The sequence below is a fragment of the Allobosea sp. NPDC055332 genome (assembly GCF_053645455.1).
The window spans coordinates 877971-933299 of the sequence record NZ_JBSHMO010000002.1; the positions used below are offsets into that span (position 1 = coordinate 877971).

A 55329-nucleotide genomic window follows, 5' to 3' on the forward strand; every position below is an offset into this window, starting at 1 on the left:
CGCGAAATCTGCGGCGCGATCAGCGCATTGGACAGCGCGAAGGTCGCGGCGACGCCACCGGCAAGCCAATACTGGCCGCGCGCCTGGGAGAGCATGGTGACGATGCCGATCGTCAGCATCGAGAATGGCATGCGGGCGAGGAAGCCGGCGGCCGAAAAGCCGATCGAGCCGGGAGCCCGGAAAATCTCGCGATAAGGGTTAGGCATGGACGTCTCCGTCACATCGGGGCGCAATTTGGAAGCGCAATTGACATACGTTGCGTATGTGACATGACTAGTTACATACGAAGCGTATGTCAATTCACATACGCTTCGTATGCGAAAGGAACATGGACGATGCGCAAACCGCGCAGCCAGATGATCGCCGAGACGCGGACCAAGCTGATCGCCGCGGCGCGCGCCGCCTTCGGCACGGTCGGCTATGCGCAGACCTCGATGGATGATCTCACCGCCTCAGCCGGGCTGACGCGCGGGGCGCTCTACCATCATTTCGGCGACAAGAAGGGCCTGCTGATTGCGGTGATCGCTGAGATCGACGGCGAGATGAACGCACATATGCGGGCAGTCACCGCGAAGGCGTCCGACCCCTGGATCGGCTTTCGCGATGAGTGCACCGCCTATATCGAGCTGGCACTCGATCCGGAGATCCAACGCATCATGCTGCGCGATGGTCCGGCCGTGCTCGGCGACCCCTGGGACTGGCCGACACTGAGCGAGTGCATCCGCTCGATGACCGACAGCATGGCAAAGCTGGCCGAAAGCGGCATCGTTGCTCCGATCGATCCCGAAGCTGCCGCACGGCTGATAGCCGGAGCGACGCAATATGCGGCGCAATGGATCGCGAATGCGCCTGATCCGCAGGCGACCTCGCGCAAGGCGATCGACGCCTTCAACCTGATGCTCGACGGGCTGCTCATGCGGCGCTGAACGAAGCTCCGAGCAATGTGACAACCAACACTAGATCAGAAACAAATGTTTCATATGATCTGAATTAGAGATTTTGTTTCACATTCCTGCTCGCCCTGCTAAGGTCCGGCGCATGGACAAACCCGGCCTGACGGCGAGCCTCAGCGAGAGCTTCGAGCAATTGCCGCAGCAATTGCAGACGGCAGCGCGCTGGGTGCTCGACCATCCGGCCGATGTCGCGCTGCTGACCACGCGCGAGCAGGCCAAGCGAGCCGGCCTGTCGCCGGCCACCCTCACCCGGCTGGCGCAGCGCTTCGGCCTCAAAGGTTATGACGAACTGCGCGCCGTCCACGCAGCGGCGCTGCGGCGGCGGCCGGAGGGCTTTGCCGGCCGCGCCGGCGAACTGATGCAGCGCCATGGCGAAGAGGGGCCGCGCGCGATCGCGCAGGACATGTTCGCGGCGCTGGCCGAGCATCTCAAGGCACTGCGCGAGCCGCAGGCGCTCGCCCATCTCGAACAGGCTGCCGACCTCTTGAGCGAAGCGCAGACCGTGTTCTGCTTTGGCCTGCGCTCGGCTTTCCCGGCCGCCTTCATGCTCGACTATATCCGCGACCTGATCGGCGCCGGCTCCGTGCTCGCCGACGGCGCCGGCGGGCGCGGCATCGATGCGCTGCGCCGGATCGGCCCGGGCGATGCGCTCTTCGCCGTCTCGGTCGCACCCTATACGCGCCAGACGGTGCAGTCGGCCGAGATCGCCAGGGAGCGCGGCGCAAAGGTCGTGGCGCTGACCGACAGCGCATTGTCTCCCCTCGCCGCCCTTGCCGATGTGGCGCTGCTGGTCAGGACCGAGACGCCGTCCTTCTTCCATACGATGACCCCGGCTTTCGCTGCGGTCGAATGCCTGGCGGCGCTGATGACGGCGCGCAAAGGCAAGCCCGCGCTCGACGCGATCGCCCGCCACGAGGCGGCGCTCGACGCGGCCGGCACCTTCCTCAATCCGAGACCCACCAGGCGAGGCCATCGATGAGCCACATCCTGCATCGCATGCTGAGCAAGACTTACCCGACCGCGGCCGGCGGCGAGGGCATGGTGCTGCGCGACCGCGACGGGCGCGAGCACATCGACGCCTCGGGCGGCGCCGCCGTTTCCTGCCTCGGTCACGGCCATCCCGACGTGCTGGCGGCGATGCATGCGCAGATCGACAAGCTCGCCTATGCCCATACCAGCTTCTTCACCACCGACGCCGCCGAGGAGCTCGCCGACCATCTGATCGCGCGGGCGCCAGCCGGCATGGAGTCGGTCTATTTCTGCAGCTCCGGCTCGGAGGCGGTCGAGGCCTGCCTGAAGCTGGCCCGGCATTATTTCGTCGAGAAGGGCGAAACGCGCCGCGTCAACTTCATCTCGCGGCGGCAGAGCTATCACGGCATCACGCTGGGCGCGCTCTCGGTCGGCGGGCGGATGAAGGACCGTGCGCCCTTCGCCGAGATGCTTATGCAGGGCCATCACATTTCGCCCTGCTACGAGTATCGCGGCCGGCGGGCCGACGAGACCAGCGAGGAATACGGCCTGCGCGTCGCCGACGAGCTCGAGGCCAAGATCCTAGAGCTCGGGCCGGAGACCGTCTGCGCCTTCGTCGCAGAGACGGTGGTCGGCGCGACGCTCGGCGCGGTGCCGGCCGCGCCCGGCTACTTCAAGCGTATCCGCGAGATCTGCGACCGCCACGGCGTGTTGCTGATCCTGGACGAGGTGATGAGCGGTATGGGCCGCACCGGCACGCTCCATGCCTGCGAGCAGGAAGGGATCGCGCCCGATCTGATGGCGATCGCCAAGGGACTAGGTGGCGGCTACGCGCCGATCGGCGCCATGCTGGCTTCGAAGCGGATCGTCGAGGCGGTCCGGCAGGGCTCGGGCATCTTCCCGCACAGCCAGACCTATGTCGGGCATCCCCTCGCCTGTGCCACCGCACTCGCGGTGCAAAAGGTGATCGAACGCGACGATCTCCTCGCCAATGTCCGCAAGCAGGGTGCGCGGCTGGAGCAGCGCCTGCGCGAGCGCTTCGGCAACCACCACCATGTCGGCGACATCCGCGGGCGCGGCCATTTCTGGGGCGTCGAGATCGTCGCCGACCGCTCGGCCAAGACTCCCTTCGACCCGGCCCTGAAGCTCAACGCCAGGATCAAGCAGGCGGCACAGGAGCGCGGTTTGCTGATCTACCCGATGGGCGGCACCGCCGACGGCACCGCCGGCGACCATGTCCTGCTGGCGCCGCCCTTCATCATCGACGCCGCGACCGTCGACACCATCGTCGAACGCCTCGGCGACGCGCTCGATGCGAGCTTGGCCTCGGCCCGGCCGGCCTGAGGCTCACCACAATCCGGGCCAGCAGAGCCCGGTGCTTCCACAACAGGGGAACCACCATGAAGTCGTTGAAACATCTGCTCCTCAACGGCCTCGCCACGCTCGGCCTTGCCGGCGCTGCCAGCGCCCAGACCGGCACGCTCGAGCGCGTCAAGGCGCGCGGCGAACTCATCTGCGGCAACCACATCGCCCTGCCCGGCTTCGGCATCCAGGGCCCCGACGGACGCTGGGACGGGCTCGACATCGACCTCTGCCGCGCCGTGGCGACAGCGATCTTCAACGATCCCAACAAGATCAAGTTCGTGCCGACGACGCCGCAGATGCGCTTCGTCGTGGTGCAGTCGGGCGAGGTCGACATGCTCGCCCGCAATGCGACCTACACGATGTCGCGCGATACTTCGGCCGGCATGTCCTGGCCAATCATCAACTATTTCGACGGCCAGGGCTTCATGGTGCGCAAGTCGCTGGGGGTCGCCGAAGCGAAGGGGCTAGATGGCGCCTCGATCTGCGTGACGCAAGGCACGACGACCGAGCTCAACCTCGCCGACTTCTTCCGCGCCAACAAACTGAAATACGAGATCATCGGCTTCGCCACCAACGAAGAGGGCGTGAAGGCGCTGGAGGCCGGACGCTGCGACGCCTTCACCACCGACACCTCGGGCCTTGCCGCCGAGCGCCTGAAATTCTCCAAGCCCGACGATTTCGTCATCCTGCCGACGCTGATCTCGCGCGAGCCGCTCGGCCCAGCGGTGAAGCGCGGCGACGAGAGCTGGGTCGCGCTGGTGAAATGGGTGCACTACGCCATGCTCAACGCCGAGGAGCTGGGCGTGACCAAGGCCAATGTCGACGAGCAGCTGAAGTCGGGGAATCCCGAGGTCAAGCGCCTGCTCGGCGTCGAGGGCAAGTTCGGCGAAGGCCTCGGCCTGACCAATGACTGGGCCTATCGCGTGATCAAGCACATCGGCAATTACGGCGAGAGCTTCGAGCGCAATGTCGGCGCAGGTTCGAAGCTGCAGCTGAAGCGCGGGCTGAACGACCTCGCCTCCAAGGGCGGGCTGCAATACCCGCACCCCATCCGCTGATGCGGATCGCGCTGATCCACGCGCTGCGCCATTCGCCGCCTCCGATCGAGGCGGCGTTCGCGCGGCTGTGGCCTGAGGCCACGCTGATGAACCTGCTCGACGACAGCCTCTCGGCCGATCTTTCCCGCGACGGGCGGATCACCGAGGCGATGACCGGGCGCTTCCTCAGCCTTGCCAGCTATGCGCGGGCGACCGGCGCCGACGGCATCCTCTTCACCTGCTCGGCCTTCGGCCCCTGTATCGAAGCGGTACAGCGCGCGCTTGCCCCCCTCCCCGTGCTGAAGCCGAACGAAGCGATGATCGAAGAAGCCGAGGCGGTCGGCGCCCGGATCGGCCTGCTCGCCAGCTTCGGACCGACGCTGCAATCGATGCCGCCGGAGTTCCCGGCATCGCTGACGGTCAAGCCGAAACTCGCCGAGGGCGCGCTCGCCGCGCTCGACCACGGCGACGCGGCGGAGCACGACCGGCTGGCGGCGCTGGCCGCAAGCGATCTGGCGCAGTGCGACGCGATCGCGCTGGCGCAGTTCAGCCTGGCACGGGCGGCGACCGCGGTCGCGGCCGCGACGGGCAAGCCGGTGCTGACGACGCCGGACAGCGCAGTCCGGAAGCTCAGGCGCCTGCTCGGAATAGGCCCTGCCTGACACTGTCCCGTCATGCTAGATTGGCGGGACAGGCCCGGCGGATGGTTCAACGGCCATCCGGAACCGCGCGGCGACAAGCGGGCCGCCGTAGGCAGCTTCCGACGAAAGGCCGGGCCTTTCGGGGAGAGGCGCGATGACGACCTACATCATGCTGCTGACTTGGACCGACCAGGGCGCACGCAACCTCAAGGACTCGCCCACCCGTCTCGATGCGGCCAAGCAGGCGCTGAAAGACATGGGCGGCGACTTCAAGGCCTTCTTCATGACCATGGGCAAATACGACATGGTCGTGATCGGCGAGGCGCCGGATGATGCCGTGCAGGCGCGCTTCTGCCTGCAGCTCGCCATGCTCGGCAATGTGCGGACCGAAACGCTCAAGGCCTTCCCCGAAGCAGCCTATCGCGAGATCATCCGCTCGGTCAGCTAGACGTCACCGACATGACAAAGCCCGGCCGAAACGGCCGGGCTTTGTGAAAGTCAGATGCGGGCGCAGTGCCTTCGGCACGGCGCGCCAGCCTCGCCTTACTTCGGGGCGAGCACCATCACCATCTGGCGGCCTTCGAGCTGCCAGTCGCTCTCGACCTTGGCGACCTCGAGCGTATCGGCCTTGACGCGCTCCAGCACCTTCACGCCGAGGTCCTGGTGCGCCATCTCGCGGCCGCGGAAGCGCAGGGTGACCTTCACCTTGTCGCCTTCTTCGAAGAAGCCGTGCATCGCCTTCATCTTCACATCGTAGTCGTGCTTGTCGATGCCGGGGCGAAGCTTGATTTCCTTGATCTCGATGGTGCGCTGCTTCTTGCGCGCCTCGGACGCCTTCTTCTGCTCGAGAAAGCGGAAGCGGCCGTAATCGAGGATCTTGCAGACGGGCGGCACAGAATTGGGGGCGATCTCGACCAGATCGAGACCGGCATCCTCGGCAATCTTGAGCGCCTCGAAGAACGAGACCACGCCACGGTTGGCGCCGGTATCGTCGATGAGCTGGACGTCGCGGACGCCACGGATGTCGCGGTTGGCGCGAGGACCGTCCTTGACGGGGGCTGGTGCGGCACGGAAGGGACGACGAATGGCTGTATTCTCCTGTGAATGGCGCATCGCGCCGTTGGGGAGACACATTGCACAACGCGAAGCGTTGTCAATGGATCAGACGGTTTCAGCGCCCGAGCAGGGCGCAATAGACATCGAGTGTGTCATTGACCATCGAGGCCAATGAGAAGTGGCGCTCGACATGCAGCCTGGCGCGACGCGCCAACGCATCGCGGGCGGACGGGCGCAGCGCCAGCGCCTCGCGCAGGGCCTCGGCGAGCGCCGCCGCATCGTCGGGCGGGACGTGCCAGCCGCTGCGCTCCTGCGGCGCAACCTGCGGCGGCGCCAGCACCGTCTCCGGCACGGCGCCAAGGTTGGAGACGACGACCGGCGTGCCCATGGCCTGCGCCTCGACCGCGACACGGCCGAAAGCCTCGGGCTCGGTCGAGGGCACGGCAACGACGGCCGCGGCGAGGAAGGCGGCCGGCATGTCCGAGCAATGGCCGACACGGCGGACCCGGCCTTCGAGCTTGGCCTTGGCGATGGCGTCGTCGAGCTCGCGCACATAGCCGTCGCGGCCTTGCGCATCGCCGGCAAGGATGAAGGCGGTGTCCTCGTCGCCGGCGTCGCGGAGCTGGCGCGCCGCCTCGATCAGCACCTTCTGGCCCTTCCAGCCGGTCAGGCGGCCGGGCAGCAGTACGATGCGCTGATGCGGCTCGACGCCCCAGGCGCTGCGCAGTGTGCTGATCCGTTCCGGGCTGACCGCCGCCGGCGCGAAGGCCGAGAAGTCGGTGCCGCGGTGGACGACGCGGATACGGTCGCCGGCGAAACCATGCCGAGCCCGGATCAGGTCGGCGGTGTAGGCAGAGTTGGCGATGACGACGTCGCTGCGCGCCATCACCGAATTGTACAGGTTCTTCACCGCCGAACGGGCATTGTAGGAGCCGTGATAGGTGGTGACGAAGGGCAGTTTCAGCGCCCGCGTCGCCGCCAGCGCAACCCAGGCCGGCGCCCGCGAGCGGGCATGGACGAGGTCGACCCGCTCGCGCTTGCAGAGCAGTGCGAAGGTCCGCACGTTGAGCAGCATCGAGACCGGGTTCTTGGCCGCGGCCGGGAAAGGCAGCCAGATGCCGCCCTTGGCCTGCAATTCGGCGACGAGCCGCCCGCCCTCGGTCGCGACCAGCGCCCGCGCGCCGACCTCGGTCAGCCCGGCAGCGATATCGACCGCGGTGCGCTCGGCGCCGCCTGCCTCCAGCTCCGGGATGATCTGCAGCACGGTGCGCCCGGCCAGCGGATGCGTCTCGGTCGAAGGCAGGGACAATTGCGCGCCGGAACGCAGGGAGGTGTTCACTGCTCGAATGGGCCTTCTGCTTGGCGACTCGCCGATGCTATCGGGGGTCTGATGATCACTAAATCGGGCGGGATTGCAGCACGTAATGCCTGCTTTCACCCGGTTCATCACAGGAGAGAATAAAGTGATGAGGCCTGAGCCGCAATTTCTGAGCGTCGGCGCCGGCAGCGAGCGCCGCGAGATCGCAGTGCTGACGCAGGCCGGCAAGGGCCCGCCGGTGGTCTGGCTCGGCGGGCTGCGCTCGGACATGCGCGCCACCAAGGCCGAGGCACTCGCCGCTTGGGCGGAGCGCACCGGACGCGCCTTCATCCGCTTCGACTATGCCGGCCATGGCGAATCGAGCGGCGACTTCGCGCAGTGGACGATGTCGCACTGGATCGAGGACGCGCAGGCCCTGCTCGCCGCTCACACCCAGGGCCCGGCCGTCCTGGTCGGTTCCTCCATGGGCGGCTGGGTTGCACTGCTGACGACGCTGAAGCTGCGCAAGACCGCGCCGCGACTGCAACCGGCCGGGCTCGTGCTGATCGCGCCCGCCATCGATTTCACCGAGGAGCTGATGTGGGCGCAGATGCCGGAGGCGATCCGCGCAGCCATCATGACGGAGGGCGTCTGGCAGCGGCCGTCGGAATATTCGCCCGAGCCGATGCCGATCACGCGGGCGCTGATCGAGGACGGCCGGCGCCATCTCCTGTTCGGGCAGCCGCTGGAGACCGGCTGCCCCGTCCATATCCTGCAGGGAATGAAGGATCCCGACGTGCCCTATGATCAGGCGCTGAAGCTGGTCGAACATCTGCCACACGATCCGGTCGTGCTGACCCTGATCAAGGACGGCGACCATCGCCTGTCGACACCGGACGACATCGAGCGCCTGGTGACAGCCGTCGCGGGGGTCGTACCCGCGACGGCCTGAAACAGGTTAGTGCAGGCTGACCATCCTGAGATCGTGCTCCCAGGCGTTGGCCGTCGCGGCCTCGAGGGAGTCGGTCACCAGGATCGGTACGCCATCGGCCGCGAGCAGCGCGAAGAGCTGCAGACCGGGCTCGATCTCGGGCGCCTGCGGGAAAATGCGGGCCAACTCATCCGACATGATCGGCTTGAGATAGGCGACCTGGCCGTTGCCGAGCGCGGCGAATTCAGCCGTGGTCAGGGGAGAGGTTCTGGTCTCAGTCATCGCGCCCTCCTTCAGAGCAGTGCGAGGCGGTTTGATTGTTGACTCCTGATCATGAACGGAAAGCAAACCGCATGCCCTCACGTACCGACCTTCTGTAGCCCTCAGGGGCCTAGTCGCGGCTCATGATATCGATACGCCGGACGAGCCGTTCCGGTTCCGGACGGGCCAGATCGATTGCGAGCAGCCCGTTCGAGAGATCAGCCCCCAGGACCTGCATGCCGTCGGCGAGCAGGAAGGAGCGCTGGAACTGCCGCGCGGCGATGCCGCGATGCAGGAAATGCCGCGTCTTGTCGTCGACCTGACGACCGCGGATGGTCAGCTGGTTCTCTTCCAGCGTGATCTCGAGCTGGTCGCGCGAGAATCCGGCCACCGCGAGCGTGATCCTGAGCTTATCGGGCTCATCCTCGGTGCGCGGCATGCGCTCGATATTGTAGGGCGGATAGCCATCGCCGGCGCCTTTGGCGACCCGGTCGAGAGCCCGCTCGATATCGTCGAAGCCGAGCAGGAAGGGATGCGACAGACTAGGCGGACGCGTCATCACGAAGCCCTTTGAAAGGCGCCTCTGGAACTACCGGAGCCCGCTTGCGCAGCGCCCCGTACGCGAAAGGCGAACCCAACCGCGTAAGCAGGATATGGCGAGCGGCGCGGTGCGCCGCAAGCCCTGTGGACCACCGCCTCAGTCCAGCGCGGCGATCGCCTCGATCTCGATCAGAAGGCGCGGGTCGACCAGGGCGGTGACGCCGACCATGGTGCTCGCCGGAAAGGGGCCGTCGCCGAGATATTTCATCCGCACCTTGCGCACGGCGACCGCCTTCTCGGTCGAGAGGTCGACGACATAGGTCACCAGCTTGAACACCTTGGCGAAGTCGGTGCCGGCAGCCCTCAGCGCCGCGGCGAGATTGGCGTAGACCTGCTCGGCCTGGGCGGCGATGTCGCCCTCCCCGACCACCTTGCCCATCGGGTCATAAGCGACCTGGCCGGAGACATGCACCTGCTTGCCGGCCTCGACGATCGCGAGGTGCGAGTAGCCGGTCGGCGGCGAGAGCGAGGCGGGGCTGACGAGATCGATCTTGCTAGGCATGGGCGAGCTCCCGAAGCTGGCGGCTCCCGGCCGCCGGGCCGGCAAGCTAGGCCAGCGCAGGGCGCTTGCGCAATCGACTGCAGCACAGCCGCGCCTTTGGCAGTGCCCGGCGCTCTCGCCGGGCGCGCTATCGGTCTTCCGGCATCGTCATGCGAAGAGAGCTCCCGCGTCGGGCGTATACCTAGAGAGCTTGTCACGATCGATGGTGACGCCGAGGCCCGGTAGGTCGGGGATGGTCAGCCAGCCTTCCGCATCGAGATCGAAGGGTCTGGCGAGGATGCCGTCGACATAGGGGCTGCCGCCGATGAATTCGACGAGATCGGCGTCCGGGAAGGCCGTGGCCATCTGCAAGTCGGCGGCGAGGCCGAGTGCGGTGTTCCAGCCATGGCCGACATATCTGATGCCGAGATCATAGGCCATCCAGGCGATGCGCCGCTGCTCGGAAATGCCGCCGACCTTGGTGACATCGGGCTGGACGATATCGACCGCGCCGGTGGTCAGCCAGGGAATGAAATTCTGGCGCCGGGTCAGGACCTCGCAGCCGGCGATCGGCACCGGCGAGGAACGACGCAGCTCCCGGTAATCGTCGATCGCGTCCGGCCGCACCGGCTCCTCGAACCAGCCGACCTCGTAGTCGGCAAGCATCTCGGCGGTGCGCTTGGCCCATTTCAGCCCGTGCGGCCAGAGCGCGTCGCTGGCGCCGGCATCGACGAAGAGCTTGGAGCGCTCGCCGGCGGCCTCGCGCGCGGCGCGCACGATCGCTTCGTCGAGTTTCGTATCGAGCGCCCGGCCGAACGGACCCCAGCCGATCTTGAAGGCGGTGAAGCCCTTGTCGCGATAGCTCGCGACCACCTCCCGCATCGCGTCCGGCTCTTCCATCAGCAGCGAGCAATAGGGCTGGACGCGCTCGCGATAGCGGCCGCCGAGCAGCCGTCCGACGCTGAGGCCGGTCGCCTGGCCGAGAATGTCCCAGAGCGCGATGTCGATGCCGCTGATTGTATGGGTCAGCGTGCCGCCGCGGCCCATCCAGAAGGTGTTCTGATGCAGCTTCTCGCTGACGAAATCCGGCGAGAGCGCATCGGCGCCGAGAAAGAGCGGCTCCAGCACCTTGAGCCCGGCCTGGACCAGGCGCCCATCGGTGAAGACGCTGCCATAACCGGTGATGCCCTGGTCGGTGTGGACCGCGATCAGGGCGTGGATCGAATCCTCCGGCCTGATCTCGGCGGACCAGCCGCCCTTCGGGCTCTCGCCGAAGAGCGGGGCGGCTTCGATGCGGGTGATCCTGAAGGGCGGCAGCGCTGCCGGGCGGTTGCCCGCGCGCGTCTGCGGAAGAGCCTGGTCGTTCACTGTGCGTCCCTTTCCCTGCGGCGCCTGGCGACGATGGCCTCGTAGTCCATCGCGTGGTTCATCACGGTGATGTGCTCGTCGAGCGTGCGCCCGATCGCCTCGATATCGCCGGCTTCGAAGACCGCGAGCAGATCGACATGCTCCTCGACCACGCCAGCCATCGGCTTGCCGAAGGTGGCGAGGCCGAAGATGATCGTGCATTGCGGCGCCAGCGTCTCCCAGAGGTCGAGCGTGACGCTGTTGCCGCCGAGCCGGCAGAGCGCGCGGTGGAAACGCGTATCGGCGACGGCGACGCCATAGGCGCTGCCGCGCGCCGCCATCAGCTCCATCTCGGCGACGGCGCTGCGCAACTCGTCGAGATGGCTGCCGCGATTGCGGCCGGCGGCAACGGCGCGGGCGGTGGCGCTGGCCTCAAGCGCGATGCGGGCCTCGATCAGGTCGGAGACGCGCTCATTGGTGACCGGGCGCAGCCTGATGCCCTTATAGGGCTCGCTGACCACGACGCCCTGGCTTTCCAGCAGCCGCAGCGCCTCGCGGACGGGCACGCGGCTGACCCCCAGCTTGCGGGCAAGGTCGACCTCGACGATGCGGTCGCCCGGCAGGATCAATCCGGCGGCGGCACCGGCGATGATCGCCTCGATCGCATGGTCGACGAGGGTCTGCGGCTGGAGCGGCTGCCAGTCCGGAGCCGGCGCCCCTGCCCGTTGCACTGCCACCACCTCGCCCGCCGCCTCGCGTCCGCCAGTCTCCGGCATTCGAATCTCTCTCGCTTGACACTTCGTATGATCGTATACAATCATACGATAACGAGAGCAAGGAGGGGCTTGCCGATGACATCCACCAGCCGGGTTCGCTGCGAGATCGATTTCGAGGCGAGCGGCCGTCAGGCCGGTTATCTACGCGCGCCGCTCTCCCGCAACACCTCGGGCTGGGGCGTCGTCGAGATCCCGATCGTCAGCATGAAGAACGGCCTTGGCCCGACGATCCTGTTCACCGGCGGCGTGCACGGTGACGAGTATGAAGGCCCGATCGCGATCTCGCGGCTCGCCCGCAGCCTCGACCCGGCGACGATCCAGGGCCGCGTCATCATGATCCCGGCGCTCAACATCCCGGCGGTGATGAACGACACCCGGCTCTCGCCGGTCGACAACCGCGACATGAACCGCTGCTTTCCCGGCAATCCGAAGGGCACCTTCTCGGAGATGCTGGCGCATTTCGTCGATGCGGTGCTGCTGCCGCTGGTCGACATCTCCGTCGACCTCCACACGGCGGGGCATTCGGGCGATTCCGCCCTCTCGACCAACATGCATTATGTCGCCGATGCCGACCTGCGCGAGCGCACCATGGCGGCAGCGGCCGCCTTCGGCGCGCCCTACAATGTCGTGTTCTGGGGCGTCGACGAAGGCGCGACGCTGACCTCCTGCGTCGAGCGCCGCGGCATCCTCTCGCTCGGTACCGAGCTCGGCGGCTGGGGCCGCGTCAATGTCGAGGGCGTGCGCATCGCCGACCGGGCGCTGACCAACATCCTCAAGCATTTCGGGCTGGTGGAGGGCGCACCGGAGACGCGCCAGCGCGACGGCTCACCCGGCACGCGCCACATGATGGTGCGCGACGCGGCCGGCTACTCCTTCGCGCCCGCCGGCGGGCTGTTCGAACCGCGCAACGTCGTCGGCGATGCCTGCCGGGCCGGCGATCTCGCTGGCTACCTGCATTTCGTCGAGGACATCGACCGCGCGCCGCTGGAGGTGCGCTACCGCCGCGACGGCGTGCTGTGGATGTCGGCGGGACCGGGCCGCGTGCAGCGCGGCGATGCCGTGGCCGTGCTGATGGAGGATTACGACGCGCTGCGCGCCGCCGCCTGACCGACTTCGTGCCTGACCATCAATCCGGAGGGGAGAAGAACATGGCAAAGCACAGCTTTCTCGCCGCAACCATCGCCGTGGCTTTTGCCCTGGGAGGGGCTCAAGGCGCGCTGGCCCAGCGCAAGGGCGGCGAGGTCGCGATCGGCATCAGCCAGGCGCCGCCCTCGCTCGATGCCCAGATCACCTCGGCGCAAGCCGCGCGCAACGTCACCCTGCACATCTTCGAGACGCTCTACGCTCGCGACGAGAACGCCAGGCCGGTGCCGGAGCTCGCCGAAGGCGTCACCATCTCGCCGGACGGCAAGACCTATGTCTTCCCGATCCGCAAGGACGTGACCTTCCACAATGGCAAGAAGCTCGATGCCGGCGACGTCGTCGCCTCGCTCGAGCGCTATCGCAAGATCGGTGCCTCGCCTGCGCTCGTCGCCGCGATCGACACGGTCAAGGCGAGCGGCGAGCACGAGGTCACGGTCACGCTGAAGCAGGCGCAGTCGACCTTCCTCGACAATCTCTCGTCACCGCGCGCGCCGATCGCGATCTATCCGGCGAGCGAGGCCGCCAAGGAGGCCGGCAAGATCGAGATCATCGGCACCGGCCCGTACAAGTTCGTCGAATACAAGCCGGACAGCCATGTAAAGCTCACCCGCTATGACGGCTATACGCCCAATCCGAAGGGCAGCGGCCGCGACGGCTTCGCCGGCAAGAAGGAAGCCTTCCTCGACGCCGTGACCTTCCGCTTCATGCCGGAAGGCGGCGCCCGGACGGCGGCGCTCGAAGCCGGGCAGATCCAGTTCAACGAGACCGTCGACGGGCCGACGGCGAAGCGGCTGACCAGCGACACGCGCTTCACCATCCACAAGGTGATGCCGTTCGGCCTGCAGGTGATCAAGTTCAACCAGGCGCAGCCGCCGGCCAATGACGTGAACTTCCGCCTGGCCGTGCAGGCGGCGCTCGACATGGAGGAGATCATGGCGATCTCCTATGCCGACATCTACCAAATGGACCCGAGCTGGCTCTATCCCGGCGCCGCCTTCCATTCGACCATCGGCAGCGACAAATACAACAAGGCCGATCTGAAGCTCGCCAAGGAGCTGCTCGCCAAGTCGTCCTACAAGGGCGGCAAAGTCACCTTCATCGTCGACAACCTGCGCGCCAATGTCGACACCGCCACCGTGGTGCAGCAGAAGCTCAAGGAGATCGGCATCGAGGTCGACATCGCCGTCTCCGACTGGCCGACCGTCTCGAAGATCGGCTTCACGCCGACGAACTGGACGTTCTGGACGCATGGCTTCGGCATCGAGCCCTATGAGGGGCCGGGCTCGGTGATGGCGCCCTGGGTGAACGGCCTGTCGCAGCAGGCCAAGGACCCGGAGATCGACCGCATCGCCGCCGCCTTCAATGCCGAGCAGGACGAGGGCAAGCGCAAGGCGCTCTACGATGCCTTCCAGAAGCATATGTACGACGCCGCCGTCGCGATGAAGGCCGGCAATTACGGGGTCTTCCAGGCCTCGACCGCCAAGCTCAAGAACTTCAAGCCCTATCGCATTCCCCGGATGTGGGGCGTCTGGCTCGAGCCGTGAGCGCGAGCGCCTGAACCTTTGCCTGCGGGACACTCCCGCAGGCCACGCCGGCGGCGATGGCTGCTGTCACTTCGGTCCTTGAGGAGCGGCATGGGAAGCTTCCTGATCCGCCGGCTCGCGGGCGCCTTCCTCGTGCTCGCGCTGGTCTCGCTGATGTCCTTCGCGCTGATCTGGCTGGTGCCAGGCGATCCGGCGGCGGCCTTTCTCGACGCCTCGGCGACGCCGGAGCAGATCGCCACGCTGCGCAGCGCGCTCGGACTCGACCTGTCGCTGCCGCAGCAGATGCTGGGCTGGTACGGGCGGATCCTCAGCGGTGACCTCGGCCAGTCGATCCTGCTCAACCGCTCGGTCAGCGCCGCGCTGATCGAGCGCCTGCCGGTGACGCTGGCGCTGGCGGCGCTGGCGCTCGCCTTCGCGGTGGTGGTCGGCGTCACGGCTGGCCTCGTCGCCGCCGTCAACCACAACCGCTGGCCCGATCAGGCAGTGATGACCGCAGCGCTGCTCGGTCTTTCGGTTCCGGATTTCTGGCTCGGCCTGGTCATGGTGCTCGTCTTCGCGGTCTCGCTCGGCTGGCTGCCGAGCGGCGGCTTCACCGCCTTCAGCCAATCGCCCGGCGAGTGGTTGCGCTGCATGATCCTGCCGGCGCTGACGCTGGGGCTCGTGCAGGTCGGCTTCATCGCCCGGATGGCGCGCGCCTCGATGCTCGACACGCTCGGGCAGGACTATGTCCGCACCGCCGACGCCAAGGGCCTCGCGAAGCTGCGCGTCGTGCTCGGCCATGCCTTGCCCAACGCGCTGATCCCGATCCTCACCGTGATCGGCATCGTCTCCGGCGCACTGCTCGGCGGGGCCGTCATCGTCGAGCAGGTCTTCTCGATCCCGGGGATCGGCCGCCTGATCGTCGGCGCCATCGCCGCGCGCGACTTCCCGGTGCTGCAGGGCGGGCTGCTGTTCCTCGCCGTCGTCTATCTCTCGATCAATCTCGTGGTCGACATCCTCTACGCCGTGGTCGATCCGCGCGTGAGACTGGCATGAGCGCGGCTGAGCCGCTCATCGGCCGCGCTGCCCTCCGGCGCCTGCTGCGCCACCGCTCGTTCATGATCGGGGGCGTGCTGGTGCTCGCCATGGTGCTGGTCGCGCTCGCCGCCGACCTGCTCTCGCCCTTCGATCCGCTGCGCAGCAATATCCGCGCACGGCTGGTCGCGCCTGACGCCGCCCACTGGTTCGGCACGGACCATTTTGGCCGCGACATCCTCTCGCGCGTGATGATCGGGGCCCGGATCTCGCTCGCCATAGGGGCCCTCACCGCCATCCTCGCTGGTATCGCCGGGACGCTCTGCGGCGCGGTCGCAGGCTTCTTCCCACGCCTCGACCAGCCGATCATGCGGGTGATGGACGCACTGATGGCGTTCCCCTCGATCGTGCTCGCCATGGTCGTCTCGGCCGTGCTGGGCGCCTCGCTGACCAATGTCGTGATCGCGCTCGCGATAGCGACGACGCCGCACACCGCCCGGATCGTGCGCGCCTCGGTGCTGCTGGAGCGCGAGCTGGACTATGTCTCGGCGGCGCGTTCGATCGGCGTCGGCGAGCTGACCATCCTGTTCAAGCATGTGCTGCGCAATGCGGCCGGGCCGCTGATCGTGCGATTGACCTATGTCTTCGCCATCGCGGTGCTGGCCGAGGCGGCGTTGTCCTTCGTCGGCGCCGGGCCGCCGCCGCCGGCCGCCTCCTTCGGCTCGATCATCGCCCAGGGCCGCGACTTCATGCGCGAGGCGCCGTGGATCACGGTGTTTCCGGGCCTTGCCATCATCGTCTGCGTGCTCGGCCTCAACCTGCTCGGCGACGGCCTGCGCGACGTGCTCGATCCCCGTCTGAAATTCTGACCCGCCGGAGCCTGCGATGAAACGCATCCTGATCGCCGACTGCAAGCAGGAGATCTCGTCCTTCAACCCGCTGCCCTCAGGGTACGACGACTTCCTGATCCGCCATGGCGAGGGGCTCTACGAGCAGCGCGGCAAGAACCAGGAGCTCGGCGGCGCGCTCGCGGTGTTCGAGGCACAGCCGGACATCGAGATCGTGCCGACGATCTGCGCGCGGGCCGGCAGCGCCGGGCTGCTCTCGGCCGAGGGCTGGAAGAGGCTCTCCGAGGAGGTGCTGGCCGCGATCTTTGCAAAGCTAGACGGTATCGACGGAATCTATGTCTCGCTGCATGGCGCGATGGGCGCCGATGGCGAGCTCGATCCGGAAGGCTATCTGCTGGAGAAGCTGCGCGAGCGCGTCGGACCGGAGATGCCGATCGTCATCTCGCTCGACCTGCACGGCATCCTGACCGACCGCATGCTGCGCCAGGTCGACGGCTTTGCGATCTACTGGACCTATCCGCATGTCGACTTCGCCGATACCGGGCGGCGCGCAGCCGAATTGCTGCTGAAGCTGATGGCGGGTGGCGTCAGGCCGGTCGCGGCCCGCGTCGTCATCCCCGCGCTGGTCCGCGGCGACGAGCTCATCACCAAGACCGGCTGCTATGGCGACCTGCTCGCCGAATGCCGCCGGCTGGAAGAAGAGGGCAGCGTGCTCGCGGCCGGCATCATGATCGGCAACCCCTTCACCGACGTGCCGGAATTGTGCTCGCAGGTGCTGATCCTCACCGATGGCGACCCCGCGACTGCCGAGCGGCAGGCGACAAGGCTGGCGCAGGAGTTCTGGCCACTGCGCTTCCGCATGCAGGGCAAGCTCGTGCCGCTCGATCGCGCCATTGCCCAAGCCCGCAGCATCGACGGCCCCGTGATCTTCACCGATGCCGCCGACGCGACCTCCTCGGGCGCTTCGGGTGACAGCAATGCGATCCTCACGGGCCTGCGTCAGGCCGGCTACGGCAAGCGCGCGCTGGCCCAGATCGTCGATGCGCCGGCCGCCGCCTCCGCGCATGCCGCCGGTGTCGGTGCTAATTTATCGCTGACGCTCGGCGGTTCGATCGATCCAGCGCGCTTCCCGCCGCAGCCGGTGACCGCGACGGTCAAGCTGCTCTCGGACGGCGAAGCCTCGCTCGAGACGATGAAGGCGCCGCTCCGGGCCGGCCCGACCGCGGTGCTGACTTACGACAACGTCACTGTCGTGGTGATGAGCCGCTCGGTCAGCCTGTTCGACCGGGCGATGTATTACGCCAACGGGCTCGACCCCGAGGATTTCGACCTCGTCGTGGTGAAGTCGCCGCACACCGAATTCCACATGTACGACCAGTGGTGCGCCCGCAATTTCAACATCGACGCGCCCGGCGCGACCTCGGCCAATCTCAAGAGCCTCGGCCACCGCATCTGCGCCCGCCCGGTCTATCCGCTCGACGACAACGTCGCCTTCGCGCCGCGCGCGACGATCTACGAACTGTGAGGACTGCGCCCATGCCCAGGATCGAGGCTGTCGACTTCTTCTATCTCGCCATGCCCGTCGTCACCGACGAGGCCGATGGCAGCCAGGACGCGCTGCTGGTCAGGGTCGCCGCCGGCGGCCATGTCGGCTGGGGCGAATGCGAGGCGGCGCCGCTGCCCTCCATCGCCGCCTTCATCTGCCCGATGTCGCACGGGGTCTGCCGCCCCGTCGCCGATTCCGTCATCGGTCAGAGGCTGGAGGGACCGGAGGACATCGCCCGCATCGCCGCCGCCGTCGCCTACAACTCGATGGACCTGCTGCAGGCGCCGCATACCTTCTCCGGCGTCGAGATGGCCTTGTGGGATATTCTCGGCAAGCTGCGCTCCGAGCCGGTCTGGCGCCTGCTCGGCTATGCCAAAAGCCATGCCAAGACGCCTTATGCGTCCGTCCTGTTCGGCGACACGCCGCAGGAGACGCTGGAGCGCGCCCGGGATGCCAGGACGCGGAACTTCCGTGCCGCCAAGTTCGGCTGGGGACCGATCGGCCGCGGCAGCGTCGAGGCCGACGCCGAGCATTTCGTCGCGGCGCGAGAGGGCCTGGGGCAGGATGGCATCCTGCTGGTCGATACCGGACAGATCTTCATCGAGGATGTCGAGCGCGCCGCTGCCCGGCTGCCGGCGATGGAGAAGGCCGGTGTCCTCTGGTTCGAGGAGCCCTTTCACGCCAGCGCTCTCGAAGCCTACGGCGCTCTCGCCAGGCGCAGCGCCAAGGTGCGCCTCGCCGGCGGCGAAGGCGCCCACAACGAATCGATGGCGCGGCACCTGATCGACTATGGCGGCATCGGCTATGTCCAGATCGATTGCGGCCGGATCGGCGGTATCGGCCCGTCCAAGGCGGTGGCCAATTATGCGGTGGCGAAGGGCGTGACCTTCGTCAACCACACCTTCACTTCGCATCTGGCGCTGTCGGCCTCGCTGCAGCCCTATGCCGGGCTCGCCGATCACGAGATCTGCGAATATCCGGCGATGCCGAAGCCGCTCGCGACGGCGATCTCCGCCAATCATCTGGAGCGCGACGCACAGGGGCAGGTCGCCGCTCCGGATGCGCCCGGCCTCGGCATCGAGGTCGCGACCGCCGCACTGCAGAGCTACCTGCAGGAGGTCGAGATCTCGGTCCAGGGCAAGCGTCTCTACAGTACGCCGAGGCTTTGAAGAGAAACGCCGCGAGCCTGTGCCATGCGCGAGCTCGGCGAAGCGGATGGCACAGCACCGCCCGCATAAGGCTGAATTTTAAGGGGGAAAGGTGGTACAGCCACCCCGGCTTGAACGGGGGACCTCTAGATCCACAATCTAGCGCTCTAACCAACTGAGCTATGGCTGCACGGCTTGCGCCTTGTGTCGCGGCGCTCGGAAGCGGTCCGGCGACGGCGCGGAACCTAGTGCCACGCCTCGCCGAATGCAACGGTGAAATGCATGCCGGCGCGCGGAAAACCGCGCCGGCTTTGAAATCAGCGGCGCGGCAGCTCCTGGCGGGCCGTGGCGGCGAGATCGCCGAGATGGGCCGCGAAGGATTCGTAGCTGCGGCGGAAGGCCTTGGCCTGGAGCGCGACCGCGTCGGCGGCGCTCTGCGTCCTCGCCAGGGTCTCGACCTCGCCCAGGGTCGCCTTCAGCTCGGCGCAGGCGTGGTCGAGCACCTTGGCCTGGACCGTGCCGAAAGCACGCGTCAGCGCCAGCGTCGGCTCGAGCCAGGCAGCCGCAGAGAATGCGACGGCGGCAGCCGGCTTCGGCGTTTCGACGGGCGGAGCGGCAGCGGGCACGATGGCGGCGGGGGCAGCCGCCGGCCTGGCGGCCTCGACGACCTTGACCGGCGCGGGAGCGGGCGTTGCCGCGACGGGAGCCACCGGCTTCGCGGCAACCGGCTCGACCTTGGCGGGAGCCGGCTGCGTCTTGACCGGCTCGGCGACGGCCTTGACCGGTGCAGGCGATGTGGCGGGAGCCGGCTTCGCAGCCGCAACCTTGGTCTCGGACTTCGCTGCAGGAGCGGCAACCTTGGCGGCCGACTTCGCGACCTTCGTCTTCTGCGGGGCAACGCGCTTGGCGGGCTCCGGCGCAAGCTTCGCAGCGGGCTTCGCGACGGCAACAGCGGCGGGCGCGGCCTTCACGATCGGCTGGGGGGCAGGCTCGAGCTTGGCCTCGACCTTGGGCGCAGGCGCAGCCACGACCGGGGCGGCGGCGGGCTTCACGTCGACAACGGGCTTGACCTCGGGGGCCTTGGCCGGAGCCGCCGGCGCGACCGGCTTCGGCTCGCTCAGCGCCTTGACCGGCGCGAGGCTGACCGGCGCCTTGCCGGGGGTAGTCTGCTTAGCCATCGGATCTCTCCTTCACGGTTGCGGCAGGACCAACCTGCGCGATCGACGAAACCGGGCCTGGGCATGGCCCCGAGAGGCGGCTTCACCTGCCTGGGGTCATGCATCTGGGCCCGGCCGCCACGTCGTGAAAGCCCGCTCCGCGCCCGCGGCGCGCCGGCTTCACTTCAGCTTGGTCGCCTTGGCGGCGGTCTCGGCGGTCTTCTTGGCGACATCCTGCACCGTCGCGCCGACTTCCTTGAGCTGCTCCTGCAGCGCGGCAACTTGCGCCTTCAGGAACTCGGACTGGTGCTGGAGCACCTCGTTCATGTCCTTGGACTTGACCAGCTTGTCAGCGAGGTCGAAAGCGGCTGCGATGTTGTTCTCAGCGTAGGACATCGCCTTCTTGGTCATGTCCTGGACGTTGACGCGGGCCGACTCGGCCGAGCCATGGGCGCTGTCGACGGCCTTCTGGGCGGCGCCGATGAAACCGTCGAAGGCCTTGCGAGCCTGGTCGACGCTCTTCTCGGCGAACTCGCGCATTTCGGTGGGAACTTCGTAGGGAAGCTTGCCGTCCATCGTGGGTCCTCCTGCGACCGGGCCAGGCGTTCTCGCCGTCTCCGACGTCACGCCGCTATTGTGCACTGCAATATCATTATTGCGGTGCAATGACAACGCCGCCCCGGACCAAGCGGCCAGAGGCATATTAACGCTGTTTCGAAACGTCGGGGGAGAGGCAGGGTTCCCACATGGATTCACCCTGCTCGCGCGGTTATTAAAGATTTGTTAGGCATATTCGCGCGGGCTGGAGTCGCCAGCAGGTTGAGCGGAGCGGTATGAGCGAATCCGGACGGGACTGGGACGGCATTGCCGGCGCGTTGGTGCAGGATCCCGCATTTGCGGGCTTCGCTCGCGACGGCGCGCTTCTGCTCTGGCCGGCCGGCGCCGATGCGCCGGCCTTCGCCAATGCCGGCGGCCGCGCGCTGCTCGATGCCTTCGGCGGCGCGGCGAAGCTACCGATAGCGACGCGCGAGCGCCTGCACCTCCTCGCCAGCGGGCTCGCCTCGCTGACTGCGCTCAGGCTCGAACGATTGCGGCTCGGCGCGTCCCTGACCGGGCTGGTGACTTGCGGCTGCAAGCGCGTCGAGACCGGTTCGGGCCCGGCGCTGGCCGTCGGCGTCACGGCCTCCGAGCTCCGGCGCCTCGGCATCACCGTGCCGAAGGAAGCGCCGTCTGCTCCTGCGGCGCCGGCTGTTACCCCCTCCCCTGCCGCGCCCGCGACGATCTCCGATGCGGACGAACCGACCGAATCACCGAGGCAGCCGCGCCGCGCCAATCTGCGCTTCCTCTGGGAAAGCGACCTCGGCGGCAGGCTGATCAGCCTGTCGCAGGACTTCGCCGGGCTGGTCGGCCAGCAAGCCGCGAACGCAACGCAAGGCCGGGACTGGCGCGCCTTGCTGGCGAGCGATGTCGTCGACCTTGAGGGCGACCTTGCGACGCGCCTCGCGACCTCCTCGACCTGGAGCGGCCGGGCCGTGCTCTGGCGCGTTTCCGCTGGCGAAGGTGCCCGCGTCGAGCTTTCGGGCTTTCCCTTGTTCGATGGCGAGCGCAACCCCGCTGGCTTCCGCGGTTTCGGTCTGGCCCGTTCGGCTGCGAACGAAGCTTTTCCGGAGCGTGAGGCTCTGGAAAAGGACGCCATCGCGATTGCTCCGCAGGCCGAAGGCCTAGACACGGAGCCGGAAGCAGCCACGACCGAGCAACCCCTGCCGGAACGCGCTGCCGTCGACGAATCCAATTCTGTCTCTGCTGAACCTGCCGAAGCCGTTTCCGCGGACGACAACCCTGAAGCGGAGAGCTCGGTCGAGGCGCCTGCGCAGCTTGAAGCCCAGGACATCGCAGCCGAGCTCGGTGCTTCGGCCGACGGCATCCAGACGGAGCAGGTTGACGACAGCGGCGACGCCCCGCAGGCCAGCGAGCCGCCGCAGCCGGCCCCTGCAGCTCCGCACGCCAATGTCGTGCCGCTGCGCAACGGCCATCTCGCCGCCGTCCGCCCAGTGCTGGAGCCGTCAAAAACCCTGCTCTCCTCGGCCGAGCGCAGCGCCTTCCGCGAGATCGCCAAGGCGCTCGGCGCACGCATCGCCGGGGAGGAGAACGAGCCCGGCGAACCGCGCCTGCCGGTCGCCGCCCCGCTGCGCGTCCGCGACAAGGAAGCGGCGGCGACGGAGAATACGTCCGCTCCGTCTCCGGCGACTGCGCCCTCACCGGCAGCCGCGACTGTCGAAGCGCGGCCGCGCGTCGCCAACGCCCATGCCGAGATTCTCGACCGGCTGCCGATCGCGGTGCTGGTCAATCGCGACGAGGCGGCGCTCTACGCCAACCGCACTTTGCTCGATCTGCTCGACTATGCCGATCTCGACGATCTCACCGCGGCCGGCGGCGTCAGCAAGCTGATCAAGGGCGCCAGCCGCAGCAGCGGCGGCGCGATGATTCTGGTCGACCGCAAGGGCGGGCTGATCAGCGTCGACGGCCGGCTCTCCAGCGTGAGCTGGCAGGGCGAGCCCGCGACGCTGATGGCCTTCCGCAACAGCGTGCCGGGCGGCGACCTCAAGATGCTGACGCCCGAAGAGGCGGAGGAGCAGGAGCTCGCGGCCGAGTTCGAGGCGGAAGAAGAAGAGGCGTCCGCCCGCGTCGAGCTGCTCAGGATGGAGGGGCAGGCGAACGAAGCCCGCGTCTCCGAGCTCGCCGCCATGCTCGACACCGCGACCGACGGCGTCGTCACCGTCGACGGGCGCGGCCGGATCCTCGCGCTCAACAAGAGCGCCGAAGCGCTGTTCGGCTACGACCAGCGCGAGGTTGCCGGCGAGCTCTTCACCCTGCTGTTCGCGCCGGAGAGCCATTCGCCGGCGCTCGACTATCTCGACGGGCTGATCGGCGGCGGCGTCGCCTCGCTGATGAATGATGGCCGCGAGGTCATCGGGCGCGTGCGCCAGGGCGGGCGCATCCCGCTGTTCATGACCATGGGCCGCATCGCCGAGGGGCCGGACAGCAAGTTCTGCGCCGTGCTGCGCGACATCACAGCCTGGAAGAAGACCGAGGGCGAGCTGGTCGAGGCGCGCAAGGCTGCCGAGAAGGCGAGCGCGCAAAAGTCCGACGTGCTCGCCAAGATCAGCCATGAGATCAGGACGCCGCTCAACGCCATCATCGGCTTCGCCGAGGTGATGGCCGAGGAGCGTTTCGGGCCGATCGAGAACGAGCGCTACAAGGAATATCTGCGCGACATCCACCAGTCGGGCGGCTACGTCATCAGCCTGGTCAACGACCTGCTCGACCTCGCCAAGATCGAGGCCGGCAAGCTCGATCTCGACTTCGGCAGCGTGAACCTGAACGAGATCGCGCTCTCGGCGGTCAACCTGCTGCAGCCGGAAGCGCAGCGCGGCCGCGTCGTGCTGCGCTCCGGCCTCGCGCCGAAGCTACCGCCGGTCGTCGCCGACGAGCGCTCGCTGCGCCAGATCGTGATCAACCTGCTCTCCAATGCGGTGAAGTTCACTGATGCCGGCGGGCAGGTCATCGTCTCGACCGCGCTCGGCGACCAGGGCGAGGCGATCCTGCGGGTGCGCGACACCGGCATCGGCATGGACGATGACGAGATCAAGCTGGCGCTGGAGCCGTTCCGCCAGGTGCCGACGACGCGCAGATCCGGCGGCACCGGTCTCGGCCTGCCGCTCACCAAGGCGCTGGTCGAGGCGAACCGGGCGGCGCTGACCATCACCAGCGTCAAGAAGGAAGGCACGCTGGTCGAGGTCACCTTCCCGCCGCAGCGGGTGCTGGCGAGCTGACGGCGCGGAGCGGCGGAGCACGCCGCTCGAAGCCGGCAGAAGCGGAATCTTAAGGAAAAACCCCGCACATCTTCCCGGGATGCCGTAGGCCGATGTCCGGGATATGCGGCCGCTGTCCGCACGGCTCTGCGGCGCTGGCGCATTCCCGGGCAGCCGGCGAGCATCGAACTCGTGCGGTTACCCGATGTCGAAGCATCACAGCCTCAGCTACCGGTTCTGGGCGGCTCTCGCGGTGATCCTCGGCTGCTCCGTGGTTCTCGGCGCGATCCTGATCTCGACCTATTATCGCGAATTGCAGGCGACCCGGCTCAGCGAGAGGCGGCTCGAACACTTCCAGCTGGTGATGCGAGCGGTGAACCGCCTCTCGGCGGAGCGTGGCCCGGTCAACAGCGTGCTTGGCGAGGAGCCGAGCGCCGACAGTCCGTCGCGCAAGCGTCTGATTACCTTCCGGGCGAACACCGACGCGGCCTTGGACCAGCTGGGCCCGATCGTCGGGTTCTCGCAGCAGCTGGCGCAGGCGCGCCGGTCTCTCGCGCATGCCCGGCAGTTGGTCGACGCCCTCGACCGCCAGCCCTTGCGGGCCCGCAGCCCGGAGGAGTTCCACAACGTCGTCCTGGCAATGTTCGCGGCCGTCGACACGGCGCAGTCGCTGGTGGACGCTGCAATCGGTGACTTCAACGCCACGGAATCAGCTCACCTGATCGGAACCGCGCTGGTCGCCCGGATGCTGAGCGACATCCGCGAGCAGGTCGGGCGCATGGGCTCGAATTTCGTCGCCTCGATCGCAGCGCGCACGCCGATCAGCCCCGAGCAGCGCACGGCGCACGATATCGCCTATGGCCGGGTACTCGGCTTCTGGCAGATGGTCGAACAGCAGATCGCAACCAGCTCTGACCCGCAGGCCATCGCGATGTGCCGCACCGTCAGCGAGGATTTCTTCGGCCGCGGCATGGCGATCTACCGCGATATCCTCGCTGCTGGCGATGACGGCAATTACAGCTTCGATACGATCGGCTTCACGAACCAGATCGTGCCGACCTTCGCTTCGATGGAACGGCTGCGCGACATCTACCTCGATTCAGCCGTCGCGAAAGTGAAGGCCGATGGCGAGCATGCGCGCCGGCTCCTGATCATCATCAGCGCCATCACCCTGACTGCCCTGCTGCTCGAGCTGGTGCTCGTCGTCGCCAGCCAGACCCTGTTGTTCCGCCCGCTTCTCCAGGCGCGCGACGCCATTATGGTCCTGGCCGCCGGCAGGACCGAAAAATCCTATGCAGCGCCAGGTGCGCGCGGAGAGATCGGCAGCCTATTCAAGGCCCTCGACACGTTGCGCGGCAAGCTGATCGAGCGCGACGCCCTCGACCGGGAAAAGCTGAAGCTGACCGCCCAATTGCGGCAGCTGGCGGAAACGGACGGGCTGACGGGCATCCTCAACCGCGGCGCGCTCGAACAACGCGCCGCGAGCCTGCTGGCCGCCCTCCCGCCACAACAGTCCCTGCCGTTGATCCTGCTCGACATCGACCATTTCAAGAGCATCAACGATCGCTACGGCCACATCGCCGGCGACGAGGTGCTGAAGGAAACGGCGCGCCGGCTGCAGGCCGCCCTGCGACCGGTGGACATCGTCGCCCGTTTCGGCGGCGAAGAGTTCGCGATCCTGCTGCCGGACCCACAGACGCCGCCGAGCCAGATCGCCGAGCGCCTGCGCAACACCTTCCTCGCCTCGCCCTTCACGCTCGATACGGGGGCAACCCTGGCGGTGACCGCGAGCTTCGGCGTCGCCGCGATGGCGCCGGCCGCAGGTAGCTGGTCCGATCTCGTCGAGGCCGCTGACCAGGCGCTCTACGAGGCCAAGGCGGCCGGCCGCAACCGGGTGGTCACGCGGACGGCTGCCTGAGCGATGTGCGGATGCCCTGACGGCGGCGCGCTAGAGCAGCGTTCCGCCCAGGATCAGCGCGGCGATGCTGAAATAGATGACGAGGCCGGAGACATCGACCAGCGTCGCCACGAACGGCGCCGAGGCGCTGGCGGGGTCGAAGCCGAGCCGGGTCAGGATGAAGGGCAGCATCGAGCCGGTCAGCGAGCCGAAGGTGACGATGCCGACCAGCGCCGCGCCCACCGTCGCCGCAACCAGCATCCAGTGCTCGCCATAATCGTAGAGGCCGAGCTTCTGCCAGACGATGACGCGGACGATGCCGATCGTGCCGAGAATGGCGCCGAGCGTCAGCCCGGTCGGCAATTCGCGCAGCGCCACCCGCCACCAGTCGCGGACCGCCAGCTCGCGCAGGGCGAGCGCGCGGATGATCAGCGAGGTCGCCTGCGAGCCGGAATTGCCGCCCGAGCTCATGATCAGCGGGATGAACAGCGTCAGCACGATCGCCTTTTCGAGCTCGCCCTCGAAATATTGCATCACCGATGCCGTCAGCATCTCGCCGATCAGCAGCACGCTGAGCCAGCCGGCGCGCTTGCGGATCATGGTGAGGAAGCCGATCTGGTTGTAGGGCTCGCCGAGCGCCTCCATGCCGCCGAGCTTGTGGACGTCCTCGGTGGTCTCGTCGACCATCGCGTCGATGACGTCGTCGACGGTGACGATGCCAAGGATATGCCTGTCATCATCGACCACCGGCACGGCCAGCAGATTGTACTTGGCGATCAGCCGCGCCACGTCCTCGCGATCGGTCGCGGGTGAAACGCTGACCGGCTCGCGCCGGCCGGCCGCCGAGCCGACGAGCGCCTCGGGATCACCCGAGATCAGCCGGCGCAGCGCCACGGCCTGCTGCAGGGTCTGCGTCGACGGGTCGAGCACATAGATCGCATAGACGGTCTCGCGGGTGCGCTCGACGGTGCGCACATGCTCGAGCGTCTGCGCCACCGTCCAGTCGGCCGGGACGCTGACGAATTCGGTGGTCATGATCGCGCCGGCGCTGTGCTCGGGATAGGCGAGCAGCGAGGCGAGCGCCGCCTTGGTCTCGCGGTCGAGCCGCGCGACGAAGCGATGCCGCTCAGGCTCGGAGAGGTCGTTGCGGAAGATGTCGGCGATCCGGTCGGACGACATCCCCTGGATGAAGCCGACGGCGCGGTCGAGCGGCAGCGCCTTCAGGATGGCGCCCGGCTCATGCAGCTCGGGCTGGTCGAGGACATCGATCGCCCGCCCCTTGGGCAGGTTCAGCAGGACGTCCGCGGCATAAGCAGGCTCATGCTCGTTGAGCCGCTCGACGATGTCGGCGACGTGCGTACGCGCCAGCGTTGCGGCAAGAGCCCCGGCCGGGAGCTCGACGGCAGGCAGGATTTCGGTGACAGCGGCGTTCATGGCTCGCTTCCTTCTGGGTTGGCCGTCGAGCGGCCAAACCAAAGCGAGCCTGCCGGTTAAGGATCAGGCGCCCGGGCGAGCCGAAGACGGCAAGGACTGTCGACTGGGACTGTCGCTTGGCATGGGGATCGTGGGTTCCTGTGGAGTCGCCGGCCGGGCCGCAGCACGGATCGGCGAACGAGGGCGCACATGCGCCCGGGCGCCGCACTCGTCAACCCCCTTCTGCCTCGCATCTGCACGACGCGGCGGGCGAAGCCGCGCATTGGCGGCCGGCAGCACAGGCTCTAGAGTTTCGGCATCTGTTCTGACGAGTGAGCGAGCCGCCATGGATTTTGCCCTGACCGAGGAGGAAGAGCTCATCCGCGAGAGCGCGCGCAAGCTCGCCACCGAGCGGCTGGCGCCGCTGGCGGAGCGGCTCGACCGCGGCGAAGGCCGGCCGGAGTTCCTCGCCAACCTGAAGCTGCTGGCCGAGAACGGCTTCATGGCGCTCAACGTCAAGGGACTGTTCGGCGGAACCGAAGCCGGCACCGTCGCCTTCGCCCTGACGCTGGAAGAACTCGCCGCCGCCTGCGCCTCGACGGCGGTCACGACCTCGGTGACCAACATGGTCGGCGAGGTGATCCAGGCCGTCGGCAACGAGGAGCAGAAGTCAGCCTATCTGCCGAAACTGGCTGACGGCACCTATCCTGCCGGCGCCTTCTGCCTGACCGAGGCCGGGGCGGGTTCCGACCCAGCCGGCATGAAGCTGCGCGCGCGGCGCGACGGCGATGCTTACGTTCTCGACGGCCAGAAGATCTTCATCACCTCCGGCGAATATGCCGGGCTCTTCGTGGTCTGGGGCGTGACCGATCCCGATGCGCCCAAGGGCAAGGGCATTTCGGTCTTCCTGGTGCCGGCCGACACGCAAGGCGTCAGCGTCGGCAAGGCCGAGACAAAGATGGGCCAGACCGGCTCGGCGACCAACACCATCCATTTCGACGGGGCGCGCATCCCTGCCGCCAATCTGATGGGCAAGGAGAATGACGGCTTTCGCGTCGCGGTCGGCGAGCTCGCCGGCGGGCGCATCGGCGTCGCCTCCGTCTCGCTCGGCATCGCCCGCGCCGCGATGGACGCGGCCAAGTCCTATGCGCGCGAGCGCAAGCAGTTCGGCCAGGCGATCTCGGAGTTCCAGGGCCTGCAGTGGATGATCGCCGACCGCGAGCTCGACCTGCACGCAGCGCGCCTCCTGATCCTCGACGCAGCGGCGAAGAAGGATCGCGGCGAGCCCTTCGCCAAGGAAGCCTCGATGGCCAAGCTCTTCGCCTCGGAGGCGGCGCATCGCTGCACCGATACGGCGATTCAGATCCATGGCGGTACCGGCTATTGCCGCGACTTCCCGGTCGAGCGCTATGCGCGCGATGCCCGCATCACCCGGATCTACGAGGGCACCTCCGAGATCCAGCGCCTGATCATCGCGCGCGAGACCTTGCGTCAGCTCGGCTGAGCTTCCTAGATCATCGCGCGTTTGAACGGACGCGGTCACGATGATCTAGCACATTGTTATAGCATCGGATTTTCCCGAAAAGTGGATTCCACTTTTCGGTCCGATGCTATAGAATTTCCTTCTCCGCATCCGCCGGATTCGGAGCCCTTTCCCGTTCGCCGGAATCCCGCTGATGTCCCTGACCATCTATGGCTGCTATCGCTCGCGCGCGACCCGCAATGTCTGGCTCGCCAACGAGCTCGGCATCACCTTCAAGCATGTGCCGGTGATCCAGGTCTATCGCCTGCCCGATCCAAACGCTCCGGGCGCGCCGATCCATACTCGCAGCGCCGAGTTCATGGCGGTCAACCCGAACGGCCATGTCCCGTCGATCGACGATGACGGCTTCGTCATGCACGAATCGCTGGCGATCAACCTCTACCTCGCCCGCAAGCATGGCGGGCCGGTCGCGCCGAAAGACGTCCAGGAGGAAGGGCTCGCCACGATGTGGGCGCTATGGGCCGCGACAGAATGCGAAACCAATGCGCTCAACCTGACCTACCATCTCGCCGCTTATCCGCCGGAGAAGCGCGACCCGGCCATCGTCAGCAAGGCGCTCGAGGCGCTGGCCGCCCCGTTCGCGGTGCTCGACAAGGCGCTGGCGGAAGGCGGCGGCTATGTCATGGGCGGGCGCTTCACGGTCGCCGACATCAACACCGCCGAGGTGATCCGCTACGCCAAGCCGGCGACGCAGCTCTTCGACGCCGCCCCGAACGTCAAGGCCTGGCTCGACAAGCTGCATCAGCGCCAGGGCTTCAAGGCGATGTGGGCGGCGCGCGAGGCGGAGCCCGCCTGAGTAACAGCATCGCGGAAATCGGGTGGCCGGGACTGTCCCGGCTGCCTACTGACGCAGGATGACCCGCCCTGCGAGGACAGATTGCGCCATGACACAGCCGACCTCAGCCGCCTCGCTGCGCATGGGCCCGACCGAGTGGCTCCTGCTCGTCGCGCTTTCGATCCTGTGGGGCGGCTCGTTCTTCTTCAACAAGCTCACCGTTGCGGAATGGCCGCCCTTCGCGGTGGTGCAGGTGCGCGTCGGGCTGGCGGCGCTCTCGCTGCTGCTGGTGGTACGGATCACCGGACAATCCATGGCGGTCGGGCGCAGCATCTGGCTCGCCTTCTTCGGCATGGGCATCCTCAACAACCTGATCCCGTTCAGCCTGTTTCTCTGGGGCCAGCAGCAGATCGCCAGCGGCCTCGCCTCGATCCTGAATGCGACGACGCCGATCTTCGCCGTTCTGGTGATGCATTGCTTCGGCAATGAGAAGGCGACCGGGCTGAAGCTCGGCGGCGTGCTCGCCGGCCTCGTCGGCGTCGGCATCCTGATGGGCCCCGACGCGCTTGGCGGCCTCGGCTCAAATCTGGCGGCGCAGCTCGCCTGCGTCCTAGCCGCAGTCTCCTATGCCTTCTCCGGCTTGTTCGGACGCCGCTTCCGCGGCCTGCCGCCGCTCGTCGCCGCAACCGGCCAGTTGTCGGCGTCGACGATCATGATCATCCCGATCGTCTTCGTGCTGCACCCGCCCTGGACGCTGCCGATGCCCTCACAACAGGCTATCCTGGCCGCGATCGGCCTGGCGCTGATCTCGACCGCGCTGGCCTACATCATCTTCTTCCGGATCATGCGCACCGCCGGGCCGAGCAATGTCATGCTCGTGACCTTCCTGATCCCAGTCAGCGCCATCCTGCTCGGCTCCGGCCTCCTCGGCGAGGAGCTGCTGCCGCGCCATTTCGCCGGCATGGCGGCGATCTTCGTCGGGCTCGCCCTGATCGACGGTCGTGTTGCCGGGCTGTGGAGCGCCAAGCGGGCTGACGCCCCGACGGCTTGACCGAGCTCGGCCCGGCACTCACAAGCCTGCAAGAACCATATCGCACCGCCCGATTGGATGCGGCGCCGTTCACGCTGTGGACGGTGCTGGCGCGTCGATGAGCTTTGTTGCCAAAAAATTATGAATTGCTCTAGGGTCGCAAAACTGGCGATTAGCGCTAAAGGGCATAACCGAAACGACTGGATGATATCACAAAAAGCGATACGCCAGAGGGGAGCGCGACAACCATGGACCTGCGGCAACTGCGATGTTTCATCGCGGTGGCGGAAGAGCTGCACTTCGGCCGGGCGGCCGAGCGGCTCGGCCTCGCACCGCCGGCGCTTTCACGCCAGATCAGCGCGCTCGAGGACGAGCTCGGCGTCAGCCTCCTGACCCGCACCACGCGGCAGGTCGCGCTCACGCGCGCCGGGCTGATCATGCTGGAAGAGGCCAAGGCCATCCTGGTCCGGATGGAGCGGGCCTCCCGTTCGGTGCGCGAGGCCTCGCTGGCCTCGAGCAAGGTGCTGCGCGTCGGCGCGATCGATGCCGCTTCCTCGAGCTTCGTGCCGGAAGCGCTCGTCACTTTCCGCTCGCGCCATCCCGGCATCGAGATCAAGTTCGTCGAGGCGATGACGGCCCCGCTCGTGCAGATGCTGGAGGCGGGCAAGCTCGACCTCGCTCTGCTGCGCCCGCCGCGCAAGCCGACCGACTGCGCCTTCGAGATCCTGCGCGTCGAGCGGCCGATCGTGGTGCTGAGCGAGAGCCACCCGCTCGCCGCACGTGAATATCTCACCATGCAGGACTTGGTCGGCGAGCCCTTCGTGGTGCCCTCGAAGCGCATCCGCCCCTTCGCCTACGACCTCGTCATGGCCTATTTCGAGAGCGTAGGCGCGGTTCCCAACGTCACCATCGAGGCGACCGAGAAGCCGGCGATGATGTCGGCGGTCGCCGCCGGGCTCGGCATGGCGCTGGCGCCGGACTGGGTCTCGCGGCTGAGCTTCCCCGGCGTGACGATGCGGCGCCTGCGCGGCGCGCTGCTCGATCCGCCACCTCCCGGCGCACTGGTCGGCGTCGCCTGGCGGCCGCACCAGAAGCTCGCCGCCCGCGACGATTTCCTCGCCATCCTGCGCGAGAGCGTGACCCTGATCGACGACGGCAACGTGCTGCCGTTCAGCGTAACCGGGCACGGCAGGAAATCTGCCGCGCGCGCAGCAACCACCCGAGCCGGAGGACATTGATGAGTCTGAACAAGATCGAGGCTGCGCGAGGTTGGCGCATCCGCTCGACGCAGGACCTGGCCGCCGGCCTGTTCATGATCGCTCTGGCAGGGCTGGCATTGCTCCTGTCGAGTGACCTTCCGATGGGCACGCTGCGCCAGATCGGCCCGGGCATGCTGCCGAAGAGCTTTGCGGTGATCTGCGCCGGGCTCGGCGCGCTGCTGGCCTTCAACTCGCTGCGCTACAACGGCGAGAAGCTCGCCGGCTGGTCCTGGCGCGGCGTCATCTTCGTGCTCGGTGCGGCCGTCGTCTTCGGCCTGACGATCCGCGGCTTCGAGGTCGGCCCGCTCAAGGTGCCGCAGCTCGGCATGCTCGTCTCCGGTCCGCTCGTGGTGATCATCTCCGGCCTCGCGGCGGAGGATGTGAAGCTGAAGGAGCTGGTGATCTTCGCCATCGCCATGACGATCGGCTGCGCCCTGATGTTCAAATACGCGCTGGGTCTGCCGATCCCGCTGGCGCCCTGGCTGCTGGGAATCTGAGCCATGAGTGAAATGCTCGCGCATCTCTCGCTGGGCTTCGGCGTCGCGCTGACGCTGAAGAACATCGCGCTCTGCTTCGTCGGCTGCCTGGTCGGCACGCTGATCGGCGTGCTCCCCGGCGTCGGCCCGGTCGCCACCATCGCCATGCTGCTGCCGATCACCTTCGGGCTCGATCCCGTCGGCGCGCTGATCATGCTCGCCGGCATCTACTACGGCGCGCAGTACGGCGGCTCGACCACGGCGATCCTGGTCAACATCCCGGGCGAGGCGACCGCCGTCGTCACCACGCTCGACGGCCACCAGATGGCCAAGCAGGGCCGCGCCGGCGTCGCGCTCGGCACTGCAGCGATCGGCTCCTTCTTCGCCGGCTGCGTCGCGACCGTGATCATCGCCGCGCTCGGCGCGCCGCTGACCCGGCTCGCCTTGCTGTTCGGCCCGGCCGAATACTTCTCGCTGATGGTGATGGGCCTGTGCTTTGCCGTCGTGCTGGCGCGCGGCTCGATCCTCAAGGCCTTCTGCATGATCATGCTCGGCCTGCTGCTCTCGACCGTCGGCACCGACCTCGAGACCGGCCAGGAGCGCATGACCTTCGGCTTCCCGCCGCTCTCGGACGGCATCGACTTCGCCGTGCTGGCGATGGGCGTGTTCGGCTTCGCCGAGGTGCTGCGCAACCTCGAGAACCCGGAAGCACGCGATGTCGTCAAGTCCAAGATCGGCAAGCTTCTGCCCGACTGGAACGACATCAAGCAGTCGGCGGCGCCGTGCATACGCGGCACCTTCATCGGCGGCATTCTCGGCATTCTGCCCGGCAACGGCGCAGTGCTCGGGCCGTTCGCGAGCTACACGATCGAGAAGAAGCTGGCGAAGGACCCCTCGCGCTTCGGCAAGGGCGCGATCGAGGGTGTGGCCGGGCCGGAATCGGCCAACAATGCCGGCGCGCAGACCGCCTTCATCCCGCTGCTCACCCTCGGCATCCCGCCGAATGCGGTGATGGCACTGATGGTCGGCGCGATGACGATCCACGGCATCATCCCCGGCCCGCAGGTCATGACCAAGAACCCCGACCTGTTCTGGGGCATGATCGCCTCAATGTGGATCGGCAACCTGATGCTGCTGATCATCAACCTGCCGCTGGTCGGCGTCTGGGTGAAGCTGCTGCAGGTGCCCTACCGGCTGATGTTCCCGGCGATCCTGATCTTCTGCTCGATCGGCATCTACTCGGTGAACAACCAGCCCGTGGACGTCGCCTTCACTGCGCTGTTCGGCCTGTTCGGCTACCTCCTGATCAAGCTCGGCTTCGAGCCGGCTCCGATGCTGCTCGGCTTCGTGCTCGGCAAGCTGATGGAAGAGAAGCTGCGCCAGGCGCTGATCATCTCGCGCGGCTCGTTCATGACCTTCCTGGAGCGGCCGATCTCGGCCGGCCTGCTGCTGGTCGCCGTCGTGATCCTCGTCATCGCGCTCCTGCCGTCGATGTCGAAGAAGCGCGACGAGGTCTTCACCGAATGACGGGGTTGTCGTCCAATCCCGTTCCACCATCTTCAGGATACCGCATTAGGGAGGATAACCTCGTGAAGACGCTCGTCCTTGGTTTCGCCGCAGCGCTCGCCTTGACACTGCCGGCGCAGGCCCAGTCCAAGTATCCGGAGCGGCCGATCACCATGATCGTGCCCTTCGCCGCTGGCGGCCCGACCGACATCATCGCCCGCATCGTCAGCGAGAACATGTCGAAGACGCTCGGCCAGCAGATCGTGGTCGAGAACGTCGCCGGCGCCGGTGGCACCACCGGCATCGCCCGCGCGGTGTCGGCGACGCCGGACGGCTACACCATCGCGATGGGGCATCTGGGCACCTTCTCGGCGGCGCCGGCCACCTATCCCGGCCTGAAATACGACCCGATCAACGGCATGACGACGATCGGCCTCGCCGGTGGCACGCCGATCCTGATCGTCGCCAAGAAGGCCTTCGCGCCGAAGGACCTCAAGGAATTCGTCGCCTATGTTAAGGGCAACACCGACAAGGTGAACGAGGCCCATGCCGGCGTCGGCTCGGTGTCGTGGACGACCTGCACCCTGCTCAAGGGCCAGCTCGGCGTGCCGAAGCTGAACTCGGTCGCCTATCGCGGCACCGGTCCGGCGCTGAACGACCTCGTCTCCGGCCAGGTCGACTTCATGTGCGACCAGATCGTCAGCGTCGCCGAGCAGATCAAGGCCGGCACCATCAAGGCCTACGCCATCGCCTCGGCGGAGCGCTCGCCCGCTTTGCCCGACGTCCCGACCACCAAGGAAGCCGGGCTGCCGGAGTACCAGATCGAGGCCTGGAACGGCATCGCCGCACCGAAGGGCCTGCCGAAGGAGGCCGTCGACAAGCTGGTCGACGCGCTCGACAAGGCGCTGAACGACGAGACCGTCAAGAAGCGCCTGCTCGACCTCGGCACCGTGCTGCCGACCAAGGAAGAGCGCACCCCTGCCGGCTTCGCCGCGATCATCAAGCGCGATGCCGACAAGCTCTCGCCGGTGCTCGCCGCCGCGCCGAAGCAGTAAGCGGCACGACACAAGTGTTTATGGACGGCGGGCCCACCGGCCCGCCGTTTTCTTTTACGCCGTGCCGACTACGATGTGGCATGCGCCGCATCGTCCTGCCTGTCTCCCCGCTCTCCGCCGAAACCTTCGCTCCCTATGGGCGCGTCCTGTCTCCTTCGGGAGCACGCGACACCGGCCGCGAGGGCTACGACATCTGGATCCAGCCCTTTGCCGCCGAAAGCCGGCCGCGGCTGCAGATCGTGCGCTATCACGCGCGGCCCTTCATCGTCGCACTGATCGAACGGCATCGTCATGTCACTGAAGCGCGCCAGCCGCTCGGTGGCCCGACCGCCATCATCGTGGTCGCCGAGCCGTCGGAGCTGCCGCCGGCGCCCGAGGCGCTGCGGGCCTTCCGGCTCGATGGCGAAGGCGTGCTGTTCCACCGCGGCACCTGGCACGCGATCGACGCCTATCCGGAGCGCGAAAGCCATGCCGACTTCCTCTTCCTGTCGGAGGAGGCGACGGTGAACGAGCTGTTCGACAACCCCGGGCGGGCGCCCGAGCGTACGCAGGTCCACGATTTTCGCAGCGCTGGCGTCGAGGTCGTGATCGACGTCAACACCCTGTAGAACAAGCCGAATCCATATCGGTCGTTCACGATCGTTCACAGCTCGTGACCACCCCGGTGGAACTGTGACCGGCGCTTTCCCGTTCCTTATGTCGAGGGTTCCCCTCTGAAGGAGAACGGACATGTTCAAGAAGCTTGCTCTCATTACCGCCCTCGCCGTGGTTCCGGCCGCAGCGTTCGCTCAGAATCCCGAAGGCGCCCAGGGTGGCGCAGCCAGTGGCATCGTCGGCGGTGCGACCGCGGGTGCGGTCGGCGGCGCCGTAGTGGGTGGCCCGGTCGGCGCGGTCGTCGGCGGTGTCGGCGGCGCGGTGGTCGGCGGCTTCACCGGAGCTGTGATCGGCGACAACACCCCGCGCTTCCGCCAGTACGTCGTCGAGCAGCGCGTCCCCTCCTACGCCTATGCCGAGCCTGTCGCCGTCGGCACGGTGCTGCCGCAGCAGGGCGTGGTCTATCGGGAGGTGCCGGCCGAGTTCGGCGAGCGCGCCAGCGGCTATCGCTACACGGTGGTGAACAACCGGGCCGTGCTGGTCGAGCCGCAGACCCGCCGCGTGGTCCAGATCATCGAGTGACGCGCGAGTCGCTCGATAGGAGCAGGCCCGCCCCGGCAACGGGGCGGGTCTTTTTTCTCGCCCTCATGAGCGCCGGAGCGCCAGTCCGACACCGCTCAGCGTCAGGGCGAATGCAATGAGCTGCCGCATCCCCACGGCGTCTCCCAGCAGCGGGACGGCCGACAATGTTCCGACGATCGGGACGATCAGCATGCCGGTCGCGGCGACGGAAGCGGGCAGACGCCTGAGCGCGGCGAACCAGGTCAGGTAGCACAACGCCATCGGGCCGATCGCCATATAGGCCAGGCCGCAGAGCCCCTGACGCGACAGCGCGAGGACATCGGGCTGCTCCAGCAACAGGCCGAGCACCACCATGGGCAGGCAGCCGAGAGCCACCTGCCATGCCGTCGACACGGCAAAAGGCAGCGGAATGGGCCTGCGGGCCGTGACCGTGCCGAGGGCGAACAGGATCGCGGCCGCGAGCGCGAACAGGATGCCCGGCACCTTGCCGGGGGCGAGATCCGGACCACCCATCAGCACGCCGACACCGGCGATGCCCAGCGCCAGCGCCAGCAGGCTGCGGCGGTCGGGCCGCTCACCGAGCAAAGGCCAGGCAATCAGCATCGCCCAGATCGGCATGGAATAGGCGATCAGCGCCCCTTCCGAGACCTTGAGCCAGTTCAGCGACAGGGCGGTGAAACCCATCCAGGCAAAGACATTGATCCCGGCGGCGAGGACGAGGCGCGGCCAGGCCTCGCGCGGCACGGCGAAGCGCTCGCCCCGGAGCAAGGCGATCGCAGCCAGGCCCATGGCGCCGAGCAGCCCGGCTACTCCCCGCGCGAAAAGCGGCGGCCAATCCTGGAGGACGAATTTGAGGACGGACCAGTTCAGCCCCCAGCCAACCGCCGTGGCCAGAAGGAGGAGGTGGCCGAATTGCTGATCGGCGACCTCGGGTGCCGCTGCCGGGCTGCTCATGCCCGCGGCTCAGCGGTGGCCGGTCTTGAGGGCCTGGTCGAGATCGGCGTAGAGGTCGTCGACGTCCTCGATGCCGGTCGAGAGGCGCAGCAGATCGGGCGGGCAGGGCGAGCCTGTGCCCTCGATCGAGGCGCGGTGCTCGATCAGGCTCTCGACGCCGCCGAGCGAGGTGGCGCGCTTGTAGAGCTCGACATGGGCAGCCGACTTGATCGCCGCGGCCTCGCCGCCGCTGACCTGGACCGAGAGCATGAAGCCGAAGCCGCCTTCCATCTGGCGGGCGGCGATGTCGTGGCCGGGATGCTGCGGCAGGCCGGGATAGAGCACGCGCGAGACCAGCGGATGCGCTGACAGCTTTTGCGCCAGCGCCATGGCCGAGGCCGACTGGCGCTCCTGCCGGAGATGGAGTGTGCGCATGCCGCGCATCAGCAGATAGGCCTCGAACGGGCCGAGGATGCCGCCCTGGCCCTTGCGCACGGTCTTGATCCGGGCCCAGAACGCGTCGTCCTCGCGGGCGCAGAGCGCGCCGGCGACGACGTCGGAATGGCCGTTCAGCACCTTGGTCGCGGCATGCATGACGATGTCGGCGCCGAGCGTCAGCGGCCGGGTATGGACCGGCGAGGCGCAGGTCGAATCGACCGCGAGCCTGGCGCCCGCCGCATGGGCGATCTCGGCCACGGCAGCGATATCGGTGATGGTCCAGAGCGGGTTGGACGGGGTCTCGGCCCAGATGAGCTTGGTGACGCCCGGCTTGACCGCCTCCTTCAGCCTGGCGAGGTCGTCGGTCTCGACGAAGTCGATCGTCAGGCCCCAGCGCGTCGCCTCGGTCAAAAGCCAGGCGCGCAGGGCCCAGTACATCACCTTGGAGGCGACGACGTGGTCGCCGGACGAGAGCGCCTGGAACACCGCTGTCGCCGCGGCCATGCCCGAGCCGAACAGCAGGGCGCCGGCCTTCGCCTCCTCGAGCATGGCGAGCACGGCCTGCGCCTCATGCACCGTCTCATTGTCCGGCCGGCCATAGATGAAGCCGGAGGAATAGGCGTTGTCCTCGTCGCGGATATAGGTCGTCGAGACATGGATCGGCGGCACCACCGCCTTCGTAACCGCGTCGATCTTGCCCAGCGCCTGCGCGGCGCGTGAACGCTTGGTCCAATTGTTCGGGCGCATGATCGCTTTCCGATGCCCGCCAGACCCGGCCCATCCCGGTCCTCGCATAGCGGCTCGCGATCATCCTCATTGAAAACGCGTGACGCGTTTCACCCATTTCAGCTATCAGATAACGAATTCAGGCGCATTCTTGGGCATGGACGATGAAAACAGTCGAGCTCGACAGTTTCGATCATGCGCTGCTGAAAGAGGTGCAGATCGACAACCAAACCCCCGCGCGCGTCCTGGCGGAGCGGGTCGGCCTGTCTCAGAGCGCAGTGTTGCGGCGGCTGCGTCGCTTACGTGCCGAACGGATCATCACCGCCGATGTCTCGATCGTCAGTCCCGAAATCCTCGGCGTGCCCGTCACCGTGCACGTGCTCGTCTCAATCGATCGAGGCTCGCGAACCTTCGGGGAGTTTTCCCGGAAACTTCAGGCTCGTCCGGAGGTCAAACAGGCCTCCTATGTGACGGGAGGAGCCGATTTCGTGCTGCATCTGCAGGTCGAAAGCATGGCGGCCTACGCCGCCTTTGCCCGCGAAGTCTTCCATGACGACCCGAACGTATCCGAGTACCACACCTATATCGCGATGCGCGAAGTGGTCGGTCCAACCTCGGGACGATAGCAGCTCTGCAAGGAGCCCCGGATCGCCGCGCGTCCTTTCGGACGCAAGCTGACGACCCGCCAGGGTTTTCCCGCGACCTAGCGCGTCCCGAACATCCGGTCGCCGGCGTCGCCGAGGCCCGGCACGATATAGCCGTGATCGTTGAGCCGCTCGTCGATCGCCGCCGTCCAGATCCGGACATCCGGATGGGAATCGCGCATGCGGGCGATGCCTTCCGGCGCTGCCAACAGGCAGACGAAGCGCAGATCCTTGGCGCCGCGCTCCTTCAGCCGGTCGACCGCCGCCACCGCCGAATTCGCCGTCGCCAGCATCGGGTCCATCACCACGATCATGCGGTCGGCGATGTCGGACGGCGCCTTGAAGTAGTACTCGACCGCCTGCAGCGTCTGCGGGTCGCGATAGAGGCCGATATGGGCGACGCGGGCGGCCGGCACGAGCTCGAGCATGCCGTCGAGGAAACCGACGCCGGCGCGCAGGATCGGCGCGAAGACCAGCTTCTTGCCGGAGATCACCGGCTGCATCGACTTCTGCAGCGGCGTCTCGATCTCGATCATCTCGGTCGGCAGATCGCGCGTGACCTCGTAGCAGAGCAGCATGCCGATCTCGTTGAGGAGCTGGCGGAAGCTCTTGGTCGAGCGGTCCTTCTCGCGCATCAGCGTCAGCTTGTGCTGCACCAGCGGATGGTCGACGACGGTGACGCCGTTCACGCTCGTGGTCATGTAGCCCTGATCCCCTTCGTCTTGTCTTTGTTTTTTAGAATACCGTGCCGTCGCTGACGATGGTCAAGGGCGGACCGCCGCCCTCGCGCTTCTCGCGGGCGATGCGGCGGCCGGCCGCCCAGGTGCCACCCTCCAGCACTTTGGCGAGCGGCAACTGCTCGGCGCTCAGGCCGAGCTCGGCCCGGACCAGTTCGCCGATCCTGTCGAGCAGCGCAACCGTCAGCGCCCGCCACTCCACGACGAGCTGCGAGCCGACCTCGTGGCCACGCGCGGCATCGGACGGGTCCTTCAGTTCGAGCACGCCGAGATCGATGAGGAGCCCGCCATTGCGATATTCCGGCAGGCCGGTGAGGTCGTCGATACCGACCACCTGGATGCCGGCCCATTGCAACGGCTCGATCAGCGAATAGCTCAGCCATTGCGAGAGCTTGTGGAAGGGCACGATGCCCCTGGTCACCTCGTCCGGGGCGATCAGCGGGTGCTTCCAGCTGTCGCCGAGCGCGATGCCGGCATAGGTCAGGCGCGACGGCCAGATGCCACCCAGCACCTCCAGCACCTGCGAGAGGATATAGCCGGCGCGGATCGAACGCCCCTCGGCCGCTTCGACCAGCCGGTCGAACAGGTCGCCGGGCCGGGTCAGCCCATGCTTCTCCAGCTCCTCGCCGAGGCGGTTGAGCAGCGCGGCACGCCCTCCCAGCCCTATGAGCGGATTGCCGTCCGAGACCTGGAAGCCGGCCGCCAGCGCTTCAACGTCGAGATGTTCGAGCGCAGCGACATCCACCCGCAGCGGCTCGGCCGGATTACTGGAAAAGGCTCCGGCGGCGAACATGTCGAGCGAGGCCAGCGCCAGCCCTTCCGAGCGGCCGATGCTCTGACCGGTGACCGCGTCGCGATAGCGCCAGTCGGCGCCGGCGCCGGCATCGAGCAGGACGCTGACGACTGCGAGATCATAGGCGGCACGGCCCCTCGCCCGGGCATCGGCGAACTGGGCACCGGCATCCAGCACCTTCCAGCGGTCCATGCCGGCGATGACGAAATGGCGCCAGCGGGCATGGAAGGGGATGTCGAGCGAGGGATAATTCTGGCGGATCGTCTCCAGCACGTAGGCGGCGCAAGGCTGGAGCCGCTCGGGATGGACGCTGAAATGCGCGAGCCGGCCCTCGAGGCCGAGCCGCAGCATCTCCTGCGCGCGCTCGCGAACGGCAGCCGGCTTGAGCAACTGGCGGACGGCTTCGGGATTGGAGTCAGGCATAGGCGTTATCAGAACTTCTCGAGGTCGCGGCCGACGGTGGCCTTGAGTGCGTTGTCGCCGGGCGCACCGTCGGGCGAGTAATAGCCCGCCGCCTTCTTGGCCTCGATCTCGACCGAGGCGTCCGGCGGGATCAGTTCGGGCGGGATCGCGACGCGCTCGCCGATCTCGATGCCGCTCTCGACCATGGCGTCGTATTTCATGTTCGACATCGACATCAGCCGGTCGATCTTCTTGACCCCGAGCCAGTGCAGCACATCCGGCATCAATTGCTGGAAGCGGGCGTCCTGCACGCCGGCGACGCATTCGGTACGTTCGAAATAGGTCGCGGCGGAATCGCCGCCTTCCTGGCGCTTGCGGGCGTTGTAGACGAGGAATTTGGTGACCTCGCCGAGCGCTCTGCCCTCCTTGCGGTTGTAGACGATCAGGCCGACGCCGCCGCCCTGCGCCTCCTTCACGGCCTCCTCGATGCCATGCACGAGATAGGGCCGGCAGGTGCAGATGTCGGAGCCGAACACGTCTGAGCCGTTGCACTCGTCATGGACGCGGCAGGCCAGCGTCTTCTTCGGGTTGGCAATCGCCGAGACCTCGCCGATGACATAGGCGGTGATCGAGCCGATCGGCGGCAGGAAGACCTTGAGGTCGGGCCGTGTCACCAGTTCCGGATACATGCCGCCGGTCTGTTCGAACAGCGTGCGGCGCAGCTCATTCTCGCTGGTGCCGAAGCGGTCGGCGATGCCCGGCAGATGCCAGACCGGATCGACCGCGATCTTGGTGACGCTGATGTCGCCCGAGCCGTGCAGGATGGCGCCATCGGCCGCGAGGCGATGGCCGGCCATCGCGGCGAGGATCTCGGGCAGGTTGAGCCGCGCCTTCGTCACCGCGATGGTCGGGCGGATGTCGATGCCCTCGCCGATCCACTTGCCGAAATCCTGGGCGACGCGATGGCCGAACGGATCGAGCGAGACGATCCGGCTGGGCTCGAACCATTGCGGCTGCGGCAGGATGTCGGAGGTCGGGTGGGTGTTGGTCAAATCCGGGCGCTGCGCCGGGTTCATCGCTCGGGCTGAGATGGCGAGCGCGCGATAGACCGAATAGGAGCCGCCATGAGCGCCGATGACGTTGCGGTCGGCCGGGTTGGTGGTCGAGGCGATGACCGGGCCTCGTTCCTCCGGCGTTCCGGCGCCCCACTGGATCGGGAAGCGGGCAGCGGCGCTGCCGGGCTCAGGATGCGAGGTCAGGCGGATATGGCTGGTGCGGTTCTGCGAAGTCATCGCGGCGATCGCTCGATCTCGAACGGGAAAGGGCCCCGGGACGGGTCGTGTCCGGGGCCCTCTGGACCGATGAGAGTCTGGATCAGCGCGTGATTTTCGTCAATTGCTCCGATGATCGCGCCCGCCCCGGCGTCGTGGCCGGTCCTGGTCCGGCCACCCGCACGGTCTGCGATCGAGCGCAGACTCGGTGCAGCTACCCGCCGCGAGGCGGGCATGACGCGGGCCCCTTTCCTAGAAGACGGCGAGGTAGCGCAGCAACGAGAGGATGCCGATGAGGATGACGATGATCTGGATGATGTTCTTGATGTTACCGTCCACCGGCAGCATCCGCACCAGATAAAGCACCAGCGCGATCACCAGGATCGTGATCAACAGCGAAATCAGAATGCTCATGGCTCAAATCCTCTTATCGCGGCCGAAAGCCGGCCCCCCGAGGTGCTAGCTGCGACGCATTCGCAGAGAGCGATCTCGGGCAAGAGAACGTGGAGCCCTGGGAAAAAGTTCCGAAAGGGTAGCTGGCTGAGGGGTTGGCGCCGGGCTGGGATGAAGGGCGCAGGAAACCTTCTCCCGGATGGGAGAAGGTGGCGCGAAGCGCCGGATGAGGGCCTGCGCTAGCCGCAGAAGGCACAGCGGCGCCGTTGCATTCCAGCAATCAGCGGCGGTCCCTCACCCCTGCCCCTCTCTCATCCGGGAGAGGGGTTCGCGTCGCGTGTCCCGCGCCTTACCCAGCGATCCGCGAGAAATCCGCGACCGCACGGGTCGCCTCGCGCAGCTGGTTCAGCAGCTTGAGACGGTTGGCACGCAGGGCCGGATCGGGATCGTTGACCGTGACCTTGTCGAAGAAGGCGTCGACCGCCGGCCGAAGCTCGGCGAGCGCCGCCATGGCGCCCTCATAGTCCTCGGCGGCGATGGCGGCCTCGGCCTTCGGCGTCGCCTGGGCGAGTGCGACCGCGAGCGCCTTCTCCTCGATCAGCCCGGCATCGGCGATGAGCTGGAGATCGGCCTTGCCGGCGAAAGCACCCTCGCCGTCCTTCTTCTCCTCGGCCTTGAGGATGTTGGCGGCGCGCTTGTAGCCAGCCAGCAGGCTCTTGCCGTCTTCCGTTTCGAGGAAGCGGCCGAGCGCGGCGACGCGGCGGGTGATGAGCAGGAGGTCGTCATTGGCCGACGCGCCCTCACCCAGCACCGCATCAACCAGATCATGCCGCGCGCCCTGGTCGCGCAGCATCACCTTCAGGCGATCGTGGAAGAAGGAGAGGAGGTCAGCAGCCAGAGCACGGTCATCCTCATCGACCGGGAACGTCACTTCATCGACGCCATTCGTGCCCTTGGAGACGGTCTTAATGCCCGGGCTCCGGTCCGCATGACGCCGCAGCAGCTCCAACAAACCTAGATTGACCCCATTCTCGACCACCAGCCGGATCACGCCCAGCGCCGCGCGACGCAGCGCATAGGGGTCCTTGCTGCCGGTCGGCTTCTCGTCGATCGCCCAGAAGCCGACCAGCGTGTCGAGCTTGTCGGCGAGCGCTACCGCGACCGAGACCGGATCGCTCGGGACACGGTCGGAGGGGCCGAGCGGCTTGTAATGCTCCTCGATCGCGGCGGCGACCGAGGCGGTCTCGCCCTGCAGCTCAGCGTACTTCCGACCCATCAGCCCCTGCAATTCAGGGAACTCGCCGACCATCTCGGTCGGCAGATCGGCCTTGGCGAGCCTGGCGGCGCGCTCGGCCAGCGCCGGATCGGCGCCGACGATCGGCGCCAGTTCCTTCGCCAGCGCGGCGATGCGCTCGACGCGCTCGCCCTGCGTGCGGAGCTTGGCGTGGAAGACGACGCCGAGCCTGTCGAGCTTGGCCATGCGCTGGTCGAGCGGCTTGGCGAGATCGAGCCCCAGCTTCTCGGCGCTCTCCTTGAGCGTCTCCAGATCGGGCAGCGGGCCGCGATCGGTCTGCCAGAAGTAAGACGCGTCGGAGAGCCGGGCACGCACGACTCGGCCATTGCCGGCGGTGATCGCCAGGCCGCCATCGCTCGCCATCAGGTTCGAGACCGGGATGAAGCGGTTGGCGAGCTCGCCACTATTGGGGTCGCGCAGCACGAAGCATTTCTGGTTGGCGCGGATGGTGGCGCGGATCGCCTCGCCGGGGATCTCGAGGAAGCGCTCCTCGAAATCGCCCATCAGCACGACCGGCCATTCGACGAGGCCGGCGACCTCTTCCAGCAGCCCCTCATCCTCGACCAACTCCAGCCCCGCGGCGAAGGCGAGGTTCTTGGCGTCGGCGAGGATGATCTCCTTGCGGCGGTCGGCGTCGAGCACGACCTTGGCCCGCTCCAGGCTCGGAACGTAGTCGTCGAAGCGCTTGACCGTGATCGGCCCCGGCGCATGGAAGCGGTGGCCATAGGTGACATTGCCGGATTTGATGCCGTCAACCTCGAAGGGCACGACTTCCGGATCCTCGGTCTCGGCGCCGAAGGTGCAGAGGATCGAGTGCAGCGGGCGCACCCAGCGTAGCGAGCCTGACTCGGCGGAGGCCTTGCCCCAGCGCATCGATTTCGGCCAGGGGAAGGAGCGGATCACCGCCGGCACGATCTCGGCGATGGCCGCGACCGTCTCCTGGCCGGGCTTCTCGATCACGGCGACGTAAGAATCGCCCTTCTTGGGATCGCTGACGATCGTCGCCTGATCGAGCGAGGTCAGCCCCGCCGCCTTGAGGAAGCCCTGCACGGCTGCGTCGGGCGCACCGACGCGCGGCCCTTTGCGCTCCTCGCGGACATCGCGGCCGCGTACCGGCAGGCCGGCAATGGTGAGCGCGAGCCGGCGCGGCGTCGCGAAGGCCTTGGCACCCTCATAGGTCAGCCCGCGCTCGACCAGCGCATCGGTGACGAGCTTCTTCAGGTCCTCCGCCGCCTTGCGCTGCATGCGGGCCGGAATTTCCTCGGAGAAGAGTTCGAGCAGGAGATCAGGCATCAGTTCGCTCCCCCGCCGGCGGTCTTCAGCCAGGCGCCGCCGCAGGCCTTGGCGAGCTCGCGCACCCGCAGGATATAGCTCTGGCGCTCGGTGACCGAGATCACGCCGCGCGCATCGAGCAGGTTGAAGACATGGCTCGCCTTGATGCACTGGTCATAGGCCGGCAAAGCGAGCTTGTGGCTCTGGTCGTTGCTGGCGGCATCGGCTTCGCCGGCGGCGAGCAGCGCCTTGCACTCGGCCTCGGCGTCACTGAAGTGGCGGAACAGCACCTCGGTATTGGCATGCTCGAAATTATGCCGCGAGAACTCCTGCTCGGCCTGCAGGAAGACGTCGCCATAGCTAATACGGTCCTCGCCCTCGAGGCCGTTGAAGTTGAGGTCGTAGACGTTCTCGACGCCCTGGACATACATGGCGAGGCGTTCGAGCCCATAGGTCAGCTCGCCCGCGACCGGAGCGCATTCGACGCCGGCGACCTGCTGGAAATAGGTGAACTGGCTGACCTCCATGCCGTCGCACCAGCACTCCCAGCCGAGGCCCCAGGCACCGAGCGTCGGGCTCTCCCAATCGTCCTCGACGAAGCGGACATCGTGCAGGGCAAGGTCGACGCCGATCGCCTTGAGCGAGTCGAGATAGAGCTGCTGCAGGTCCGCCGGCGACGGCTTCAGGATCACCTGGAACTGGTAGTAGTGCTGCAGCCGGTTGGGGTTCTCGCCATAGCGGCCGTCCTTGGGCCGGCGCGAAGGCTGGACATAGGCCGCCTTCCAGGGCTTCGGCCCAAGCGCGCGCAGCGTCGTCGCCGGGTGGAAGGTGCCGGCGCCGACCTCCATGTCGTAGGGCTGGAGGATGACGCAACCGCGCTCGGCCCAGAAGCGCTGCAAGGTCAGCAGCAGTCCCTGGAAGGAGCGGGTCGGGTTCATGGCATCGGAGGACGCGGCCAAGGGCATCAGCCTTTTTAAACTGTCGAAAACGTGCGGCGTGATTAGGGGCTGGCGGCGCTCATGGTCAAGCGCTTGGCCATGAATGAGGCATGAACCCTTCGGCAAGGATCGCGTTCATAGAGAGGCGGCTATTGTCGCCTTATCGAACGGTCCGCGGCGCTCGGGGCGAGCGCTTGAGCCGGGCCGACGCGACAAGCAGGAGTACACAATGCTGTCGAACCGTATCGCCGCCGCCCTGTTCGGTGCCGGCGCCCTCCTCTTCACCGGCCTCGCCGTCGCCCCGGCCAATGCCGCGCCGATCGCGGCGGGCAGCGTCCCGGCCACCACCGGCCAGATCGAGCAGGCCCAGTATTATGGCCGGCCCTATTACGGCCCGCGCCGCTATTACGGCCGCCCGGTCTATCGTCCGCGCTGCTATTTCGTCGACCGGCGCGTCTGGAACGGCTGGCGCTGGGTGATCCGCCCGGTGCGCGTCTGCCGCTGACGCAATAGCCCCTCGAAGGGCCTGGCGGCACGCTCCGTCAGGCCCCGAGGCTAACCGGCGGCCATAATGACGCCCGATCGTCACGGCACAGGCCGGCGCGGTTCATGAAGAAGGATACGACATGCTTCGCAAGCTTTTCCTCGGCCTTTCGGCCGCCGCGGCCCTCGGCGCCGCCTCGCTCGGCGTGAGCGCCATCACGGCGGCTCCGGCCGAGGCCCAGGCCCTGAGCGGCGGCTATGGCTATCCCGGCAGCGGCAGCCGGCATCCGTCGGCACCGCGCTACAGCAATCCCGGTTGGGGCAACGGCGGATATTATGGCCGCCCGCGGCCGGGCTATGGCCGCCCGCATTATGGATCGCGCTGCCGCATCGTCGACCAGCGCGTCTGGAACGGCCGGCGCTGGGTGATCCGTTCGACACGCGTCTGCCGCTGACGGCCACCTGCGCTCATGAAGAGAGGCTGAACGGCGCGGCCACGCCCCGTTCAGCCCCGCGGCCGCAAGCTGGCCGCCACGATGACATCCGATTGCCCCGGCACTGGCCGGGGGCATCAGCGAAGGAGGCAATCATGCTTCGCAAACTCGTCCTTGGACTTTCGGCGGCCGCTGCGCTCGGCGTGGCCGGCCTCGGCATGGGTGCGGTCACCGCAACCCCGGCCGATGCGCAGGCTTTGAGCGGTGGCTATGGCTATCCCGGCGGCGGCAGCCGCCATCCCTACGCTCCGCGCTATGGCAACCCCGGCTGGGGCGGCGGCTACTATGGCCGACCCGGCTGGGGTGGCCGCGGCTATTATGGCCGCCCCTATTACGGCTATGGCGGCGGCTACTACGGCCCGCGCTGCTATGTCCGCCCCGTGCGTTATTGGGACGGCTGGGGCTGGGTGGTGCGCGAGCGCCGCATCTGCCGCTGAGGCATCTGGTCTAGGCGAGCAAGGCCTCGCCGCGGTGGAGCGCCTCGCTGAAGGCGGTGAAGCGCCCGTCCGCACTGTTGAGAATGAGAGCCGGCAGCAAGGCTGCCGGCTTTTTGCTGCCTAGGCGGCCGGAGACGATCACCCGGATCGCCGGCCTGTCCGCCTGGCTGTGAACCGGGCGAATCTCGACCGCGCCGAACCCGGTCTCCAACCCCGCGAGAATCGCGCCCAGCGCCTCGGCGCGATGGATGATGCTGATGCCGCCGCCCGGCTTCAGCACATGACGGGCCGCCTTCAGCCAGTCGCCGAGCGACTGCCCGGCGACATGGGCCACGCGCCGATTGGCGACCGGCGAGGCGCGCACCTCGCCCGCTTCGAAAAAGGGCGGGTTCATCGCGACCCAGGCCGTGGAGGCCGGCATCAGGCCGCACTCGGCCAGCCCCCCGCTCTTCTCGCCTATGGTCCCGACCGCGGCACGCACCCGCCCGGCCAGACCGTTGAGCCCGGCATTGCGCGCCGCGAGCGCTGCGAGCTCCGGATCGCGCTCGACCAGCACGACCTCGATCGCAGGCTGCCGCAAGGCGACGGCGAGCCCGACCGTGCCGACGCCGGCGCCGAAATCGGCGAGTGGCCCCTCGCCAAGCGCGGGAATCGCCGCCGCGAGCAGAACGGCATCGGAGCCGGCGCGATGGCCCTTCACCGGCTGCAGCAGGCGCAGGCGCCCACCGAGCAGCCGATCCTCGCCGATCTCGCCGAGGCCTGCTGCTTCAGCGCTCATGGCGCAGTTCATCGCCGTAGCCGGCCTCGATCAACAAAGCGCGAGCGCGCCTGCTGTCCTGCTCGCGCACCAGCAGGCGGCGCGGAAAGGCGCCGATCATGCCTTCGAGTGCGCTGATGTGCTGGTCGGCGATCAGGCAGTCGAGATCGGCCGAGGCCAGCAGCGCCTCGATGGCGCCAAGCAGGACGAGATCATTGGAGCGTACCAGTTCGTGCATGCCGTCATGGAGCCCACGAGGCTGATCCGACGCAACAGGAAAGATCGCATCGCCCGGCCCAGTATGGCGGCGCAGCGTCAATCTGTTGCGTCGCGAAAGGATTGCCGGGGCTGGCCACGCATGCGAGCTTTGTGGCAAGGGCATGGTGCGCACGGATGCGCGATAAACGGCCGGAGTTTGCGCGTGGGCGTCGTCGTAGCTTTCGAAGACAAGGACACCGGCCAGGCTGGCATCGAGGCACTGGTTGGATTGACGCGCGCCGACATGGAGCGCGTCAACGCGATGATCCTGTCGCGCACCGGTTCCGAGGTCACGATGATCCCGGAGGTCGCGAACCACCTGATCTCCTCCGGCGGCAAGCGCCTGCGGCCGATGTTGACGCTGGCGACGGCGGCGCTCTGCGGCTATCGCGGCGAGGGTCATGTCAAGCTCGCGGCCAGCGTCGAGTTCATGCATACGGCGACGCTGCTGCACGACGATGTCGTCGACGAGAGCGACATGCGCCGCGGCAAGGCCGCCGCCCGCATGCTCTGGGGCAATGAGGCGAGCGTGCTGGTCGGCGACTTCCTGCTCGGCCAGGCCTTCAAGATGATGGTCGAGGTCGGCTCGCTGCGCGCGCTCGACATCCTTTCGACCGCCGCCGCCGTGATCGCCGAAGGCGAGGTGATGCAGCTCGCCGCCGCCAAGAACACCGAGACGACCGAGGACGAGTACCTCGCCGTGATCCGCGGCAAGACGGCCGAGCTCTTCGCCGCCGCCTGCGAGGTCGGGCCGGTGATCGCCAGCTCGTCCAAGGGCGAGGCGGCCGCCTGCCGCAGCTATGGGCTCAATCTCGGCATCGCCTTCCAGCTCGTCGACGACGCGCTCGATTATGGCGGCTCCTCGGGCCAGCTCGGCAAGAATGTCGGCGACGACTTCCGCGAGGGCAAGATCACGCTGCCGGTGGTGCTCTCCTTCCGCCGCGGCAACGAGGAAGAGCGTGCCTTCTGGCGCCGCACCCTGCAGGAAGGCGAGGTCCGCGACGGCGACCTCGAGCAGGCACAGGCACTGATGCGCAGCCATGGTGCGCTCGCCGACACGATCGAGCGCGCCCGCCATTACGCCAAGATGGCGAAGGACGCGCTCGGCCTCTTCCCCTCATCGCCGATGAAGCAGGCGCTCAACGACGCCGTCGACTTCTGCGTGGCGCGGGCGCACTGAGCGCCCGTCAGCGCTGCTCGGCCGCGATCCGCAAGCCCAGCGCCAGCAGGAGCCCGCCGGTCACCGCCTCGATGACGCGCCTGACCTGCGAGCGCCGGAGCACGTCGCCTGCCTTGGCGACGACGAGGGCATAGGCGGAAAGCCAGAGCAGCGTCATCGCGGCGAAGACCAGCCCGAGCAGGAAGAGCGTGCTGAAGCTGCCGCTGGCGGCCGCGAACTGCGGCAGGAGGCTGGCGAAGAAGACCGCGATCTTGGGATTGCCGAGATTGCTGATCAGCCCCTGACGATAGGCGGTCGCTGGAGCAAGCCGGCGCGGCGGCGGCAGCTCGGCGGCAGCTGACGCTGCGTGTCCCTGACGGCGGAAAGCCTCGCGCAAAGCCATGACGCCGAGATAGATCAGATAGGCGGCGCCGGCATACTGGATCGCGCGGAAGACCGGCTCGCTCGCCACTAGGAGCGCGACGAGGCCGAGGCTGGTCGCCAGCGCCCAGATCGACAGGCCGGTCGCAACGCCGAGCGCGGTGAGCACGCCGCCGGCGCGGCCGCCGAACAAGGTGTTGCGGATGGTCAGGGCGGTGTCGGGCCCCGGCGTGCAGATCACCAGCGCCGCGACACCGACATAAGCGAGGAAAGAGGCCAGCGTCATGATGCGCCCTCCGGCGTTAAGCCACGGCGCTCATCTCAGCACAGTCGACTTCAGCCACCAATCCGGCCGGCCATGCGCCAGAAGCTTGGCACCATCAGCACTGGCGCGGCAATCGTCGAACAGGGCAAAGCAGGTCGCGCCCGAGCCGGACATGCGCGCCAGCCGGCAACCGGGCAGCGCCGACAGCGCCGACAAGACCTCGCCGATCGCCGGAGCGACCGATCGGGCAGGCGCTTCGAGATCGTTGCCGGAGGCCGCCAGGGCGGCGATCAGGAACGCCGAGGTGACCGGCGATGGCTCCTCTGCCTGGAACGGCTCGACACCGCCGGCATGCCCCTGCCCCGGCAGGAGCCCGAGCGCGCGGAACACCGGCGCCGTCTCGACCGCGACGCCGGGATTGACCAGCAGCGCGAACAGCCGCGGCAGGCGCAATGGCTGGCCGAGCTGCTCGCCGACGCCGCGCATCACCCGGGCGCGGGCTTCCAGGCAGACCGGTACATCGGCGCCGATCCGGCCTGCCGCAGCGAGCAATGCCGGGTGCGACAAAGGCAGGTCGTTGAGCCGCGCCAGCAGGCGCAGTGCCGCCGCCGCATCGGCTGAGCCGCCGCCGATGCCAGAGGCGACCGGCAGGCGCTTGACGAGATGGAAGCAGCCGGAGCGCAGGCCGGCGATTTCCTCGCGGAGCATGCGCTCGGCCTTGAGGACGAGATTGTCCGCTCCGATCGAGAGGCCAGCGCCGAACGGACCGGATATCTGCACTCCGGACGGCTCGCCCGGCGACAGGCTCAGCGCGTCGCCGACGCCGGCGAAGGCGACGAGGCTGTCGAGCTCATGATAGCCGTCGGCCCGGCGGCCGATCACACGCAGGGAGAGGTTGACCTTGGCCGGGGCGCGGGTCGCCAACGGGAGCAGCATGGAGTTACGCCGTCATTCCAAGGGCGTGAGCCCGGACGCCGGGACCACTACGCTGGTCCAGTTCGTCATGCTCGCCCTTGTGGCGAGCATCCGCGTCTTGAACACCACACTTCACGAAGGAAGACGTGGATGGTCGGGACAAGCCCGACCATGACGAAGAAGCGCGGAGCCATGAAAGCTCAGCCGCCATCCTTCTTCGGCTCGGCCGCATTGGCCGAAGGCGCCGGATCCTCGAGGCCCTTCTCGATCTTGCGCTGGATCCGGGTCAGGTCCTCCGGCTCCGGCCCGAGGTCGCGGGCATAGTTCCACTGGTAGCGCGCCTCGAGATAGCGCCCGGTCTTCCAATAGACGTCGCCGAGATGGTCGTTGATCACCGGGTCGGACGGGCGCAGCTCCATCGCCTTCTCGAGCTCGCTGACCGCCTCGTCATAGCGGCCGAGGCGGTAATGCGCCCAGCCGAGCGAGTCGATGATGTAGCCGTCGCGCGGCCTGAGCTCGACGGCGCGGCGCAGCATGCCGAGCGCTTCCTCGAGCTTGAGGTTCTGGTCGACCAGCGAATAGCCGAGATAGTTGAGCACGAGGGCGCGCTCGCGCCCGAGCGCCTCCGGCATCAGCTCCAGTGCCTTGCGCAGGTCGGCCTCGGCCTGCGGCCATTTCTTGATGCGCTCATAGGCGATGCCGCGCGAATAGAAGAGGTCCCAGTTGGAGCGGCTCGGCGTACCGAGCTTGGCGACCGCCTTGTCATAGGTCGCGGCCGCCTCCTCGAAGCGCTTGCGCGAGCGATAGATGTTGCCGAGAGCCGAGATCGCGTCGATGTCGTCAGGGCGCGCGACGATGATTCCGTCAAGATGCTTGACGGCCTCCTCGGTCTTGCCGAGCTGTTCGAGGCCGAGCCCGATCTGGATGTCGGCGACCGGACGCAGCGGTGAGTTCTCAGGCATGCGCCGGTAGACCTGAACGGCGTCCTCGGTCTGCTTGGCGCGCTCGAGGATATCGGCCAGCGTCAGCACGGCGAGGTCGTGGCCGGGGTCGAGATAGACCGCAAAACGCAGATAGAGCAGCGCGGTCGCCTCGTCGCCCTGCAGGATCCCGGCGCTGGCGAGGCCGTAGAGCACCTCGGCCGCGCCCTGCTGGGTGTTGCCGACGATGCGCTGCAGCGGCTCCTTGCTGCTGATCTTGGCGATGGCGTCGCGCACCACCGGATGGTTCGGGCGCACGCGCTGCTCGAAATCGTTCAGCGTCGCCAGGGCCGCCTCGCTGTCGCCGGCGCGCGCCTGCTGGCGGGCCCAGAGGTCGACGAGGCGCAGATTGGTCTTCTCGGCGTCATAGGCCGCCTTGAGCCGGCGGTTCGCGTCGTTGCGGCGGCCGGCGATGTCGAGGATCAGTCCGGCATGGAAATCGCGGAAGCGGTCGAAGGTCGATTCGCCCTTGAGACGCTCCAGGGTATCGATGGCGCGATTGGTCTCGCCCGAGCCGGAATAGGCCCAGGCGGCGAGCAGGGTCGCGGTGATGTCCGCCGAACGGCCACGCCCGCCACGCTGCAACTGGCTGCGAGCCGCGGCATAGTTCTTCTGCTTCAGCGCACGCACGCCGAGCGCGAGCTGGGCAAGGCCGTTGGTGGCGTCGCGCTGGATCAGCCTCTCGGCGGCCCGGAACGTCTCGTTCATCGCGCCGTCGGCAAGGAAGGCGACGAAGCCGCGCTCGAGCAACTCGCTGTTCTGCGGATCGTTCTTGATCGCCTCGCGCAGATAGATCGAGGCCGCACCGAGGTCGCGGGCGGAACCGGCGACCACAGCCGCCAGATAATTGCCTTCGAGACTCTCGGCTGGTTCGAATTTGTCGACCGGGCGCGCTTGCGCGAGCGCCGGCATGCCAACATGCATGCCGGCAATAAACGCCAGCACGAGAGCGGCGCTACGGCCGTCGATTTGAAACGTCACGTTCGACTTTCTCCCTCGGTCCGCCCCCGGCGCCGGGGACTGGTCCGTGGACGGGACCGTGACCTGAACGATTAGGCCGCCAACATGGCCGTTTCCGGGCCTGCCGACAAGTGCGGCATCACAGCGGAACCTGCCCTGTCACGCTGACGTGAAAAGCATAATCGACCGCTTGAAACGACAGTTGAAACATTAGCTTTCCGCAAAGCAAATCGGCATAGAATTCCGCTGTCGCGGATATTCGCGACGATTCGTTTAGGACACTTCAAATGAAGAAGGTCTCGCTCGCTCTCGCTGCGGTCCTGACGCTCGCCGGTATCGCCGGTGGCTGCGCCACCAAGGAGCCGGAGAAGCCCGCTCCGATCGTCCGCAAGGGCTGATTCGTCGCCTTATCCGGCACAAAGAACAAGGCCGCGCCGAACAGACCCGGCGCGGCCTTTATTATTGAACATTGCTGCCGAACACTGTCACATGTTCGAGTAGTTCGGACCGCCCGCCCCTTCCGGCACCGTCCAGGTGATGTTCTGGGCCGGGTCCTTGATGTCGCAGGTCTTGCAGTGCACGCAGTTCTGCGCGTTGATCACGAAGCGCGGCAGGCTCTGCTTCTCCGGATCGGCATAGACCACCTCGTAGACGCCGGCCGGGCAGTAGAGCCGCGCCGGCTCGCCATAGATCGGCAGGTTCTGCAGCACCGGCACGTTGGGGTCGGTCAGCTTCAGATGCGCCGGCTGGTCCTCCTCGTGATTGGTCGCCGAGAGGAAGACCGAGGAGAGCTTGTCGAAGGAAATCTTGCCGTCGGGCTTGGGGTAGACGATCGGCGTGACCATGCCGATCGGCTTCAGCGTGGCATGGTCGGGCTTGCCGTGCTTGAGCGTACCGAAGGGCGACCAGCCGAAGAGCTGATTCAGCCACATGTCGAGCGCACCGAACGCAACGCCGCCGAGCGTGCCGAGCTTCGACCAGAGCGGCTTGACGTTGCGCACCGGCTTCAGGTCGCGGCCGATCTCGGAGGCGCGCCAGCTCTCCTCGATGCCGTCGACCATGTCGTGCGAGCGGCCCGCCGCCAGCGCCGGCACGAGATGCTCGGCCGCGAGCATGCCCGACAGGATGGCGTTGTGACTGCCCTTGATGCGCGGCACGTTGACGAAGCCGGCGGCGCAGCCGATCAGCGCCCCTCCCGGAAAGGTCAGCTTCGGCACCGACTGCCAGCCGCCCTCGGTGATGGCGCGCGAGCCATAGGAGAGGCGCTTGGCGCCCTCGAAGACGTCGCGGATCATCGGATGGGTCTTGAAGCGCTGGAACTCGTCGAAGGGCGAGAGCGTCGGGTTGGAATAGTTGAGGTGGACGACGAAGCCGACCGAAACCAGGTTGTCGTCGAAATGGTAGAGGAAGGAGCCGCCGCCGGTCGACATGTCGAGCGGCCAGCCGAAGGAGTGCTGCACCAGCCCCTTCTTGAACTTCTCCGGCTTGACCTGCCAGATCTCCTTGAGGCCGATGCCGTATTTCTGCGGCTCGCGGCCCTCGTCGAGGGCGAAGCGCTTGATCGCGATCTTGGAGAGCGAGCCGCGGGCGCCCTCGCCGAGCAGGGTGTAGCGGCCGCGCAGTTCCATGCCGCGGGTGAAGCGGTCGGAGACGGTGCCGTCCTTGGCGATGCCCATGTCGCCAGTGGCGATACCGGCGACCGAGCCGTCCTCGTTGTAGAGCAGCTCGGCGGCGGCGAAGCCGGGATAGATCTCGACGCCGAGCGCTTCGGCCTGCGTGGCGAGATACTTTGCGACAAGGCCGAGCGAACCGACGAAGTTGCCGTGATTGTTCATCAGCTTCGGCATGGCGAAGTTCGGCAGGCGTGCGCCGCCGGCCGGGCCGAGGAAATAGAAGACGTCCTCGCTCACCTGCGTATGCAGCGGACGCGCCTCATCCTCGCGCCAGTCGGGCAGCAGCTTGTCGAGGCCGATCGGATCGATGACCGCGCCGGAGAGGATGTGCGCGCCGACCTCGGAGCCCTTCTCGACCACGACGACCGAGATGGCTTCGTCGAGTTGTTTCAGCCGGATCGCGGCGGCAAGCCCGGCGGGACCGGCGCCGATGATGACGACGTCATAGTCCATGCTCTCGCGCGGCGTGCTCTGCGCTTCCTTCAGATCCATGCTGCCCTCCACCCCGCGCCGGCTATGTCTCGTTAGATAGTTTATATATGAACTATCTTGATCAACCCGCCAAGCGCTGCCGCATGGCTGATTGGAATTCCTCTATCCGGGGCTCCCGTTCATTTTGCAACAGCGAAGGGCTCGCTTCGTTCCGAACGCCGCTCTATTCTCCCGCCAT

The 55329-nt window shown here is 67.5% G+C and carries 55 protein-coding genes and 1 tRNA gene (2 of these 56 running past the window's edge); 30 read left to right on the top strand and 26 right to left on the bottom strand.

Annotation, left to right across the window (positions count from 1 at the left end):
* Positions 1 to 206, bottom strand: the 5' end (the start) of a protein-coding gene (locus tag ACWIGM_RS12865; protein ID WP_454026318.1) for an MFS transporter. 1000 nt of this gene lie to the left of the window's left edge; only the first 206 of its 1206 coding nucleotides appear in the window; the start codon lies at positions 204 to 206; its stop codon lies beyond the left edge, outside the window.
* Between the two features lie 129 nt (positions 207 to 335).
* On the opposite strand from ACWIGM_RS12865, the gene ACWIGM_RS12870 reads away from it, so the two are divergent.
* The 6 genes from ACWIGM_RS12870 (at position 336) to ACWIGM_RS12895 (ending at position 5413) form a co-directional block, all read left to right on the top strand.
* A complete protein-coding gene (locus ACWIGM_RS12870) occupies positions 336 to 926 on the top strand; it encodes a TetR/AcrR family transcriptional regulator (protein ID WP_454026319.1) in 591 nt (196 codons plus the stop codon).
* A 112-nt stretch (positions 927 to 1038) separates the two neighbouring features.
* Positions 1039 to 1932: a MurR/RpiR family transcriptional regulator gene (locus ACWIGM_RS12875; protein ID WP_454026320.1), complete on the top strand. Its 894-nt coding sequence runs from the start codon at positions 1039 to 1041 to the stop codon at positions 1930 to 1932.
* Complete coding sequence (locus ACWIGM_RS12880) at positions 1929 to 3266, top strand: aspartate aminotransferase family protein (RefSeq protein ID WP_454026321.1); 1338 nt, start codon at positions 1929 to 1931, stop codon at positions 3264 to 3266. The genes ACWIGM_RS12875 and ACWIGM_RS12880 overlap by 4 nt, the downstream gene beginning before the upstream one ends.
* Positions 3267 to 3322: 56 nt before the next feature.
* Positions 3323 to 4345 carry an amino acid ABC transporter substrate-binding protein gene (locus ACWIGM_RS12885; RefSeq protein ID WP_454026322.1) on the top strand — a complete coding sequence of 341 codons (1023 nt, stop codon included), beginning with the start codon at positions 3323 to 3325 and terminating at the stop codon, positions 4343 to 4345.
* Complete coding sequence (locus ACWIGM_RS12890; RefSeq protein WP_454026323.1) at positions 4345 to 4986, top strand: aspartate/glutamate racemase family protein; 642 nt, start codon at positions 4345 to 4347, stop codon at positions 4984 to 4986. The genes ACWIGM_RS12885 and ACWIGM_RS12890 overlap by 1 nt, the downstream gene beginning before the upstream one ends.
* 133 nt (positions 4987 to 5119) lie before the next feature.
* Positions 5120 to 5413, top strand: a complete 294-nt coding sequence (locus ACWIGM_RS12895; protein ID WP_454026324.1) for a GYD domain-containing protein — start codon at positions 5120 to 5122, stop codon at positions 5411 to 5413.
* Positions 5414 to 5508: 95 nt separating this feature from the next.
* On the opposite strand, the gene infC is transcribed toward ACWIGM_RS12895, so the two are convergent.
* Entirely contained in the window at positions 5509 to 6078 is a 570-nt protein-coding gene (gene infC / locus ACWIGM_RS12900; RefSeq protein ID WP_454026325.1) for a translation initiation factor IF-3, read from the bottom strand.
* A 58-nt stretch (positions 6079 to 6136) separates the two neighbouring features.
* Positions 6137 to 7360 (bottom strand): glycosyltransferase, encoded by a 1224-nt coding sequence (locus ACWIGM_RS12905; protein ID WP_454026326.1) that lies wholly within the window; start codon positions 7358 to 7360, stop codon positions 6137 to 6139.
* A gap of 127 nt (positions 7361 to 7487) precedes the next feature.
* Between ACWIGM_RS12905 and ACWIGM_RS12910 the strand changes: the two genes are divergently transcribed.
* On the top strand, positions 7488 to 8270 hold the full coding sequence (locus ACWIGM_RS12910; RefSeq protein ID WP_454026990.1) for an alpha/beta hydrolase: 783 nt from the start codon (positions 7488 to 7490) through the stop codon (positions 8268 to 8270).
* Positions 8271 to 8276: 6 nt separating this feature from the next.
* Here the strand turns inward: ACWIGM_RS12910 and ACWIGM_RS12915 are convergent, their stop codons facing one another.
* The 5 genes from ACWIGM_RS12915 to ACWIGM_RS12935 form a co-directional block, all read right to left on the bottom strand.
* Positions 8277 to 8531 (bottom strand): BQ00720 family protein, encoded by a 255-nt coding sequence (locus ACWIGM_RS12915; RefSeq protein WP_454026327.1) that lies wholly within the window; start codon positions 8529 to 8531, stop codon positions 8277 to 8279.
* Positions 8532 to 8640: 109 nt separating this feature from the next.
* Complete coding sequence (locus ACWIGM_RS12920; RefSeq protein WP_091831716.1) at positions 8641 to 9069, bottom strand: Hsp20 family protein; 429 nt, start codon at positions 9067 to 9069, stop codon at positions 8641 to 8643.
* A 138-nt stretch (positions 9070 to 9207) separates the two neighbouring features.
* A complete protein-coding gene (locus ACWIGM_RS12925) occupies positions 9208 to 9612 on the bottom strand; it encodes a RidA family protein (RefSeq protein WP_454026328.1) in 405 nt (134 codons plus the stop codon).
* 147 nt (positions 9613 to 9759) lie between these two features.
* Positions 9760 to 10959 carry a mandelate racemase/muconate lactonizing enzyme family protein gene (locus tag ACWIGM_RS12930; RefSeq protein WP_454026329.1) on the bottom strand — a complete coding sequence of 400 codons (1200 nt, stop codon included), beginning with the start codon at positions 10957 to 10959 and terminating at the stop codon, positions 9760 to 9762.
* Positions 10956 to 11714 carry a GntR family transcriptional regulator gene (locus ACWIGM_RS12935; protein WP_454026330.1) on the bottom strand — a complete coding sequence of 253 codons (759 nt, stop codon included), beginning with the start codon at positions 11712 to 11714 and terminating at the stop codon, positions 10956 to 10958. The genes ACWIGM_RS12930 and ACWIGM_RS12935 overlap by 4 nt, the downstream gene beginning before the upstream one ends.
* Before the next feature lie 75 nt (positions 11715 to 11789).
* On the opposite strand from ACWIGM_RS12935, the gene ACWIGM_RS12940 reads away from it, so the two are divergent.
* The 6 genes from ACWIGM_RS12940 to ACWIGM_RS12965 all read left to right on the top strand — a co-directional run bounded on the left by ACWIGM_RS12940 (position 11790) and on the right by ACWIGM_RS12965 (position 18978).
* Complete coding sequence (locus ACWIGM_RS12940; protein ID WP_454026331.1) at positions 11790 to 12821, top strand: succinylglutamate desuccinylase/aspartoacylase family protein; 1032 nt, start codon at positions 11790 to 11792, stop codon at positions 12819 to 12821.
* A gap of 41 nt (positions 12822 to 12862) precedes the next feature.
* Positions 12863 to 14401, top strand: a complete 1539-nt coding sequence (locus tag ACWIGM_RS12945) for an ABC transporter substrate-binding protein (protein ID WP_454026332.1) — start codon at positions 12863 to 12865, stop codon at positions 14399 to 14401.
* A 90-nt stretch (positions 14402 to 14491) separates the two neighbouring features.
* Positions 14492 to 15436 (top strand): ABC transporter permease, encoded by a 945-nt coding sequence (locus ACWIGM_RS12950; protein ID WP_454026333.1) that lies wholly within the window; start codon positions 14492 to 14494, stop codon positions 15434 to 15436.
* Positions 15433 to 16284: an ABC transporter permease gene (locus ACWIGM_RS12955; protein ID WP_454026334.1), complete on the top strand. Its 852-nt coding sequence runs from the start codon at positions 15433 to 15435 to the stop codon at positions 16282 to 16284. The genes ACWIGM_RS12950 and ACWIGM_RS12955 overlap by 4 nt, the downstream gene beginning before the upstream one ends.
* A gap of 16 nt (positions 16285 to 16300) precedes the next feature.
* Positions 16301 to 17788 (top strand): M81 family metallopeptidase, encoded by a 1488-nt coding sequence (locus tag ACWIGM_RS12960; protein WP_454026335.1) that lies wholly within the window; start codon positions 16301 to 16303, stop codon positions 17786 to 17788.
* A gap of 11 nt (positions 17789 to 17799) precedes the next feature.
* A complete protein-coding gene (locus tag ACWIGM_RS12965) occupies positions 17800 to 18978 on the top strand; it encodes a mandelate racemase/muconate lactonizing enzyme family protein (protein WP_454026336.1) in 1179 nt (392 codons plus the stop codon).
* 92 nt (positions 18979 to 19070) lie between these two features.
* Here ACWIGM_RS12965 and ACWIGM_RS12970 read toward each other — a convergent pair.
* From ACWIGM_RS12970 to ACWIGM_RS12980, 3 genes are all read right to left on the bottom strand, one after another.
* Positions 19071 to 19147: transfer RNA gene (locus tag ACWIGM_RS12970), tRNA-His, on the bottom strand.
* A 127-nt stretch (positions 19148 to 19274) separates the two neighbouring features.
* Entirely contained in the window at positions 19275 to 20135 is an 861-nt protein-coding gene (locus ACWIGM_RS12975; RefSeq protein ID WP_454026337.1) for a hypothetical protein, read from the bottom strand.
* A gap of 159 nt (positions 20136 to 20294) precedes the next feature.
* Entirely contained in the window at positions 20295 to 20690 is a 396-nt protein-coding gene (locus tag ACWIGM_RS12980) for a phasin (RefSeq protein WP_454026338.1), read from the bottom strand.
* 257 nt (positions 20691 to 20947) lie between these two features.
* Here ACWIGM_RS12980 and ACWIGM_RS12985 point away from each other — a divergent pair, with 257 nt between their 5' ends.
* Both ACWIGM_RS12985 and ACWIGM_RS12990 read left to right on the top strand, forming a co-directional pair.
* On the top strand, positions 20948 to 23947 hold the full coding sequence (locus tag ACWIGM_RS12985) for a PAS domain-containing sensor histidine kinase (protein WP_454026339.1): 3000 nt from the start codon (positions 20948 to 20950) through the stop codon (positions 23945 to 23947).
* 184 nt (positions 23948 to 24131) lie between these two features.
* Positions 24132 to 25844, top strand: coding sequence for a GGDEF domain-containing protein (locus tag ACWIGM_RS12990; protein ID WP_454026340.1), 1713 nt, complete (start codon positions 24132 to 24134; stop codon positions 25842 to 25844).
* A gap of 30 nt (positions 25845 to 25874) precedes the next feature.
* Here the strand turns inward: ACWIGM_RS12990 and mgtE are convergent, their stop codons facing one another.
* On the bottom strand, positions 25875 to 27257 hold the full coding sequence (gene mgtE, locus ACWIGM_RS12995; RefSeq protein ID WP_454026341.1) for a magnesium transporter: 1383 nt from the start codon (positions 27255 to 27257) through the stop codon (positions 25875 to 25877).
* A 325-nt stretch (positions 27258 to 27582) separates the two neighbouring features.
* Here mgtE and ACWIGM_RS13000 point away from each other — a divergent pair, with 325 nt between their 5' ends.
* From ACWIGM_RS13000 to ACWIGM_RS13040, 9 genes are all read left to right on the top strand, one after another.
* Positions 27583 to 28740: an acyl-CoA dehydrogenase family protein gene (locus ACWIGM_RS13000; protein WP_454026342.1), complete on the top strand. Its 1158-nt coding sequence runs from the start codon at positions 27583 to 27585 to the stop codon at positions 28738 to 28740.
* A 172-nt stretch (positions 28741 to 28912) separates the two neighbouring features.
* Positions 28913 to 29575 carry a glutathione S-transferase family protein gene (locus tag ACWIGM_RS13005; RefSeq protein ID WP_454026343.1) on the top strand — a complete coding sequence of 221 codons (663 nt, stop codon included), beginning with the start codon at positions 28913 to 28915 and terminating at the stop codon, positions 29573 to 29575.
* A gap of 88 nt (positions 29576 to 29663) precedes the next feature.
* Positions 29664 to 30605, top strand: a complete 942-nt coding sequence (locus tag ACWIGM_RS13010) for a DMT family transporter (RefSeq protein ID WP_454026344.1) — start codon at positions 29664 to 29666, stop codon at positions 30603 to 30605.
* A gap of 227 nt (positions 30606 to 30832) precedes the next feature.
* Entirely contained in the window at positions 30833 to 31822 is a 990-nt protein-coding gene (locus ACWIGM_RS13015; protein ID WP_454026345.1) for a LysR family transcriptional regulator, read from the top strand.
* On the top strand, positions 31822 to 32340 hold the full coding sequence (locus ACWIGM_RS13020; protein ID WP_454026346.1) for a tripartite tricarboxylate transporter TctB family protein: 519 nt from the start codon (positions 31822 to 31824) through the stop codon (positions 32338 to 32340). The genes ACWIGM_RS13015 and ACWIGM_RS13020 overlap by 1 nt, the downstream gene beginning before the upstream one ends.
* A gap of 3 nt (positions 32341 to 32343) precedes the next feature.
* Positions 32344 to 33846 carry a tripartite tricarboxylate transporter permease gene (locus ACWIGM_RS13025; protein WP_454026347.1) on the top strand — a complete coding sequence of 501 codons (1503 nt, stop codon included), beginning with the start codon at positions 32344 to 32346 and terminating at the stop codon, positions 33844 to 33846.
* A 62-nt stretch (positions 33847 to 33908) separates the two neighbouring features.
* Complete coding sequence (locus ACWIGM_RS13030; protein WP_454026348.1) at positions 33909 to 34880, top strand: tripartite tricarboxylate transporter substrate-binding protein; 972 nt, start codon at positions 33909 to 33911, stop codon at positions 34878 to 34880.
* Positions 34881 to 34960: 80 nt separating this feature from the next.
* Positions 34961 to 35488, top strand: coding sequence for an ureidoglycolate lyase (locus ACWIGM_RS13035; protein ID WP_454026349.1), 528 nt, complete (start codon positions 34961 to 34963; stop codon positions 35486 to 35488).
* A 121-nt stretch (positions 35489 to 35609) separates the two neighbouring features.
* The gene (locus tag ACWIGM_RS13040) at positions 35610 to 36056 is read left to right on the top strand and encodes a DUF1236 domain-containing protein (protein WP_454026350.1); all 447 of its coding nucleotides are present in this window, start codon (positions 35610 to 35612) and stop codon (positions 36054 to 36056) included.
* A 63-nt stretch (positions 36057 to 36119) separates the two neighbouring features.
* On the opposite strand, the gene ACWIGM_RS13045 is transcribed toward ACWIGM_RS13040, so the two are convergent.
* Both ACWIGM_RS13045 and ACWIGM_RS13050 read right to left on the bottom strand, forming a co-directional pair.
* The gene (locus tag ACWIGM_RS13045) at positions 36120 to 37010 is read right to left on the bottom strand and encodes a DMT family transporter (RefSeq protein ID WP_454026351.1); all 891 of its coding nucleotides are present in this window, start codon (positions 37008 to 37010) and stop codon (positions 36120 to 36122) included.
* Positions 37011 to 37019: 9 nt separating this feature from the next.
* Positions 37020 to 38174 (bottom strand): trans-sulfuration enzyme family protein, encoded by a 1155-nt coding sequence (locus tag ACWIGM_RS13050; protein WP_454026352.1) that lies wholly within the window; start codon positions 38172 to 38174, stop codon positions 37020 to 37022.
* Between the two features lie 143 nt (positions 38175 to 38317).
* On the opposite strand from ACWIGM_RS13050, the gene ACWIGM_RS13055 reads away from it, so the two are divergent.
* Positions 38318 to 38779: an Lrp/AsnC family transcriptional regulator gene (locus ACWIGM_RS13055; RefSeq protein WP_454026353.1), complete on the top strand. Its 462-nt coding sequence runs from the start codon at positions 38318 to 38320 to the stop codon at positions 38777 to 38779.
* A gap of 77 nt (positions 38780 to 38856) precedes the next feature.
* Here the strand turns inward: ACWIGM_RS13055 and upp are convergent, their stop codons facing one another.
* From upp to ACWIGM_RS13085, 6 genes are all read right to left on the bottom strand, one after another.
* Positions 38857 to 39498, bottom strand: coding sequence for a uracil phosphoribosyltransferase (upp, locus tag ACWIGM_RS13060; protein WP_454026354.1), 642 nt, complete (start codon positions 39496 to 39498; stop codon positions 38857 to 38859).
* 34 nt (positions 39499 to 39532) lie between these two features.
* Positions 39533 to 40750 carry a URC4/urg3 family protein gene (locus ACWIGM_RS13065; protein ID WP_454026355.1) on the bottom strand — a complete coding sequence of 406 codons (1218 nt, stop codon included), beginning with the start codon at positions 40748 to 40750 and terminating at the stop codon, positions 39533 to 39535.
* Between the two features lie 8 nt (positions 40751 to 40758).
* Positions 40759 to 42021, bottom strand: a complete 1263-nt coding sequence (locus ACWIGM_RS13070) for a GTP cyclohydrolase II (RefSeq protein WP_454026356.1) — start codon at positions 42019 to 42021, stop codon at positions 40759 to 40761.
* 231 nt (positions 42022 to 42252) lie between these two features.
* Positions 42253 to 42414, bottom strand: a complete 162-nt coding sequence (locus tag ACWIGM_RS13075) for a Thivi_2564 family membrane protein (RefSeq protein ID WP_092155574.1) — start codon at positions 42412 to 42414, stop codon at positions 42253 to 42255.
* 328 nt (positions 42415 to 42742) lie between these two features.
* A complete protein-coding gene (gene glyS, locus ACWIGM_RS13080) occupies positions 42743 to 44980 on the bottom strand; it encodes a glycine--tRNA ligase subunit beta (protein WP_454026357.1) in 2238 nt (745 codons plus the stop codon).
* Complete coding sequence (locus ACWIGM_RS13085) at positions 44980 to 45897, bottom strand: glycine--tRNA ligase subunit alpha (RefSeq protein WP_454026991.1); 918 nt, start codon at positions 45895 to 45897, stop codon at positions 44980 to 44982. Before ACWIGM_RS13085 ends, glyS begins: the two co-directional genes overlap by 1 nt.
* 229 nt (positions 45898 to 46126) lie before the next feature.
* Here ACWIGM_RS13085 and ACWIGM_RS13090 point away from each other — a divergent pair, with 229 nt between their 5' ends.
* The 3 genes from ACWIGM_RS13090 (at position 46127) to ACWIGM_RS13100 (ending at position 47311) form a co-directional block, all read left to right on the top strand.
* Complete coding sequence (locus tag ACWIGM_RS13090) at positions 46127 to 46402, top strand: hypothetical protein (protein ID WP_454026358.1); 276 nt, start codon at positions 46127 to 46129, stop codon at positions 46400 to 46402.
* Between the two features lie 121 nt (positions 46403 to 46523).
* On the top strand, positions 46524 to 46835 hold the full coding sequence (locus tag ACWIGM_RS13095) for a hypothetical protein (RefSeq protein WP_454026359.1): 312 nt from the start codon (positions 46524 to 46526) through the stop codon (positions 46833 to 46835).
* A 134-nt stretch (positions 46836 to 46969) separates the two neighbouring features.
* Positions 46970 to 47311, top strand: coding sequence for a hypothetical protein (locus ACWIGM_RS13100; protein ID WP_454026360.1), 342 nt, complete (start codon positions 46970 to 46972; stop codon positions 47309 to 47311).
* 10 nt (positions 47312 to 47321) lie between these two features.
* On the opposite strand, the gene ACWIGM_RS13105 is transcribed toward ACWIGM_RS13100, so the two are convergent.
* Both ACWIGM_RS13105 and ACWIGM_RS13110 read right to left on the bottom strand, forming a co-directional pair.
* Positions 47322 to 48089, bottom strand: coding sequence for a tRNA1(Val) (adenine(37)-N6)-methyltransferase (locus tag ACWIGM_RS13105; protein WP_454026361.1), 768 nt, complete (start codon positions 48087 to 48089; stop codon positions 47322 to 47324).
* Positions 48079 to 48306, bottom strand: a complete 228-nt coding sequence (locus ACWIGM_RS13110; RefSeq protein WP_454026362.1) for a putative signal transducing protein — start codon at positions 48304 to 48306, stop codon at positions 48079 to 48081. Before ACWIGM_RS13110 ends, ACWIGM_RS13105 begins: the two co-directional genes overlap by 11 nt.
* A gap of 183 nt (positions 48307 to 48489) precedes the next feature.
* On the opposite strand from ACWIGM_RS13110, the gene ACWIGM_RS13115 reads away from it, so the two are divergent.
* A complete protein-coding gene (locus tag ACWIGM_RS13115; RefSeq protein WP_454026363.1) occupies positions 48490 to 49506 on the top strand; it encodes a polyprenyl synthetase family protein in 1017 nt (338 codons plus the stop codon).
* 7 nt (positions 49507 to 49513) lie between these two features.
* Here the strand turns inward: ACWIGM_RS13115 and ACWIGM_RS13120 are convergent, their stop codons facing one another.
* From ACWIGM_RS13120 to ACWIGM_RS13135, 4 genes are all read right to left on the bottom strand, one after another.
* Entirely contained in the window at positions 49514 to 50152 is a 639-nt protein-coding gene (locus tag ACWIGM_RS13120; protein ID WP_454026364.1) for a LysE family translocator, read from the bottom strand.
* A 30-nt stretch (positions 50153 to 50182) separates the two neighbouring features.
* Positions 50183 to 51064: a 4-(cytidine 5'-diphospho)-2-C-methyl-D-erythritol kinase gene (locus ACWIGM_RS13125; protein ID WP_454026992.1), complete on the bottom strand. Its 882-nt coding sequence runs from the start codon at positions 51062 to 51064 to the stop codon at positions 50183 to 50185.
* Positions 51065 to 51246: 182 nt separating this feature from the next.
* A complete protein-coding gene (locus ACWIGM_RS13130; protein ID WP_454026365.1) occupies positions 51247 to 53007 on the bottom strand; it encodes a tetratricopeptide repeat protein in 1761 nt (586 codons plus the stop codon).
* A gap of 464 nt (positions 53008 to 53471) precedes the next feature.
* Positions 53472 to 55151, bottom strand: a complete 1680-nt coding sequence (locus ACWIGM_RS13135; RefSeq protein ID WP_454026366.1) for an electron transfer flavoprotein-ubiquinone oxidoreductase — start codon at positions 55149 to 55151, stop codon at positions 53472 to 53474.
* A 176-nt stretch (positions 55152 to 55327) separates the two neighbouring features.
* On the opposite strand from ACWIGM_RS13135, the gene ACWIGM_RS13140 reads away from it, so the two are divergent.
* A protein-coding gene (locus ACWIGM_RS13140; protein ID WP_454026367.1) for a uracil-DNA glycosylase crosses the window boundary here: on the top strand, positions 55328 to 55329 show a 2-nt sliver of it. 799 nt of this gene lie beyond the right edge of the window; a 2-nt sliver of its 801-nt coding sequence is all that appears in the window; the start codon is cut by the window's right edge — 2 of its three bases fall inside, at positions 55328 to 55329; its stop codon lies beyond the right edge, outside the window.

Coding starts and splice junctions, on each gene's coding strand:
- ACWIGM_RS12870 (WP_454026319.1), top strand. CDS start 336: ATGCGCAAACCGCGCAGCCAGATGATCGCCGAGACGCGGACCAAGCTG.
- ACWIGM_RS12875 (WP_454026320.1), top strand. CDS start 1,039: ATGGACAAACCCGGCCTGACGGCGAGCCTCAGCGAGAGCTTCGAGCAA.
- ACWIGM_RS12880 (WP_454026321.1), top strand. CDS start 1,929: ATGAGCCACATCCTGCATCGCATGCTGAGCAAGACTTACCCGACCGCG.
- ACWIGM_RS12885 (WP_454026322.1), top strand. CDS start 3,323: ATGAAGTCGTTGAAACATCTGCTCCTCAACGGCCTCGCCACGCTCGGC.
- ACWIGM_RS12890 (WP_454026323.1), top strand. CDS start 4,345: ATGCGGATCGCGCTGATCCACGCGCTGCGCCATTCGCCGCCTCCGATC.
- ACWIGM_RS12895 (WP_454026324.1), top strand. CDS start 5,120: ATGACGACCTACATCATGCTGCTGACTTGGACCGACCAGGGCGCACGC.
- infC (WP_454026325.1), bottom strand. CDS start 6,078: ATGCGCCATTCACAGGAGAATACAGCCATTCGTCGTCCCTTCCGTGCC.
- ACWIGM_RS12910 (WP_454026990.1), top strand. CDS start 7,488: ATGAGGCCTGAGCCGCAATTTCTGAGCGTCGGCGCCGGCAGCGAGCGC.
- ACWIGM_RS12915 (WP_454026327.1), bottom strand. CDS start 8,531: ATGACTGAGACCAGAACCTCTCCCCTGACCACGGCTGAATTCGCCGCG.
- ACWIGM_RS12920 (WP_091831716.1), bottom strand. CDS start 9,069: ATGACGCGTCCGCCTAGTCTGTCGCATCCCTTCCTGCTCGGCTTCGAC.
- ACWIGM_RS12925 (WP_454026328.1), bottom strand. CDS start 9,612: ATGCCTAGCAAGATCGATCTCGTCAGCCCCGCCTCGCTCTCGCCGCCG.
- ACWIGM_RS12935 (WP_454026330.1), bottom strand. CDS start 11,714: ATGCCGGAGACTGGCGGACGCGAGGCGGCGGGCGAGGTGGTGGCAGTG.
- ACWIGM_RS12940 (WP_454026331.1), top strand. CDS start 11,790: ATGACATCCACCAGCCGGGTTCGCTGCGAGATCGATTTCGAGGCGAGC.
- ACWIGM_RS12945 (WP_454026332.1), top strand. CDS start 12,863: ATGGCAAAGCACAGCTTTCTCGCCGCAACCATCGCCGTGGCTTTTGCC.
- ACWIGM_RS12950 (WP_454026333.1), top strand. CDS start 14,492: ATGGGAAGCTTCCTGATCCGCCGGCTCGCGGGCGCCTTCCTCGTGCTC.
- ACWIGM_RS12955 (WP_454026334.1), top strand. CDS start 15,433: ATGAGCGCGGCTGAGCCGCTCATCGGCCGCGCTGCCCTCCGGCGCCTG.
- ACWIGM_RS12960 (WP_454026335.1), top strand. CDS start 16,301: ATGAAACGCATCCTGATCGCCGACTGCAAGCAGGAGATCTCGTCCTTC.
- ACWIGM_RS12965 (WP_454026336.1), top strand. CDS start 17,800: ATGCCCAGGATCGAGGCTGTCGACTTCTTCTATCTCGCCATGCCCGTC.
- ACWIGM_RS12975 (WP_454026337.1), bottom strand. CDS start 20,135: ATGGCTAAGCAGACTACCCCCGGCAAGGCGCCGGTCAGCCTCGCGCCG.
- ACWIGM_RS12980 (WP_454026338.1), bottom strand. CDS start 20,690: ATGGACGGCAAGCTTCCCTACGAAGTTCCCACCGAAATGCGCGAGTTC.
- ACWIGM_RS12985 (WP_454026339.1), top strand. CDS start 20,948: ATGAGCGAATCCGGACGGGACTGGGACGGCATTGCCGGCGCGTTGGTG.
- ACWIGM_RS12990 (WP_454026340.1), top strand. CDS start 24,132: ATGTCGAAGCATCACAGCCTCAGCTACCGGTTCTGGGCGGCTCTCGCG.
- mgtE (WP_454026341.1), bottom strand. CDS start 27,257: ATGAACGCCGCTGTCACCGAAATCCTGCCTGCCGTCGAGCTCCCGGCC.
- ACWIGM_RS13000 (WP_454026342.1), top strand. CDS start 27,583: ATGGATTTTGCCCTGACCGAGGAGGAAGAGCTCATCCGCGAGAGCGCG.
- ACWIGM_RS13005 (WP_454026343.1), top strand. CDS start 28,913: ATGTCCCTGACCATCTATGGCTGCTATCGCTCGCGCGCGACCCGCAAT.
- ACWIGM_RS13010 (WP_454026344.1), top strand. CDS start 29,664: ATGACACAGCCGACCTCAGCCGCCTCGCTGCGCATGGGCCCGACCGAG.
- ACWIGM_RS13015 (WP_454026345.1), top strand. CDS start 30,833: ATGGACCTGCGGCAACTGCGATGTTTCATCGCGGTGGCGGAAGAGCTG.
- ACWIGM_RS13020 (WP_454026346.1), top strand. CDS start 31,822: ATGAGTCTGAACAAGATCGAGGCTGCGCGAGGTTGGCGCATCCGCTCG.
- ACWIGM_RS13025 (WP_454026347.1), top strand. CDS start 32,344: ATGAGTGAAATGCTCGCGCATCTCTCGCTGGGCTTCGGCGTCGCGCTG.
- ACWIGM_RS13035 (WP_454026349.1), top strand. CDS start 34,961: ATGCGCCGCATCGTCCTGCCTGTCTCCCCGCTCTCCGCCGAAACCTTC.
- ACWIGM_RS13040 (WP_454026350.1), top strand. CDS start 35,610: ATGTTCAAGAAGCTTGCTCTCATTACCGCCCTCGCCGTGGTTCCGGCC.
- ACWIGM_RS13045 (WP_454026351.1), bottom strand. CDS start 37,010: ATGAGCAGCCCGGCAGCGGCACCCGAGGTCGCCGATCAGCAATTCGGC.
- ACWIGM_RS13050 (WP_454026352.1), bottom strand. CDS start 38,174: ATGCGCCCGAACAATTGGACCAAGCGTTCACGCGCCGCGCAGGCGCTG.
- ACWIGM_RS13055 (WP_454026353.1), top strand. CDS start 38,318: ATGAAAACAGTCGAGCTCGACAGTTTCGATCATGCGCTGCTGAAAGAG.
- upp (WP_454026354.1), bottom strand. CDS start 39,498: ATGACCACGAGCGTGAACGGCGTCACCGTCGTCGACCATCCGCTGGTG.
- ACWIGM_RS13065 (WP_454026355.1), bottom strand. CDS start 40,750: ATGCCTGACTCCAATCCCGAAGCCGTCCGCCAGTTGCTCAAGCCGGCT.
- ACWIGM_RS13070 (WP_454026356.1), bottom strand. CDS start 42,021: ATGACTTCGCAGAACCGCACCAGCCATATCCGCCTGACCTCGCATCCT.
- ACWIGM_RS13075 (WP_092155574.1), bottom strand. CDS start 42,414: ATGAGCATTCTGATTTCGCTGTTGATCACGATCCTGGTGATCGCGCTG.
- glyS (WP_454026357.1), bottom strand. CDS start 44,980: ATGCCTGATCTCCTGCTCGAACTCTTCTCCGAGGAAATTCCGGCCCGC.
- ACWIGM_RS13085 (WP_454026991.1), bottom strand. CDS start 45,897: ATGAACCCGACCCGCTCCTTCCAGGGACTGCTGCTGACCTTGCAGCGC.
- ACWIGM_RS13090 (WP_454026358.1), top strand. CDS start 46,127: ATGCTGTCGAACCGTATCGCCGCCGCCCTGTTCGGTGCCGGCGCCCTC.
- ACWIGM_RS13095 (WP_454026359.1), top strand. CDS start 46,524: ATGCTTCGCAAGCTTTTCCTCGGCCTTTCGGCCGCCGCGGCCCTCGGC.
- ACWIGM_RS13100 (WP_454026360.1), top strand. CDS start 46,970: ATGCTTCGCAAACTCGTCCTTGGACTTTCGGCGGCCGCTGCGCTCGGC.
- ACWIGM_RS13105 (WP_454026361.1), bottom strand. CDS start 48,089: ATGAGCGCTGAAGCAGCAGGCCTCGGCGAGATCGGCGAGGATCGGCTG.
- ACWIGM_RS13110 (WP_454026362.1), bottom strand. CDS start 48,306: ATGCACGAACTGGTACGCTCCAATGATCTCGTCCTGCTTGGCGCCATC.
- ACWIGM_RS13120 (WP_454026364.1), bottom strand. CDS start 50,152: ATGACGCTGGCCTCTTTCCTCGCTTATGTCGGTGTCGCGGCGCTGGTG.
- ACWIGM_RS13135 (WP_454026366.1), bottom strand. CDS start 55,151: ATGGATCTGAAGGAAGCGCAGAGCACGCCGCGCGAGAGCATGGACTAT.